At 69.7% G+C, this 57,671-nt stretch carries 34 protein-coding genes and 1 pseudogene; 15 read left to right on the top strand and 20 right to left on the bottom strand.

What is annotated here, in order from left to right:
• Nucleotides 1–249: 249 nt before the first annotated feature.
• The 5 genes from ABZ920_RS12525 to ABZ920_RS12505 all read right to left on the bottom strand — a co-directional run bounded on the left by ABZ920_RS12525 (nucleotide 250) and on the right by ABZ920_RS12505 (nucleotide 5,752).
• The gene (locus ABZ920_RS12525; protein ID WP_361502408.1) at nucleotides 250–792 is read right to left on the bottom strand and encodes a hypothetical protein; all 543 of its coding nucleotides are present in this window, start codon (nucleotides 790–792) and stop codon (nucleotides 250–252) included.
• 339 nt (nucleotides 793–1,131) lie between these two features.
• On the bottom strand, nucleotides 1,132–2,496 hold the full coding sequence (locus ABZ920_RS12520; RefSeq protein ID WP_361502405.1) for a GH1 family beta-glucosidase: 1,365 nt from the start codon (nucleotides 2,494–2,496) through the stop codon (nucleotides 1,132–1,134).
• Nucleotides 2,497–2,527: 31 nt separating this feature from the next.
• Nucleotides 2,528–3,430 carry a carbohydrate ABC transporter permease gene (locus ABZ920_RS12515; protein WP_361502402.1) on the bottom strand — a complete coding sequence of 301 codons (903 nt, stop codon included), beginning with the start codon at nucleotides 3,428–3,430 and terminating at the stop codon, nucleotides 2,528–2,530.
• Complete coding sequence (locus ABZ920_RS12510; RefSeq protein ID WP_361502399.1) at nucleotides 3,423–4,421, bottom strand: sugar ABC transporter permease; 999 nt, start codon at nucleotides 4,419–4,421, stop codon at nucleotides 3,423–3,425. The genes ABZ920_RS12515 and ABZ920_RS12510 overlap by 8 nt, the downstream gene beginning before the upstream one ends.
• A 14-nt stretch (nucleotides 4,422–4,435) precedes the next feature.
• On the bottom strand, nucleotides 4,436–5,752 hold the full coding sequence (locus ABZ920_RS12505; protein WP_361502396.1) for a sugar ABC transporter substrate-binding protein: 1,317 nt from the start codon (nucleotides 5,750–5,752) through the stop codon (nucleotides 4,436–4,438).
• A 509-nt stretch (nucleotides 5,753–6,261) separates the two neighbouring features.
• Here ABZ920_RS12505 and ABZ920_RS12500 point away from each other — a divergent pair.
• Nucleotides 6,262–8,112 (top strand): coagulation factor 5/8 type domain-containing protein, encoded by a 1,851-nt coding sequence (locus ABZ920_RS12500; protein WP_361502394.1) that lies wholly within the window; start codon nucleotides 6,262–6,264, stop codon nucleotides 8,110–8,112.
• A 184-nt stretch (nucleotides 8,113–8,296) separates the two neighbouring features.
• On the opposite strand, the gene fusA is transcribed toward ABZ920_RS12500, so the two are convergent.
• Nucleotides 8,297–10,402 carry an elongation factor G gene (gene fusA, locus ABZ920_RS12495; RefSeq protein ID WP_361502391.1) on the bottom strand — a complete coding sequence of 702 codons (2,106 nt, stop codon included), beginning with the start codon at nucleotides 10,400–10,402 and terminating at the stop codon, nucleotides 8,297–8,299.
• A 483-nt stretch (nucleotides 10,403–10,885) separates the two neighbouring features.
• Here fusA and ABZ920_RS12490 point away from each other — a divergent pair.
• Nucleotides 10,886–11,041 (top strand): annotated as a pseudogene (locus tag ABZ920_RS12490) (IS5/IS1182 family transposase); the annotation flags it as partial.
• Nucleotides 11,042–11,779: 738 nt separating this feature from the next.
• Here the strand turns inward: ABZ920_RS12490 and ABZ920_RS12485 are convergent.
• The 4 genes from ABZ920_RS12485 to ABZ920_RS12470 all read right to left on the bottom strand — a co-directional run bounded on the left by ABZ920_RS12485 (nucleotide 11,780) and on the right by ABZ920_RS12470 (nucleotide 21,390).
• Complete coding sequence (locus ABZ920_RS12485) at nucleotides 11,780–12,865, bottom strand: DNA helicase (RefSeq protein ID WP_361502388.1); 1,086 nt, start codon at nucleotides 12,863–12,865, stop codon at nucleotides 11,780–11,782.
• Nucleotides 12,862–14,706, bottom strand: coding sequence for a DUF1998 domain-containing protein (locus ABZ920_RS12480; protein WP_361502386.1), 1,845 nt, complete (start codon nucleotides 14,704–14,706; stop codon nucleotides 12,862–12,864). Before ABZ920_RS12480 ends, ABZ920_RS12485 begins: the two co-directional genes overlap by 4 nt.
• Entirely contained in the window at nucleotides 14,703–17,840 is a 3,138-nt protein-coding gene (locus ABZ920_RS12475) for a helicase-related protein (protein WP_361502383.1), read from the bottom strand. Before ABZ920_RS12475 ends, ABZ920_RS12480 begins: the two co-directional genes overlap by 4 nt.
• Before the next feature lie 61 nt (nucleotides 17,841–17,901).
• Nucleotides 17,902–21,390 (bottom strand): sigma-70 family RNA polymerase sigma factor, encoded by a 3,489-nt coding sequence (locus tag ABZ920_RS12470; RefSeq protein WP_361502380.1) that lies wholly within the window; start codon nucleotides 21,388–21,390, stop codon nucleotides 17,902–17,904.
• Between the two features lie 238 nt (nucleotides 21,391–21,628).
• Between ABZ920_RS12470 and ABZ920_RS12465 the strand changes: the two genes are divergently transcribed.
• The 6 genes from ABZ920_RS12465 (at nucleotide 21,629) to ABZ920_RS12440 (ending at nucleotide 40,094) form a co-directional block, all read left to right on the top strand.
• The gene (locus ABZ920_RS12465) at nucleotides 21,629–27,961 is read left to right on the top strand and encodes a protein kinase (RefSeq protein ID WP_361502377.1); all 6,333 of its coding nucleotides are present in this window, start codon (nucleotides 21,629–21,631) and stop codon (nucleotides 27,959–27,961) included.
• 30 nt (nucleotides 27,962–27,991) lie between these two features.
• Nucleotides 27,992–30,958, top strand: a complete 2,967-nt coding sequence (locus ABZ920_RS12460) for a DEAD/DEAH box helicase (RefSeq protein WP_361502374.1) — start codon at nucleotides 27,992–27,994, stop codon at nucleotides 30,956–30,958.
• Nucleotides 30,958–35,070, top strand: a complete 4,113-nt coding sequence (locus ABZ920_RS12455; RefSeq protein WP_361502371.1) for a DNA methyltransferase — start codon at nucleotides 30,958–30,960, stop codon at nucleotides 35,068–35,070. The genes ABZ920_RS12460 and ABZ920_RS12455 overlap by 1 nt, the downstream gene beginning before the upstream one ends.
• Nucleotides 35,071–35,137: 67 nt before the next feature.
• Nucleotides 35,138–36,388, top strand: coding sequence for a hypothetical protein (locus tag ABZ920_RS12450; RefSeq protein WP_361502368.1), 1,251 nt, complete (start codon nucleotides 35,138–35,140; stop codon nucleotides 36,386–36,388).
• Nucleotides 36,389–36,616: 228 nt separating this feature from the next.
• Nucleotides 36,617–37,714: a PASTA domain-containing protein gene (locus tag ABZ920_RS12445; protein WP_361502365.1), complete on the top strand. Its 1,098-nt coding sequence runs from the start codon at nucleotides 36,617–36,619 to the stop codon at nucleotides 37,712–37,714.
• 115 nt (nucleotides 37,715–37,829) lie between these two features.
• Nucleotides 37,830–40,094 carry a competence protein CoiA family protein gene (locus tag ABZ920_RS12440; RefSeq protein WP_361502362.1) on the top strand — a complete coding sequence of 755 codons (2,265 nt, stop codon included), beginning with the start codon at nucleotides 37,830–37,832 and terminating at the stop codon, nucleotides 40,092–40,094.
• A 63-nt stretch (nucleotides 40,095–40,157) separates the two neighbouring features.
• Here ABZ920_RS12440 and ABZ920_RS12435 read toward each other — a convergent pair whose 3' ends face one another.
• Together ABZ920_RS12435 and ABZ920_RS12430 are read right to left on the bottom strand one after the other, a co-directional pair.
• The gene (locus ABZ920_RS12435; RefSeq protein ID WP_361502359.1) at nucleotides 40,158–40,343 is read right to left on the bottom strand and encodes a DUF397 domain-containing protein; all 186 of its coding nucleotides are present in this window, start codon (nucleotides 40,341–40,343) and stop codon (nucleotides 40,158–40,160) included.
• Complete coding sequence (locus ABZ920_RS12430; RefSeq protein WP_361502356.1) at nucleotides 40,340–41,221, bottom strand: helix-turn-helix transcriptional regulator; 882 nt, start codon at nucleotides 41,219–41,221, stop codon at nucleotides 40,340–40,342. The genes ABZ920_RS12435 and ABZ920_RS12430 overlap by 4 nt, the downstream gene beginning before the upstream one ends.
• A 172-nt stretch (nucleotides 41,222–41,393) precedes the next feature.
• Between ABZ920_RS12430 and ABZ920_RS12425 the strand changes: the two genes are divergently transcribed.
• The 3 genes from ABZ920_RS12425 (at nucleotide 41,394) to ABZ920_RS12415 (ending at nucleotide 44,102) form a co-directional block, all read left to right on the top strand.
• Nucleotides 41,394–41,870 (top strand): ATP-binding protein, encoded by a 477-nt coding sequence (locus ABZ920_RS12425; protein WP_361502353.1) that lies wholly within the window; start codon nucleotides 41,394–41,396, stop codon nucleotides 41,868–41,870.
• Between the two features lie 133 nt (nucleotides 41,871–42,003).
• Nucleotides 42,004–43,632 (top strand): restriction endonuclease fold toxin-2 domain-containing protein, encoded by a 1,629-nt coding sequence (locus tag ABZ920_RS12420; RefSeq protein ID WP_361502694.1) that lies wholly within the window; start codon nucleotides 42,004–42,006, stop codon nucleotides 43,630–43,632.
• 14 nt (nucleotides 43,633–43,646) lie between these two features.
• A complete protein-coding gene (locus tag ABZ920_RS12415; protein WP_361502350.1) occupies nucleotides 43,647–44,102 on the top strand; it encodes a hypothetical protein in 456 nt (151 codons plus the stop codon).
• Between the two features lie 80 nt (nucleotides 44,103–44,182).
• On the opposite strand, the gene ABZ920_RS12410 is transcribed toward ABZ920_RS12415, so the two are convergent.
• The 3 genes from ABZ920_RS12410 to ABZ920_RS12400 form a co-directional block, all read right to left on the bottom strand.
• Nucleotides 44,183–44,683, bottom strand: a complete 501-nt coding sequence (locus tag ABZ920_RS12410; RefSeq protein ID WP_361502347.1) for a hypothetical protein — start codon at nucleotides 44,681–44,683, stop codon at nucleotides 44,183–44,185.
• Nucleotides 44,684–44,820: 137 nt separating this feature from the next.
• A complete protein-coding gene (locus tag ABZ920_RS12405) occupies nucleotides 44,821–45,048 on the bottom strand; it encodes a hypothetical protein (RefSeq protein WP_361502344.1) in 228 nt (75 codons plus the stop codon).
• Nucleotides 45,045–45,284: a hypothetical protein gene (locus ABZ920_RS12400; RefSeq protein WP_361502341.1), complete on the bottom strand. Its 240-nt coding sequence runs from the start codon at nucleotides 45,282–45,284 to the stop codon at nucleotides 45,045–45,047. Before ABZ920_RS12400 ends, ABZ920_RS12405 begins: the two co-directional genes overlap by 4 nt.
• A gap of 399 nt (nucleotides 45,285–45,683) precedes the next feature.
• On the opposite strand from ABZ920_RS12400, the gene ABZ920_RS12395 reads away from it, so the two are divergent.
• Nucleotides 45,684–46,901 (top strand): L-dopachrome tautomerase-related protein, encoded by a 1,218-nt coding sequence (locus ABZ920_RS12395; RefSeq protein ID WP_361502338.1) that lies wholly within the window; start codon nucleotides 45,684–45,686, stop codon nucleotides 46,899–46,901.
• A 394-nt stretch (nucleotides 46,902–47,295) separates the two neighbouring features.
• Here the strand turns inward: ABZ920_RS12395 and ABZ920_RS12390 are convergent, their stop codons facing one another.
• Together ABZ920_RS12390 and ABZ920_RS12385 are read right to left on the bottom strand one after the other, a co-directional pair.
• A complete protein-coding gene (locus ABZ920_RS12390; RefSeq protein ID WP_361502335.1) occupies nucleotides 47,296–47,499 on the bottom strand; it encodes a hypothetical protein in 204 nt (67 codons plus the stop codon).
• Nucleotides 47,500–47,569: 70 nt separating this feature from the next.
• Nucleotides 47,570–48,253: a DUF6308 family protein gene (locus ABZ920_RS12385; protein ID WP_361502691.1), complete on the bottom strand. Its 684-nt coding sequence runs from the start codon at nucleotides 48,251–48,253 to the stop codon at nucleotides 47,570–47,572.
• 320 nt (nucleotides 48,254–48,573) lie between these two features.
• On the opposite strand from ABZ920_RS12385, the gene ABZ920_RS12380 reads away from it, so the two are divergent.
• From ABZ920_RS12380 to ABZ920_RS12370, 3 genes are read left to right on the top strand one after another with little or no spacing between them, the layout of a single operon-like run.
• Nucleotides 48,574–50,385: a DUF4357 domain-containing protein gene (locus ABZ920_RS12380; RefSeq protein ID WP_361502332.1), complete on the top strand. Its 1,812-nt coding sequence runs from the start codon at nucleotides 48,574–48,576 to the stop codon at nucleotides 50,383–50,385.
• Nucleotides 50,382–51,674, top strand: a complete 1,293-nt coding sequence (locus ABZ920_RS12375) for a restriction endonuclease (protein WP_361502329.1) — start codon at nucleotides 50,382–50,384, stop codon at nucleotides 51,672–51,674. Before ABZ920_RS12380 ends, ABZ920_RS12375 begins: the two co-directional genes overlap by 4 nt.
• 40 nt (nucleotides 51,675–51,714) lie before the next feature.
• Nucleotides 51,715–53,850, top strand: coding sequence for a UvrD-helicase domain-containing protein (locus ABZ920_RS12370; protein ID WP_361502326.1), 2,136 nt, complete (start codon nucleotides 51,715–51,717; stop codon nucleotides 53,848–53,850).
• A gap of 54 nt (nucleotides 53,851–53,904) precedes the next feature.
• On the opposite strand, the gene ABZ920_RS12365 is transcribed toward ABZ920_RS12370, so the two are convergent.
• From ABZ920_RS12365 to ABZ920_RS12355, 3 genes are all read right to left on the bottom strand, one after another.
• On the bottom strand, nucleotides 53,905–55,563 hold the full coding sequence (locus tag ABZ920_RS12365) for an N-6 DNA methylase (RefSeq protein WP_361502323.1): 1,659 nt from the start codon (nucleotides 55,561–55,563) through the stop codon (nucleotides 53,905–53,907).
• A 1,179-nt stretch (nucleotides 55,564–56,742) separates the two neighbouring features.
• Nucleotides 56,743–57,306, bottom strand: a complete 564-nt coding sequence (locus ABZ920_RS12360; protein ID WP_361502320.1) for a hypothetical protein — start codon at nucleotides 57,304–57,306, stop codon at nucleotides 56,743–56,745.
• A 24-nt stretch (nucleotides 57,307–57,330) separates the two neighbouring features.
• On the bottom strand, nucleotides 57,331–57,671 hold a 341-nt coding region (locus ABZ920_RS12355), incomplete at its 5' end, for a hypothetical protein (protein WP_361502318.1).

Below are 57,671 nucleotides of genomic sequence, written 5' to 3'. Positions count from 1 at the left end.
GCTGGAGGCGGCGCGGGCAGCGTGAGTCCCGAGGCACCCGCCGTGGCAACCGGCGGGTGGGCAGGGCATGCTCAGGAAAGCGCCGCCCCGAGGCGTCCGCAGCGATCACGGCAACCGGAACGCACCGGACACCACGAACGGCACCGGACACCCAGACACCCCGGCAACGACGGACACCGCACGGCCTGTCCCAGGAAGCGCGCGACGACACCCGGACCGTAGCCGGAGCGCGTGGGTCCGGCCCCGTCCCTACTCGACGCCCGCCGCGTCGAGCAGACGGACCAGATCCTTGCGCCGGTGGCCGAGCAGGGCGGCGCGGTGCGCGGCCGACAGCACCAGATGCGCCACCGTCTGCGCCGCGCGGCCGCCGCCGTCGTCACCGAGCCACTCGTCGGGTTTCTCGACACCGAGCCCGTTCATCACGAGTCCGTGCTCACGGCGGATCTCGGCGACGGTGCCGGCGACCGCGTCCAGGAGTGTCCTGCCCGGCCGTTCGCACTCCAGGGCGAAGCAGCCGCGGTCGGCCGGCACACAGCCCTCCGGCGGGCGGGCGCGCAGCGCCGCGTACCGCTCGTCCCGGCATCCCTCGGTGTCGGAGTCGTCGTGGACCAGGGTGAAGCGGTGGAAACCCGGCCGGGCCGGAGGCGGCGGAGGGGGACTGTACTCCCAGCCGGCGTCCTCATGCAGACACCGCTTGACCTCTTCGTCGTCGGCGTGGGTCACGGTGAAGCCCGTGGCCTCGTTACGGCCGGTCGTCGTGCCGTCCGGGTTGCGGTGGAGGAACAGAGTCATGAGCGCCCCTTCTCGATGCGGACGGACGGGGACATCCGTCACCCGGTCGAACGGGCCGCGCCCACCGCCAGTGCCCGTCCCGGCGAAGCTCACCCGATGAGGTGAACGGGCGGCCGGCAAGGCGCCGAAGCCGCCACCCCCTTCTCCCCCACCGGCACCCCACAGGCACCCGCGCACCCTCCGGCCGGAGCCCGGGGCACGTCCGACTCCACGCCCCCTCCGAGTCGTTCCGGTGACGCCCCGACGGAGATTCACCTCTGCCCTCCCGGCGCCGGCGCCAGGAACCACGCGGCGGGCGCGGGTCCCCGTCCCCGCGCCCGCCGCTCACGGCGAACCCCCTCAGGCGGCCTTGCGGGCCCCGTCCCGGTGCGCCCGGATGATCTCCGCGTACCGGTGTCCGCTGCCCTTGACCATGCGCACCTGGGTCTCGTAGTCCACGTGGACGAGGCCGAAGCGCTTGTCGTAGCCGTAGGCCCACTCGAAGTTGTCCAGCAGCGACCAGGCGAAGTACCCGGCCAGCGGCGCCCCCTTGCGGGCGGCGGACGCGCAGGCGGCCAGGTGCCGCACCAGGTAGTCCTGGCGCTCGGGGTCGTCGACCGTGCCGTCGGGGCGTACGACGTCGGGGAAGGCGGAGCCGTTCTCGGTGATGTAGATCTTCCGGGCGCCGTACTCCTCGGTGAGGCGCAGCAGCAGGGTCTCGATGCCGCTCGCGTCGATCTCCCAGTCCATACCGGTGCGCGGCACGCCGGAGCGGCGCACCGAACGCGCGTGGGGCGCGGGCCCGGTGGGGTCGTCGGTGACGGTGGCCGGGAAGTAGTAGTTCAGGCCGAGCCAGTCCAGCGGCGCCGCGATGGTCTCCAGGTCGCCGGGCTTCTCGGGCAGTTCGACGCCGTAGACCTCGCGCATGTCGGCGGGGAAGCCGCGGCCGTGCACCGGGTCCAGCCACCAGCGGTTGACATGGCCGTCGTGACGGCGGGCGGCCGCCACGTCCTCGGGACGGCCGGAGGCGGGGAAGACGGTGGACAGGTTGTTGACGACGCCGATCCTGGCGTCCGGCGCGGCGGCGCGGACGGCCTGGACGGCGAGGCCGTGGCCGAGGAGCAGGTGGTAGGAGGCGCGGACGGCGGCGGTCAGGTCGGTCAGGCCGGGAGCCATCCGGCCCTCCAGGTGCCCGATCCAGGCGGAGCAGGAGGGCTCGTTGAGGGTGGCCCAGTGGGTGACGCGGTCACCGAGGCGCTCGGCGACGACGGAGACGTACGCGGCGAAGTGCTCGGCGGTGTCCCGCTCCGGCCAGCCGCCACGGTCCTGCAGGACCTGCGGCAGGTCCCAGTGGTAGAGGGTGACGGACGGGGTGATGCCGGCTTCCAGCAGGGCGTCGGTCAGCTCGTCGTAGAAGGCGAGGCCCTGGGCGTTCGCCGGGCCGTCACCGCCCGGCACGACCCGGGGCCAGGCGATGGACATCCGGTAGGCGTTGGTGCCCAGTCGCCGCATCAGGCCGATGTCCTCGCGCCAGCGGTGGTAGTGGTCGCAGGCGACGTCGCCGTGGTCGTTGTTGTCGATCTTGCCCGGGGTGTGGGAGAAGGTGTCCCAGATCGACGGCGAGCGGCCGTCCTCGGTGACGGCTCCCTCGATCTGGTACGCCGATGTGGCCGTGCCCCACAGGAAGTCGTGCGGGAGGGCGGCGAGGTCGATGGCGTCGGACACGTAAGTCCTCTCAAGGGTGGGGGTGGGGGCGTCACTTCACCGCGCCGGCGGTGAGCCCGGCGACGAGGTAGCGCTGCAGCAGCAGGAAGCCGGCGACCACGGGCACGCTGACGACGAGCGAGGCGGCCATGATCTGGTTCCAGTACACGTCGTACTGCGTGGAGTAGCCCTGCAGGCCCACGGCGAGCGTGCGGGTGGTGTCGTTGGTCATGACGGAGGCGAAGAGCACCTCGCCCCAGGCGGTCATGAAGGCGTACACGGCGACGGCGACGATGCCGGGGATCGCGGCGGGCACGACGACCCGGAACAGGGCGCCGAGCGGGCCGCAGCCGTCGACCATGGCGGCCTCGTCCAGGTCGCGCGGCACCGAGTCGAAGTACCCGATCAGCATCCAGATCGAGAACGGCAGCGAGAAGGTCAGGTAGGTCAGGATCAGTCCGCCGCGCGAGCCGAACAAGGCGACGCCGGTGGCGTTGCCGATGTTGACGTAGAGCAGGAACAGCGGCAGCAGGAACAGGATGCCGGGGAACATCTGCGTGGACAGGACCGTGACCGTGAAGACGCGCTTGCCGCGGAAGGCGTAGCGGCTGACGGCGTACGCGGCGAAGATCGCGATGACGACGGAGCAGACGGTCGCCGCACCCGCCACGATCAGCGAGTTCACGAAGTACTTCGCCAGCGGCACGGTCGACCAGATGTCGATGTACGGGCGGATCGTCAGCTCGCTCGGCAGCCAGCGGAACGTGCCGGTGACGTCCGCGAGCGGCTTCAGGGAGCTGGAGACCATCACGTAGACCGGCAGCAGGACGAAGCCGGTCAGCAGGGTGAGGACGATCCGCCGGCTCCAGAGGAAGGACCGGGGCGGCGCCATGGGCGAGCGGCGCGGGGCCTCGGCGGCGTTCGGCAGACGGGGCGCCCGGGTGGTGCTAGACATCGGCCGTCTTCCTTCCTCGGGAGGTCAGCAGCAGGTACGCGCCCGTCACGACGAGCAGGAACAGCAGCAGCAGGACGGACATGGCGGAGCCGGTGCCGAAGTCCCAGGTCCCGAAGGAGGCCTGGTAGATGTGGACGGAGATGAGGTCCGCGGCTTCGGGGGCGGCCTTGCCGAACAGGACGAACGGCGTGTTGAAGTCGTTGAACGTCCACAGGAACAGCACCAGGACCAGCACCTGGTTGACCGGCCGCAGCGACGGCAGGGTGATGCGGCGGATCTGCTGCCACACGCCGGCGCCGTCGAGGGCGGCCGCCTCGTACAGGTCCTTCGGGATGTTCTGCAGGCCGGCCATGACGATGAGGAAGGCGAACGGCCAGCCCTTCCACACCGACACGGTGAGCAGCGCGGCGAAGCTGTTGCCGCCGATGAGCCAGAAGGAGGGCTCGTCGGTGAGGTGCAGCTGCTCGTGCAGCACGTGGTTCACCAGGCCGTTGTCGTGCTGGAACATGAACACCCAGGTGATCACCGCGGCGTACACGGGCAGCGCGTACGGCACCAGGAACAGTGCGCGCAGCAGGCCGCGGCCGCGGAAGGTGTCCTGCATGCAGATCGCGGCGGCCGTGCCGATCAGCCAGCACAGGGCGACCGACAGCACGGTGAAGCCGACCGTGACGAAGAAGGAGTGGAGCAGTGCCTCGCCGACGGGCTCGTCGACGTCCACCGCCACGCGGTAGTTGTCGAAGCCGGACCAGGGCGCGCTGCCCCAGTTGTTGAGGAAGAAGCGCGTGAGCTGTTTGAAGCTCATGACGATGCCGATCACCATCGGCACCAGGTGGACGAGGAGTTCGAGGAGGAGGGCGGGCAGGAGCAGCAGGTACGGCAGTCCGATGCGGCGGATCCGCCCGGTGCGGCGCGGGCCGCGCTCCGCACCGGGGGAACTCTTGCGCACGGTCGGTCCGGCGGCCTCCGCGGGGGTGGCAGTGGTCGTCATGACGGTGTCCGCGCTCACTTCGCCGGCATCTGCTGCTGGGCCTTCTCCAGCTTCGCCTTCACCGACCGGGTGGTCACCGCGCGTCCGGACGCGGCGTCGGCGAACAGCTCCTTGACGGCCGTGCCGACCGCCGTCTCGAACTGCGACTCGTCGGCGACCTGCGGCAGGGCGGCGGCGCTGCCGGCGAGGGTGTTCTTCAGGACGGCGTTGGCCGGGGTGTTGAAGGCGGGATCCGTCTGCGCGGCCTTCACGGGCGGGATGGAGCTGTAGGCCTTGTTGAGGACGATCTGCTCGGCGTCGCTGGTCATGAACTTCACGAACTTCGTGGCACCGTCGAGGTTGTCGGTGTTCTTGAAGACGGCCAGGTTGATGCCGGCGACCATGGAGTTGACCTGGGTGCCCGGCCCCGGCGTGCCGGACTGCACGGGCACGGGGGCGATGCCGTAGGCGTCCTCGCTCATGCCCTGCGACTTGAGGTTCGCGGAGGCGGACTGCCACAGCAGCATGGCCGTCCTGCCCTTGGCGAAGTCGCTGACCGACTGGTTCTGCGCGTACTCGGCGTTGCCCGCCGGGATGGCCTTGTCCTTGGCCATCAGGTCGACGTACTGCTTGATTGCGGCGACCGCGCCGTCACTGGCGAAGTCGGGCTTGCCGTCGGCGGTGAAGAAGTCGGCCCCGTGCTGCTTGGCGAAGACGAAGACGTGGTGGATGTTCTCCGACAGGTTGGACCCCTCGGCGCCGAGGACCTGCTTGCCCTGCGCCTGGATCTTCTTCCCGTCGGCGACCAGTTCGGCCCAGGTGGCCGGGGGCTTGGTCAGCCCGGCGTCGGCGAAGATCTGCTTGTTGTAGTAGAGGGCGTACGCCATCGAGTAGAGCGGCACCGCGGCCGGGTCCTGGCCCTGGGTGCCGGTCGAGCCGAGCGCGGAGTCGACGAAGCGGTCCCTGCCGCCGATCTTGCCGAAGTTCTTCGCGTCCCAGGGCAGCAGCGCGCCGGTGGCCTGCAGGGAGGCGCTCCAGGTGTTGCCGATGTTGAGGACGTCGGGACCCTGACCGGAGGTGGTCGCGGTGAGGATCCGGTTCAGCAGGTCCGACCAGGGGACGACCTCCAGCTCGACCTTGATGCCCGTCTGCTTCTCGAACTTGTCGAGTTCGGGCTGGAGGACCTTCTTGTCGACCTCGATACTGGCGCCCTGGTTGGAGGCCCAGTACGTGAGCGTCTTGGGCGAGTCGTTCGACCCGCCGCCCGTCGGCGAACCGCCTCCGCAGGCCGAGGCGGCCAGGACGAGAGACAGGGTGACGGCGCCTACGGCCGCGGCTCGGATGCTGCGCATGGCTCCTGGTGTCCCTTTCCGGGAGTTCCGGGGTTGTCCGGGTGCCTTGGGTTCTCCGGGCGTCGGTGCGGAACCGCCGCGAGGGCGTGGGCAGGATGACGTCCCCGGACGGCCCGTTCGACTCCCGAATCACCTCAGGACTTAATTTACGACGTGAGTTAATCGGCGCGGCCAAGGCTCGTCAAGAGATGCGGCGAGGTTAATCGGCGGGGGGCGGCGGCGGGCGCGCGGCAGTCGCCCGTACACAGCCGCCGGCCGCCTGTTGACCTGCGGCAGAAGCCGCTTGCCGCCCCACTGCAACGGTTCGGTCTCGACGCACCCACCCACGGCGGCCGCGGCGGCCACCGCACGGACCGGCACCCACCGTCGACCTGACGCTCTCTCAACGATCGTTGAAGGAACTGCCGTTCAACCTCTTGACGCTGCGTTCACGCAGATGAAGCATTCAGCGGCGAGAGAGCGCTCTCACACTCCACGCTGTTCACTTTCTGAACCAGGAGAGCCGCCCCATGCCCCCTGCCTCCCCGAACGCCCCCGTCCCGCAGCCGCCCACTCCCGGTCGCGAGACCCCGCTGGGCCGCCGCACCCTGCTCGGCGTCGCCGCGGCGACCGCGCCCGTGCTGGCGGGACTCGCCGCGCCGCCCGCGTCCGCCGCGGGCGGGCCGGCCGCGGCCCACGAAAAGCGCCGCCCGGCCCACCCCAAGCCGCGCGCCCTGCCCGGCGGCGGCGACCTCGGCCCGAACGTCATCGTCTTCGACCCGTCGACGCCCGGCATCCAGGCCCGCCTGGACGAGGTGTTCCGCCGGCAGGAGTCGGCGCAGTTCGGCACCGGCCGCTGGGCCCTGCTGTTCAAGCCAGGCACCTACCACGGCCTCAACGCCCAGCTCGGCTTCTACACCTCCATCGCCGGTCTCGGCCTCTCCCCCGACGACACGACGATCAACGGCGATGTCACGGTCGACGCGGGCTGGTTCAACGGCAACGCCACGCAGAACTTCTGGCGCAGCGCGGAGAACCTCGCCCTCGTCCCGGCGAACGGCACCAACCGCTGGGCCGTGGCCCAGGCCGCCCCCTTCCGCCGCATGCACGTCCGCGGCGGCCTCGACCTCGCACCCAGCGGCTACGGCTGGGCCAGCGGCGGCTACATCGCCGACAGCCGCGTCGACGGCCAGGTCGGCCCGTACTCCCAGCAGCAGTGGTACACCCGCGACAGCGCCATCGGCAGCTGGCTCAACGGCGTGTGGAACATGGTCTTCTCCGGCGTCGAGGGCGCCCCCGCGCAGAGCTTCCCCAACCCGCCGTACACCACGCTCGACACCACCCCCGTCTCCCGGGAGAAGCCCTTCCTGTACGTCCAGGGCAGCGAGTTCCGGGTCTTCCTGCCGCAGAAGCGGACGAACGCGCGCGGTGTCACCTGGGGCAGCGGCACCCCGAGGGGCACCTCGCTGCCGCTGTCGCAGTTCTACGTCGCCAGGCCCGGCGTGAGCGCGGCCACCCTCAACCAGGCTCTCGCACAGGGCCTGCACCTCCTGCTCACCCCGGGCATCTACCACGTGGACCAGCCGATCCAGGTCAACCGCGCCGACACCGTCGTCCTCGGCCTGGGCTACGCCACGATCGTCCCGGACGGCGGCGTGACCGCGCTGAAGGTCGCGGACGTCGACGGCGTGCGGCTCGCCGGGTTCCTCATCGACGCCGGACCCGTCAACTCCGCGACGCTGCTGGAGGTCGGCCCGCCCGGCGCGTCGCGGGACCACTCGGCCAACCCGACGACCGTGCAGGACGTGTTCATCCGGATCGGTGGCGCGGGCGCCGGCAAGGCGACCACGAGCATGGTCGTCAACAGCCGTCACACGATCGTCGACCACACCTGGGTCTGGCGCGCCGACCACGGCACGGGCGTGGGCTGGGAGACCAACCGGGCCGACTACGGCGTCGTCGTCAACGGCGACGACGTGCTGGCGACGGGCCTGTTCGTGGAGCACTTCAACAAGTACGACGTGCAGTGGTACGGACAGCGCGGCCGCACGATCTTCTTCCAGAACGAGAAGGCGTACGACGCCCCGAACCAGGCCGCGATCCAGAACGGCCCGGTCAAGGGTTACGCCGCCTACAAGGTCGGCGACGCCGTGACCCAGCACGAGGGCTGGGGCCTGGGCAGCTACTGCTACTACAACGTCGATCCGACCATCGTGCAGCACCACGGCTTCTCCGCCCCGAACCGGCCCGGCGTGAAGTTCCACGACCTGCTGGTGGTCTCCCTCGGCGGCAACGGCCAGTACGAACACGTCATCAACGAGACGGGCGCGCCGACGTCGGGGACGTCGACGGTGCCTTCGACGGTGGTGTCGTATCCGTGACGGCGATCCTGTGCGGCGCGGCGGCGGTCCGGGGCACGCCGGCTCCCTGAGCCGGGCCGGCGCGTCCCCGCCCGAGACCGGCAGGCCCCTCCCGTGTGGTGTGCGGGAGGGGCCGGCGTCCCTGGCCGCCGCGCGGGCCGGCGGACGGGCTCCCGTGCCGTACGGTGTGCCCGGCCGCCCGCCCCTAACCGGCCGTGACGTGGGTGGGAACCCGCGCGTACCCCGCGGGCCGGGTGGTGAAGGTGCCCCGGCCCCGGGTGCGGCCGCGCAGCCGCGTCGCGTACCCGAAGAGCTCCGCCAGCGGCACGACGGCGCTGATCACCGCGGTGCCCGAACGCACGGCCTGCGCGGAGATCCGGCCGCGGCGTGCCGCCAGATCACCGAGGACACTGCCCACGGCGTCCTCGGGCACCGTGACCGTGACCTCCGCGACCGGCTCCAGCAGCACCATCGCGCAGGCACGCAGCGCCTGACGCAGGCCCAGCCGCCCCGCCGTGCGGAACGCCGCCTCCGAGGAGTCCTTCGGGTGCGTCGCCCCGTCGGTCAGGGTCACGCGCAGTCCCGTGACGGGATGAGCACCGAGCGGACCTTCGGCGAGGGCGTCCCGGCAGCCGGCCTCGACCGCCCGGACGTACTCCTGCGGCACCCGCCCGCCGACGACGGCCGAACGGAAGGTGAAGCCCGGCGGGTCGCCGTGGCCGTCACCGTCGTCGTCGCCGTCACCATGACCGTCGTCCAGGGGTGCGACGTCGAGGACGACGTGGGCGAACTGCCCCGCTCCGCCGTCCTGTTTGACGTGCCGGAAGACATGGCCGGACACGCCGCGCACGACGGTCTCGCGCAGAGCGACCCCGGGCCTGCCGACACCGACGTCGAGCCCGTGGTCGCGGCGGATCCTCTCCACGGCGACCTCCAGGTGCAGCTCACCCAAGCCCGACAGCACGGTCTGACCGGTCTCGGGGTCCGTCCGTACGACGAGCGAGGGATCCTCCTCGGCCAGCCGGGCCAGCGCGGCCGCCAGCCGTCCGGTGTCCGTGCTCCGGCGCGCCTCGACGGCCATGGAGACGACCGGCTCGGCGGTACCCGGCGGTTCGAGGACGAGCGGAGCGTCCGGAGCGCACAGCGTGGAACCGGCGCGGGCGGACTTGAGCCCGACCACGGCGACGATGTCCCCGGCCACGGCCCGGTCGAGGGGCGTGCGGTGGCCTGCCTGCACGCGCAGGATGCGGCCGATGCGCTCGGTACGTCGTGCGCCGGCGTCCCACACCGTGTCTCCCTTCTCGATCGTTCCCGAGTACACCCGCAGGTAGGTCAGCCGCCCGGTGGCGGTCGCGTGCACCTTGAACGCCAGCGCCGCGAACGGTGCGGCCGGGTCGGCGGCCCGCTCCTGCTCGACCGCATCCCGCATGCCGCGTACCGGCGGTACGTCCAGCGGCGACGGCAGATAGGCGACGACGGCGTCGAGCAGCGGCTCGACGCCCCGGTTGCGGTAGGCGGAGCCGCACAGGACGACCACACCGTCGCCGGTGGAGGTCAGGTCGCGCAGGGCGGAGACGAGGGTGGACGCGGAGAGCCCCTCCCCCGCGCAGAACTCCTCCAGCGCGGCCGGATGCCGTTCCGCCACCGCCTCTTCGAGGACGCGCCGCCGCCGCAGCGCCTCCTCGCGCAGGCCGTCCGGCACCGGACCGACCCGCGCGGCGTCACCGCCGTCGGCCCAGACGACGGCGCGCAGGCGCACGAGGTCCACCACACCGGTGAAATCCTCCTCCGCCCCGATGGGCAGCTGCACGACCATCGGGGCCGGATGCAGCCGCTCCCGGATGGACGCGACGGCCGCGTCGAGGTCGGCACCGGCACGGTCCATCTTGTTGACGAACGCGATGCGCGGCACGCCGTGCCGGCCGGCCTGCCGCCACACCGACTCGCTCTGCGGTTCCACCCCGGCGACGGCGTCGAACACGGCGACCGCCCCGTCGAGCACGCGCAGGGACCGCTCGACCTCGTCCGCGAAGTCGACGTGCCCCGGGGTGTCGATCAGGTTGATCCGATGCCCGTCCCAGTCACAGCTCACCGCTGCGGAGAAGATGGTGATGCCCCGCTCGCGCTCCTGCGGGTCGAAGTCGGTGACGGTGGTGCCGTCGTGCACCTCGCCCCGCTTGTGTGTGCTGCCGGTCGTGTACAGGATCCGTTCGGTGACGGTGGTCTTGCCCGCGTCGACGTGCGCGAGGATACCGAGGTTGCGGACGGCGGCGAGGGGGTCGGTGACGTGACGGGTCGCGTCGTTGCGCATGGCCCGTGGCCTTTCGGGTGATCGGTGATCCGGAGATCCGGAGATCCGGAGATCCGGAGATCCGGAGATCCGGTGATCCGGAGATCCGGAAAAGGACGGCGCGATTCCCCGGGCGAAGCCGCACCGAACCCCCCGGCGTGAGCCGGTCGACGGGCACTCGGCGCGAGAAGGCTGAGGCTCAGATCCTCGTCCCGGGCATCCGGTGCCGGCCGCGCAGCGGGCACCGGGCGGACGAGGACACCAGGATCACCTCGGACCGCGACAGGGGGACGACGACGGCGACGCGGTCGCGCATGGCCGGGCTCCCCTCTCATCTGTCACGGAAGCGCATTGCCCCTTCGAGACAACGCGCGATGCCGTACCGACAGTACGGAAGACACGAGCACCGGGCCACGGAATTTCCTGCGGACGGCCGCTCGTGGGGTGTCCGGCGGCACTGATGCTCCGCCGGACCACCCCACGGCCACCACGGACGGGGGGGGAGACCCGCTTCGCGCCGAGAAGGCGGTCAACCGGCCTCAGTCGAAGATCCGCGCACTCGTCGAGCAGGCCGTCGCGACTCTCAAGTCCCGCCTGCTTCCCGCAAAACTGGGGTGCTCGGCCAGCCGGATGATCAGCTTCGTCGAGACCGTCCTCACCCCCCGTCTGACCGGCTCAGAGCGAAGATGGAAAAGGGCTCAGCGAATTGATCTACCCCGCATCCGCTCCAGGATCACCGCCCTTTGCCTGCCTTCCTCTTCTTACGGATCCATCTGTCCCACATCAGTATGACCACGAGGGCAATACCGCAGCATGCCAGGACCAATGGCTCGTACCCGTCAGGAATGACGTCTCGCGCCATTGTCTCGGATCTATACATGTCTCATCCTTCTCTCCCCAGTGGAAGTCAGGCTGATTGAAAACCGTGCACGGCGCTGGCTACCGGATCCTCCCCCATTCACTCAATACACTCCCACGTCCACCAGCGCCTATGTCGCGTCACGGCACTCAGCGGCGATTTCGCGCCAGCCTAGGGATCCACCCCACTCAATCCGGACTGAGTACCGAGACGAAAACCGGCCCGCGATCCTCGGTGCGGCCGATGGCCGTCCTGTTGGAGGTGGCCGCCCGGGCGGGACCGGCCGGATGGCGGAGGACGCGGCCGTCAGCCACTGCCGTGGCGGAACAGCACCCGCGTCTGGAAGGCTGCCGCCGCAACCTGGCCGACCCCGCCCTGCGCTCCGGCCGGTCCGCTCCATCGCTGCCCGCTGGGGGTTCAGCGATCCCGTGCACTTCAGCGCACCTTCCGCGCGGCCTACGTACACCGCGCTTTCGCCGGCTCACGTGTCAGCCCGTCCAGTGCAGGGCACGGCTGCTGGGACGCTCCGCGCGCGGAGGTCAGCCGCGCATCAGTTCTCCCGGACCCACCTGGGCGAGCAGCGGCGGTTCCGTTTCGCCCTCGTAGGCGAAGTGGAGCTCGCGCCGGGCGCGCGTGGCCAGTACGTAGTAGGTCATGCGCAGAGCAGCGGACGTGGGATCGCAGGCCGCGTCCACATGCGCATCCGGAATGACCACCGTGTCGAAACCGAGGCCTTTGGCGCTTCTGCGGTTGACGATGACGATGCCTGGGCGCCCGAGATCGAGATTGCGGTAGCGGCCACCCCTGGCGTCGGAAGTGTAAAGCTGTGGCTTGAGCCTCGGTGCCCGGTTCTGCAGGCTTCCCAGCAGGGAGAACTGCACGTGCTTGGAGTCGGCGATCACTCCGATGCTTTGTCGCGGGTCCCGTTGGGCCAGCAGGATGAGCAGGTCCGCGACACCGCGCTCCTGGAAGCGGTGCAGTCGTGGCGGCGGCCCCTGTCGGTCGGGCAGCACGGGCACACCTGCGCCCGTGTGGAAGTGGGCGGCCAAGGCTGCGATCTGCTGGGTGTTGCGGTGGTTGCCGTCGACTTCGTGACGCGTGCACCGGCCCAGCTTGCCGGTGATCTCCGCGAGGGTGGAGTGGGAGTCGGTGAGCCGCTGGCACTCGTCCGCGTAGACGGTGGTACGGGCCTGCAGCATCCGGCAGAGCCGGTAGAACTGAGGCGGCAGGTCCTGGCCTTCGTCGATGACGAGCGTGAGCCCGGGTACCGGGCCGGTGTCTGCCGCCCGGTCGAAGAAGGCGTTCCAGTCGTACCAGCCGTTGCCGTCCCGCGGGGGGCGCGCCCCGTACCAATCCTCCAGCCACGCGTGCGCGGTCGACACGCGCACGCTGCGATCGGCGGGCGCGAGTGCGTGCACGGCACCGGCCAGCGACTGGCGCAACAGGTTCGAGTACGTCAGCAGCGTCACCGGTGTCCCGGTGAGGGCGAGCATCACCGCCCGCTGGGCGGCCAGGAGGCTCTTGCCGCTGCCGGGCGGACCGCTGACGAGGTGGTTGCCCTCGAAGGGAAGGTCGTCCAGGCCGGCCCGCTGTTCCGGGGTGAGGTCCAAGTAGGTGAGCGTCACGGCTGCTCCAGGGCGGTGGCCGCCGCGTCGCGAGCGGCGGTGATGATCGACTGCAGATAGCCGGGGACGCTGTCCCCACCGACGACGAGGGCGCGGTCGAGCAGGGTGTTCCCGGTCTCGCAGCTGGTTTCGGGGAGCAGGGCGCAGGCGTGGCAGGCAGCACGGTTGAGGTTGCCGAAGCCCTGGCCGGTGTGTTCTGCGCACAGCGGGTCGGCGGAGCACCAGGCGGCGGCCTCCGTCATCCGCAGCAGGGTCTCCGCCAACCGCGGGGGCTCCCCCTGCCGGACCAGCCCGCCGAGGGTGCCCTCGGCGTCCCCTGCCGCGGTGTAGACGAGGATGCCGTACTGGTCCTGTCCGGAGCGGGCATAGATTCGTTCGCGCAGGCTCGCCGTCGTGTAACCGGACTCGAAGGAGAGCTGGCGGATGAGCAGGTGGGCGAGGGTATGCAGCAGGACGAACCGGGGGGCGAGCTCGGGACCGGTCAAGGTCTCGAGGCGGTCCTTCTGGAAGGACCGGTCCAGGTCGGCCCGCATTCCTCCGACGCGTCGTAGGACGTCCGAGTCCTCCTCCCAGGCGGTGAGGCGGTCCCTGTTCAGGGTGAGGAAGACGCCCTCGCCGAACACTTCCACGGCGGGCAGCCACTTCAGGCGCCGGCTTGTGTCGGCGGGCACGACGGTGGCGTCCGGTGAGACCCGGGTGAAGCCGGAGAGTGCGCGTACTTCACGCAGTCGGTCGGCGAGAACGACTCTGCCGAAGCGCTGGGCGAGGGAGTTCCACGGGTCGACGGTTTCGCCAGTCAGGCCGAGCGTGGTCCCACGCAGTGCGAAGTCGCGGGTCGCGGGCGCCACAGGTGCCGTGAAGGCGGCCCATTCCTCCCGGCTGAGATCGGGCTTCGGGGCCGCCAGCGCGCCGGTGGACGCCTCTGGGGTGTGCCCGGTCTCCTCGGCGAGCAGTGCGGCCATGAGGGCGTCGTCGGCACCGGTGTCCTCCTGGATCATCGTCTGGAAGACACCGGCACGGGGAGTGCCCGCCACCCGGCACAGCGACACCCACAGATCGTGTTCGCGCACCTGGGCCGCGAGCGCGTCGTCGGCGTACGCCGACACCTCCGTCTCGGGGATGTCCAGCGCCGAGTGGGTGACCGGGTAGTACAGGTTGCCTGCCGTACGTTGCACGATCTGCACCGGACGGACGCATTCCACCGCCTCGGCCGTCCGCTGCCACGGGTTGCGGCCGGCGCAGCGCATGCCGTGGGTACCGAGGATGTCGAGCAGGTTCCTCGACGCGCCGCAGTCCTTGGCGGTGCAGGCGACGGAGAGCGCTTCGAGTCCGGAGGCCCGCTCGGACACCAGGAAACGCAGCTTCTCCCGTTCGCCGCACTGCCGGCGTTCGCCCGCGTCGCGCCGGGAGTGGGCCCAGAACCACCAGTCGACGTCGCTGAGGTGACCGGCCTGGCAGATCTGTACGAACCGCATGGGTGCCAAGGTCCGTGCGGGCGAGCAGGACGGGCAGCGTGGCGGCTGACCCGGCTTCTCGTCGGCGATGCGCCAGCGTTTCATCCGCCGGCAGGCGCCGCAGAACAGCCAGGCCGGGAAACGGATGTACGGGGCTCCGGGCGCGTCGGCGACGTCGAAGCGTTCGTTGGCGGCTGCGGGGGCGGCGTAGAAACCGCTCACGCCGAGCCGGGAGGCCAGCCGGGGTGACTCGATGCGCTGCTTGGCCCGGGCCGGCCAGTCACCGATGCCGGTGGCCACGAACGACTCGCCCTGGATGTCGAAGACGGCGCCGACCCCGAACGGCAGCACCGTCTGGGACTGGCGTACGCGAAGTGTGCGGCTCACAGGTCGGCTCCCTTCACCGTCACCTGGCACTCCCGGTCGACGTTGCGCATCGAGTTCGGTGTCTCCCACAGGCCGTAGTTGTGTTCGAAGCTCTTGATCAGGTTGGACTGGCCCTTGCCCTGGCTGCGGTAGTACAGCTCTCGACCGTCCTTGCGAGCTGCCAGCGCGGCCTCCTCCCACTGGTCGAGGAGGTCCGCGAGCTCCCTGCGCACGGCCTCGCCCGCGCCCGGCTCGCAGAGGTCGGCCTGTGCGGACAGCTGGTCCGCCAGCTTTTCGACGTCACGCATCCGGTCAAGTACGTGTCCGGCCTGGTTCTCCGCGGCGAGGCCGAGCTTGTGCCGTACGAGGACGACGAGCGCGGCGTGCAGAGCGCGGCGACGGGAGGGGACGGACCAAGGGGTGACACTGGTCGGTTCCACGTGCCGGTAGAGGGAGCGATGGTAGACGTCGAAGGTCTCGTAGTGCGAACGGTCCCTGGGACGGGTCGCGTTGAAGAACGTCACGACGAGACCGGGCACCGAGTGCCGGCCGACGCGGCTGGTGGCCTGGATGTACTCGGCGGTCGTCTTGGGCTGGCCCTGCATCAGCATCAGGGCGAGCCGCTTGACGTCGACGCCGACGGACAGCATGTTCGTGCACGGCAGGAAGGAGACCGACTGCGGATCGTCCCAGGGCTTCTCCAGCCGGTCCAGCAGCACCGGCTGCTCGGCGCGGTGCAGGTTGCTGGTGAGCTCCTGCACCTGGTGATCGGGCAGCGGCCGTACTCCCGCTCCGGCGTCGAGTCCGGCGAGCTGGGCGGGGATGTCGTCGGCCGCCGCGGTGACGGTGCGGCCGAGTTCGCGCAGACTGTGGTGGTAGGCGACGAGGGTCCAGTAGGCGTCGCGGTGGTCCTCCGGAAGTTCCCAAGCGCCCTGGAGCATGGCGGCGGCGGTGGCCACCGACGCGCGGCCGGCAGTATGGCCTTGGGCCATGACGCCGAGGTAGCGGCGGCCGGGACGGGAGGTGTCGGGCTCGGCGAAGTAGGAGTGGCGGGCGTCGAGTCCGGCGGGCGGGAAGAGCTGGACGCCACCGCTGTACAGCGCACGGACCTGCTCACCGGAACGGCGAATGGTGGCCGTGGACGCGACCACCTTGGGTCCGGTGCCGTCGGGCGCGGTGCACAGTCCGAGGACGGCTGACTCGTACAGGCCCACGGTGGTACCGAGGGGGCCGGTGAGCAGGTGCAGCTCGTCCTGGATGACGAGCGACGGTGGCAGGCTTCCGCCCCCTGCGCCACCTGCCCCGAACAGCCGTCCGGCACGCGGCTCCCAGGCGAGCCGGGCGAACTTGTCGACGGTGCCGAGGACGAAGGTCGGTGGCCGGTCGTACAGCTGCTCGTCCACGACGGCCACGGGCAGCTCGTCGTGGAACACGCATGCCTCGCGCGGACAGAAGAACGCGAAGGAGTCGGCGCCCGCTCGCACGCCGTAGTCACCGATGTCGGGCGACTTGTGCGCGGGCAGGACGCGGGTGCCGCACCACGGACAGCGATCGAGGATGAAGACGTCGTCGGGCGTGGCGGCCTGCCGAACGTTGTCGAATGCCGCCCGGGCCTTCTCGTACGTGTTCGGCGTGGTGGTCTCACCGACCCACAGGCCGATGGAGAAGGGCTCCTCACCGTAGGCCGCCGGATCTTCGCGGCGCAGCGTTTCCAGGGCGCAGACGGTGGTGGCGGCACGCTGGAACTGCTGTGTGGTGAGCAGGCTGAGGGTGTAGCGGCTGAGGACGGCAGTGCCGCCGCCGTCGGCTTCCTGGCGCCGGAACACCATGGTGAAGGCGGCCAGCAGCAGGTACGCCTCGGTCTTGCCGCCACCGGTCGGAAACCAGATCAGGTCCGTCACAGTACGGTCCGGGTGCCGGGAGTCGGCCACTCCGTCGAGGGCAAGCAGGAAGAACGCCAGCTGGAAGGGGCGCCAGGTGGCGTCGGGCGCGGGCGCGGCGACCGCCGGCACGCCGTCCCGGCGGGAGCGCCGGGAGCCGGCCAGGTCCGGCGCGGAGTGACGCATCTGCAGGGCCATCGCCCGGTTGGCGGTGCGGAAGGCGTGCACCAGCTCAGGGCGGCGCGGGTCGCACAGGGTGCGCACGCCGGACTCGATCCGCGCCACGACGGCAGCGATCCGGCCCAGGATGCGGTCGGCGGCCTCCCTGCCCCACTCGGGCACCTCGGTGTTGAGCTGGCCCACGTACCAGGCGCGGTAGTCGGCGGCGAACTCGGCGAGTTCCTCGCGCAGCTGGTCGACGGGCACGGAGGGGTCGGCCAGGTGGAGCAGGTTCAGTACCGGCGATGCGTGCAGGCCGGCGGCCCGTACGCCGGTCACTTCCGCCTCCGGCATGACGGCCGCCCTGAGCCCGGTCACCCGGTGTTCGGCCAGGTCGTCGTAGAGTTCCTCCACGGCGCACCCGTGGCCGACGGCGTGCGTGCGCACGTGCCGGTACTGCAGCCGCAGTTCCTGCTCCTCGGGGTCCCTGCTGGCCAGGCGCACGCTCGGGTACTGCAGAACCCGCCCGTCCACGGGCCGGGCCTGGAGCTTGACCTGGAACAGCATGCGGTCCCAGTGGGCCGCCTTGCCGAGGCCGGGCTCGTGGTGTGCCGCGTTGACCAGCGCGACGGTGATCAGCCTGCCGGAGCCGAACGCTCGGCGGCGCACGCGAAGTTCGGCGCGGCCGTCGAGGACGGTGACATGATCGCGGTCCGGCCCGAGCCGGTGCGTCTCGGCCGGCAGCGGGATCCGCTGCCAGCTCCGGCCCCGTTCCGTGGCTCCGGCGCGGGTTTCGTAGCGGGCAGCGGAGCAGTCGATCTCCACGGTGTCCGCGTCGGTGTAGAAGCTGAAGCCCAGGGACGACGGCAACCACGCATTGGACTCCGGCACGGGATCACCGGCCGGGGCGGTGTCCTCGGCCGCTTTCTCCGACCCGGCTCCCTCCAGTTCCTCGGCCGCGAGGTGCAACTGGCGCTGCAGATCAGCCTCCTGGGGATACAGCGTGCCCATGAGGTACTGCCGGTCGGGCGGGGCGTCGAGCCTCTCGTGCTCGCCGCCCGCCGGTCCCACGAGCTGGTTGCGGAGGTAGAGGACGAGTTCCGGTCTGGGATCCATGGGTCCTTGCTGTTCTCGGCGAGTTCGAATGACGATCGGTTGGGGCGGCGCACAGCTCGGTTCAGGGTCGGCGCCAACGGTCCCGGAACGAGCCGCGGGTTTCGGCGGCCTCCGAGGCGGCGGCCGGCTGTCCCTGGAGGTCGGTGAGCTGCTGCTGCAGTTCGGCGATGCGTGCCCAGGCGTTGTGCTCCGTGTGCGCGATGCGCTGGGCGGCGTTGTGCTCGGTCGCCTCCGCGTGACGCCGGGCCATCTCGACGGCCTGGTCGCGCTGGGCGAGGGCCTCCTCGGTCTCCCGCAAGCGCGCCTCGAGTCCCGCGATGCGGGTCTCGGCTTCTTCTCTGTACTGCCGCAGCCGCAGCTCCAGGTCGTGCGCCCGCCGCTGGTGGTGCTCCGTCCGCCGAGCGGCCTCCTCGGCCTTTTCGGCTCGCTGGAGGACCGCCCGGTACGCCGCACGGTGTTCCCCCCTCAGTGCCGCGATCCGTGTCTCGGCCTCGGCCCGGATGTGCTCCTCGCGGCGCAACAGTGTCTTGTCCATGCGTCGCAGCAGTGCTTCCTCCCAGGAGTCGAGCTCGCGCTCGGCCTCTGTCCGGACCGCTGAGATGCGCCGTTCGGTGACCTCCCACTCATCGGCGAGGCTCTGATCGGCAGCCTGCCCCTGCTCGGCGAGTCGACGTCCAGCCGCCTCCCGCACCTCCGCGAGCTGCAACTCGAAGTCCCGCCGGTGCCGCCCGAGCCGGCTTTCGTACTCCTCGCGGATCCGGTGTTCCCGTGCTTCGAACTCGCGCCGGAGGTCGTGGTCCGTGGTCTTCGTCCGCGGGACGTCGGACTCGGGGGGCTGCGCCTCCTGCCCTCCGCGGCTGGGAGCTTCGTGGGCGAGCTCACCCACGCCGGCGCCGGTGCTCCCCATGGCCGGCTCACCGCCACCCGCCGGAAGGTCGTCGATCGTCTGGTGGAACGCCTCCTGGGACGGCTCCTCACCGTCGGCTGGACGGCCTGGTGACACACCCGGCACATCGCCTTCAGCCACTGGTCCCCGAGGCTCCTCCGCCTCGGCCGGCAGTCCCGCTTCCCGCGTTGCGGCCGAAGACGCACCAGGCGCCTTCTCACCGGTGTGACGCGGCGCGCCGGCGGACTCGGCGACGTACTCCCGCAGTGCGTCCCGCACCGCCAGGCGGGGCTCGCCGTGTACGAGCGACCTGTTTTCGAGGTAGGAGCGCGGCGTCGCGCCGCAGAGTGCCTCAGCGGGCCGGTCGAAGAAGTCCTCGGGCCGCTGCCCGGCCGATGCCACAGCGTCGAGAACGCGGCGCAGCACTTCGAGGGCCGTCAGGACGGGGAACTCGACCGGCTCGCCCTCCGCAGCACACCGCGCCACCGCATCGGCCTCCCGCTGTCCCAGCAGACTCGCGACCGCCTGGTGCCCCACACCGGCGAGCACGTAGCCGGCGAGCCACGCGGTCTGCGCAGAGGGCGCCTTCGCCATCCGAAGGGCGCGTTCCCAGTCGGCCGCGTCGGCCTCGGCGGGGGCGCCGTCCTCCGAACAGGCACCAGTCACCGGAGCGGGGCCGTCGATCGCGCCCCCCAGGCCCGCATCGGCCTGCGAAGCGAGCCCGTCCTCGGCGTCCTCACAGCCTGCACCGGCCGCCGAACGGAAGCCGGTCGCCGTGTCGCCGGGCCCGGTCGACGCGCGGATGCCCGCGCCTCCCACCGCCTCTGCCGTCGCGCCCGCATCGTCCGGCCGTCCATCACGCACCGCCGTCCCGGCGGGCGGTGTGACGACGACGGTCGCCTCCGCGTCCGTTCCGGTCTTCTGCTCCACTGCGCTCTCGGCCGCCTCGGGTCCGCTGTTCGACGCGGTGAGGTCTACGGCGTCCGTGTGCGACGCAGGGACTTCCACTACCTCCTCCGCCGACTCACGCAGGGGGCCGGGCGCCTTGATCAGTTGGTCGGAGCGTGCGGCCCATGCTGATCGGGCGACCTGAGCCGCACGGGCCACGCGAGCCGCTCGAGCGGCCTGCGCGGCACGAGCCGCCCGGACGGCCTGTGCGGCGCGGGCGGAGCGAGCGGCGGCGCGCTCCGCCTCCTCACGTTCGGACTTCTCGTCCACTCCCACAAGTCGCGCGCCGCGCAACCGGGCCATCAGCTCGGGCCGCAGCTTGACCTCCAGTTGCCGGATGCGTTCGCGGCTCACGCCGAACTCGCGCCCCAGCTCGTCGAGCGTGGACGGCTCATCGCCGTCGAGCCCCAGGCGGCGCACGAGGATACGGTGGTCCCGGCCGGCGAAGGTGTCCACGACGGCCATGACCGCCTCCGCGTGCAGGTCACTCACCACCTGCTGTTCCACTGCGGGCAACGGCCGGGTCCGGCCGACGAAGTCCGCCAGGGTGGCCCCGTCACCGATGACGCGGTCGAGCGAGTCCGTGCGGCAGCTCAACCGCCTGACCTCTTCCACCTTCTGCAACGTCAGGTCGCACAGCACGGCGACGTCGGCTGCGGTCGCCGGCCGGCCCCGCCCCGCCAGAGTCCGTTCCGCCCTCGCCACCTTGCGCATCTGCTCGTGCATGTGGACCGGGATCCGGATCAGGGCGCCCTCGTCGGCGATCGCGCGGGCGAGGGCCTGCCGGACCCACCAGGTGGCGTACGTCGAGAACTTGTTGCCCATGGCCGGGTCGAACTTGCGCGCCGCTCTCATCAGGCCCAGGCAGCCGTGTTGAAACAGGTCGTCGTAGTCGAGTCCCTGTTCCAGGTATCCCCGCACCAGGGAGTGCACGAGCCGCAGGTTGTGCACCACGAGGCAGTCACGGGCGCGGATTCTGAGGTCGTCCGACGGGAGCGCCTTCAGTTCCTCCTCGTCCGGCTCCGCCCCGATCCGGTCCGCCCCTCCTCGCACCAGGACGCCGAGACCGACTTCGGTCTCGGCGCTCAGCAGACGCCGCTCGGGGTGCCCCTCGGACCGGTCGGCACGGAGTACGGCCAGGGCGGCCGTCACGGCTGCGGCGATGTCTCCCGTCGCGGCCGCGCCCGGCTCTTCCGCCACGTCCCGCGCCCGGTCGACGGCATGCTCGACTCCGGCCGTTTCGACCCTTGCCCCGGCCGTCGGGGACTGCCCTGACGAGGAGGAGGTCTCGCCCGCGTCACTCCGTGTGCCGGGGTCCTGTCTCACCTTGGCCCACGTCCGCAGTGCGGCTTCCTCCCGCCGGTCCAGCCCGGCCAGGCGGACCACACCCGCCACGGCACGGGGCGTCACGTATCCGTCGGCGTCGGCGTAGCGCGACAGCAGCGTCAGCACCGGCTCGAGACGGGGGAACACATTTTCTTCACCGCCCCGTACAACCCTTTTCACTTCTGAAGGGTCGACGTCTGTATGCACCACGGACTTTTGGACAGGCATCCGCAGCCTGGCCAGCTCCCCACGCAGGCGCTCCCGCTCGGCATCGCCGAGCCCGAGCTCTTGAGCCTGCGCCATGAACACCTCGTCCGGCACCACGCCGTCCACAGTCGCGCGCCGGAGCCGGACCAGCAGCTCGGCCAGCGCGGCCTTCGTGACGGGCACACCTTGCACCGCAGCCCCCTGATGCCGCATGTCGTCCACCCCCAGCCCCAACTTCACGCCTGAGCGTACGGGTCGCACGTTGACAGTGTCAACGGGTGTGTGCCCTATGCAGTTTGGTCGCCCTCGTGTACGGTGAGCCCGGTTGTCCGACCTCCTGACGTGACGTCAGCGGAAGAGGCAGCATGTGCAGGGGGCAAGTCCCGGACAGGGACGGCGAGATGAACGCGAGGGGGCGGCCGTGGGCCACGAGCTGATCGATGGCAGGTTCCGCATCGGACAGGTCATCGGCAAGGGCAACATGGGGGAGGTCCACCGGGCGGAAGATCTCCACGCCGCGGAGGGCAGTGCCGAGCGCACAGTCGCTGTGAAGACGATCCTGCGCCGCCGTACGGGCGCGCTGATCGACACCGACGGGGACATCAAGGCGGTGGAGCGTTTCGCCCGCGAGGTCCGCATCATGCGCCGCCTCGAGCACCCCAACCTGACCCGGCTCATCGCCGGCGGCGTCACCGCGGACGGCGGACTGCCGTACCTGGCGATGGAGTGCCTGGACGGCGAGACGCTGCGCGACCTCATCGGGGAGGAGGGCCAGCTTCCGCTGTCCTGGGTCACCGCCATCGGCGCCCAGATAGCCGACGGCCTCGCCACGGCGCACGCTGCCGACGTCGTGCACCGCGACCTGAAGCCCGCGAACGTCATGCTGACGCGGGGTGGCACCGTCAAGGTGCTCGACTTCGGCATGGGGCGCATCGTCGACGACCCGGACGAGGCGCGGCTCACCAGCACGGGCGTGAGCGTCGGCACCGCCCGCTACATGGCTCCCGAGCAGTTCCGGGCCCGCCAGGTCACGCAGGCCGCCGACCTGTACGCCCTCGGCTGTGTGCTGTACGAGATGCTCGTCGCCGTACCCCCCTTCACCAGTGAGTCGCCCTACGAGCTGGCCCGCAAGCACCTCGAGAGCGAGCCGACGCCCCTCGCCGTCATCCGCGGGGGGATACCCGCCGGCCTGGTCCGCCTGGTCGGCCGGCTGCTGGCGAAGGACCCGTCCGACCGTCCTGCCGACGCGGCGGAGGTCCGGGACGCGCTGCTTCCGCTGGCCGTCGCCGACGCGGACACTCGCAGCCTCCCCCACTGGAGCGCCCTCGACCCGACGCGTCCCCTGCTCGCCTCCGTCGCCCGCAGCGTCGCCTCGCCTCCGGAACGCGCTGCGCGCCCGGCCCCGGTCACCGCGTCCGGCACGGCCATGGACGTCTTCGGGGTGCACCGCGCACTCATCAAGGACTACCGCGACTTCACCGAGGGCGGCACCGTCATCCGCGACGACCGCATCGAGGCGTTCGTGGAGAAGGACCTCGACGACAAGTCGCAGTGGCCGGATCCGTGGCTGTCGCTCAACCCCTTCTTCCAGAGCGGCGGCACGGTCGCGGAACTGGTCGGGGAGAAAGTGCTGCACCCGGAGTGCGCCCGCATCTTCCAGGCCGGCAAGACGGAGGGCGGCACGGTCCCGGACGGGCGTCCCCTCACCCTCCACCGCCACCAGCGCGAGGCCATCGACGCCGCCGCGCGCGGCGCCTCGTACGTGCTGACGACCGGCACCGGTTCCGGCAAGTCGCTCTCGTACATCGTCCCGATCGTGAACCGCGTCCTGCATGAGCGGGATTCCGAGGGGCCGGGGGCGGTCATGGGGGTCCCCCCGGCCGGGGGCCGGGGGAGGGTGCGCGCCGTCATCGTGTACCCCATGAACGCGCTGGCGAACAGTCAGCTGAAGGAACTGGAGAAGTACCTGCGCGACGGCTACGGCCAAGGCCACGAGCCGGTCACCTTCGCCCGGTACACGGGCCAGGAGGACGACGCCAAGCGCAGGGAGATCCGCGACAACCCGCCGGACATCCTGCTCACCAACTACGTGATGCTGGAGCTGATGCTGACCCGGCCCGCCGACCGGGCCAGCCTGATCAAGATGGCCAAGGGCCTGGAGTTCCTGGTCTTCGACGAGTTGCACACCTACCGCGGCCGGCAGGGCGCGGACGTCGCCCTGCTGATCCGCCGGGTCCGCGAGGCCTGTCAGGCGCCCGACGTGCAGTGCATCGGCACCTCGGCGACCATGTCGACCGAGGGCACCGTCGAGGACCAGAAGAAGGTCGTCGCCGGCGTGGCGAGCAGGCTGTTCGGCACGACGGTCAACCCCAGGGACGTCATCGGCGAGACGCTCGTGCGAGCCACCGACGAGGCGCCGGACACCGTGCCCGCCGAGCGCCTGACCTCGCCGGCCGCGCCGCGCGCGTACGCCGATCTCGTGCGCGACCCGCTGGCCCGCTGGATCGAGACGCGCTTCGGTCTGGCGACGGACGAGGCGACGGGCCGGCTGGTGCGCCGGCGGCCGACGACGATCGCTCGCGCCGCCCACGAGCTGTCCGGGCTGTCGGGTGTCGCCGCGGACGACTGCGCGAGGGCCATCGAGGCGACCCTGGAGGCCGGCTCGCAGGCCCGGCACCCGGTCACCGACCGTCCGCTGTTCGCGTTCCGGCTGCACCAGTTCCTGTCCAAGGGCGACACCGTGTACGTCACCCTGGAGGACAAGCTCTCCCGCCACCTGACCCGTTCCTACCAGCTGGAGCAGCCCGGCAGCGGCGGCAAGCTGCTGATGCCGCTCGCCTTCTGCCGGGAGTGCGGCCAGGAGTACCTGACCGTCTGGCGCAACGAGAAGGACGGCGAGGTCCGTTACGAGGCGCGCCGCGACACCTCCGCCACCGGTGGCCGCCAGGGCGACGGTTACCTCTTCGTCGACCACGAGCGGCCCTGGCCGGCCAGCGTCCAGTACGCCGTCGACGACCGCCGGCTGCCCGAGTCGTGGCTGGAGCTGGACGACAGGGGCCAGGAGGTGGTCCGGAAGACGTTCCGCGACCGGGTGCCCCGGGCCGTCACCGTCGATCCCCTCGGCTACGAGGGCCGGGGAGAGCTGAAGGCCGCGTTCATCCCGTCGCCGTTCCTGTTCTGCCTGCACTGCGGTGTCGCCTACGAGCAGACCCGCGGCCGGGACTTCGCCAAGCTGGCGACGCTGGACCAGGAGGGCCGTTCCTCGGCGACCTCCCTCATCTCCGCCTCGGTGGTGCGGTCCTTGAAGTCCGTGCCCGAGGAGGCCCTCGACAAGGAGGCCCGCAAGCTCCTCACGTTCGTCGACAACCGTCAGGACGCCTCCCTCCAGGCCGGTCACTTCAACGACTTCGTGCAGATCACCCAACTGCGCGGCGCCCTGTACCAGGCCGCGCTGGACGCGGGCGCGGACGGTCTCACCCACGAGGAGCTGGCTTCCGCGGTGACGAACGCGCTCGCGCTCACCCCCGTCGACTACACGGGCGAGCGCGACCAGCCCCCGATGCTCGCCAAGGCCGCGGCCAAGACGCTGCGTGACGTGGTCGCCTTCCGGCTCTACCTCGACCTGGAGCGTGGCTGGCGCATCACCATGCCGAACCTGGAGCAGACGGGCCTGCTGGAGATCGACTACGCCGACCTGCAGTGGGTCGCGGAGAAGCAGGACCGCTGGGCGCACACCCACGCGGCGCTGCGGGACGCCGACCCCGCCCTGCGGGCGGAACTCATGAAGGCACTACTCAACGAGATGCGCCGCTCCCTCGCCATCGACGTCTCCTACTTCCGTGACGACTTCGACGCGCTCCAGCGGGCGAGCGAGGAACGGCTGGCGGACCCGTGGGTGCTGGCGGCCTCCGACCGGCCGCGGGTCGGCACCGCCTACCCGCATCCCTCGACGGGCCGCGGCATGGACCGCTCCGGCCTCTTCCTCTCCTCGCGCGGCAAGTTCGGCAAGTACCTCAAGCGCGCCGACGCCTCGTTCAAGGACCTCTCCCCCGACGACCTGCAGCTCGTCATCGCTGAGCTGCTGAAGGTGCTCGCCGCGGACGGCCTGGTGAAGGAGGTGGCGGAGGCGCCGCAGCGCGCGGGCCGCTTCCGCAGGCCCGCCACGGACACCCGGATGGGCTACCGGGTGGCGGCCCAGTCGCTGATCTGGCGGGCCGGCAAGGGCGAGACGGGCGCGCACGACCCGCTGACGCGCACCTACCCCAGCGGCGACGGCCCGCGCGTCAACACCTTCTTCCGGGACCTGTACAAGGAGGCGGCGAGCGCGCTGTCCGGCCTCTTCGCGCGCGAGCACACCGCCCAGGTCGCCCCGCAGGAGCGGGAGCTGCGCGAGGAGGCCTTCCGCAAGGCGGAGCTGAAGCTGCTCTACTGCTCCCCCACGATGGAGCTGGGCGTCGACATCTCCTCGCTCAACGCGGTGATGATGCGCAACGTGCCGCCCACGCCCGCCAACTACGCCCAGCGCTCGGGCCGCGCGGGCCGCAGCGGCCAGCCCGCGCTGGTGACGACGTACTGCGCGACGGGCAACAGCCACGACCAGTACTACTTCCGCCGCTCGGAGCGGATGGTGGCGGGCGCGGTGGCCCCGCCGCGCCTGGACCTGGCCAACGAGGACCTGGTCCTCTCCCACCTGCAGGGCCTATGGATCGCCGAGGCCAGCCTGAAGCTGGGCCGCGCGATACCCGACGTCCTGGACGTGTCGCACCCGGACACCGGCGACCGCCCGAACCCCGCCCTGCAACTGCTGCCGGAGATCCTGGACGCGTCCCTGGACGAGACCGCCCAGCACCGCACGGTGGAGGCGGCCCTCAGGGTGCTGGGCCCACTGCTGCCGGACTTCGTCGACACGACGTGGTGGCACGACGACTGGATCCAGGACCGGGTGCGCACGGTGCCCGAGCGTTTCGACCGGGCCTTCGACCGCTGGCGGCAGCTCTTCCGCGCCGCGCTCGACGACCAGTACATCCAGAACAAGCGCCGCCTGGACTACAGCCTCACCGAGTCCGACCGCAACCGGGCCAACGCCCGGCGCCGCGAGGCGGAGACGCAGCTCAACCTGCTGATGAACGAGAGCGTCGACAGCAAGTCGGTCCTCTCCGACTTCAACCCCTACCGCTACCTGGCCTCCGAGGGCTTCCTGCCCGGCTACAGCTTCCCGCGCCTGCCGCTGGCCGCGTACATCCCGACCGTCGGCCGCCGCCGCGGCGACGGCGACTACCTCCAGCGGCCCCGCTTCCTCGCCATCCGCGAGTTCGGCCCCGGCGCGCTCATCTACCACGAGGGCGCCCGCTACCAGGTGACCCGCATCCAGCTGCCGCCGGACTCCTCCGGCGACCTGGCGACCAGCGAGGCCCGCCGCTGCGCGCAGTGCGGCTACCACCACGATCCGGCCGAGCGGCAGGACCGCTGCCAGATGTGTGACGAACCGCTGGGAGCGGCCACCCACGGCCTGCTGCAGCTGCACACCGTGTACACCACCCGCCGGGAGCGGATCTCCTCCGACGAGGAGGAGCGCCGCCGGGCCGGCTACCGCCTGGAGACGTCGTACCGGTTCCAGGACCACGGCGCCCGCAAGGGCCGCCTCAACGCCTCCGTCGCGGACGCCTCGGGCGCCCCGCTGGCCGACCTCGCCTACGGCGACTCGGCGACCGTCCGGATCACCAACCTCGGCCGCGTGCGGGCCAAGAAGGACGAGCCGGCGGGTTACTGGCTCGACCTCGCCGACGGCCGCTGGATGAACGACAAGGACGCCGCGGAAGCCTCCGGCGACTCCAGCGAGCTGCCGGTGGTCGACGAGGAGGGCCAGGAGCGGCGCCGCAAGAAGCGGGTCATCCCGTACGTCGAGGACCGCCGCAACATCCTCGTCATCACCCTGGACGAGGCCCTGCCCGAGCCGGAGGCGGTGTCCCTCATGTACGCGCTCGAGCGAGGCATCGAGGCCGCGTTCGAGCTGGAGGACGCCGAGCTGTCCAGCGAGCTGCTGCCGCCGGACGGCGGACCGCGCAACCGGTTCCTGTTCACGGAGGCCGCCGAGGGCGGCGCGGGCGTGCTTCGCCGCCTTCAGGCGGAGACGGACGCCTTGGCCACGGCGGCCCGGCAGGCCCTGTCGATCTGCCACTTCGACCAGGACGGCACCGACCAGGGCGGCCCGCACCGGGACCGGCCCTGCGCCCTGGGCTGCTACGAGTGCCTGCTGACGTACGGCAACCAGCTCGACCACGCGCTGATCAACCGGCACGCGGCCCGGCACCTGCTGGTGCGCTTCGCCTCCGCGACGGCGGAGCGCGAGTCGCGTGGCGAGTCACGCTCGGAGCAGTACCGCCGCCTGCTCGACCAGGCGCCCGCCGCTCTCGACGCGCCCACCGCTGTCGAGGCGTCGGCCGCCGCCGAGCTCGCCGCGCGGGGCGACTTCCTGGGCTGGGCGAAGACGAAGGGCCTGAACCTGCCGGACGAGGCGGGGCCGTTCCTGACCGAGGCCAACGCGATGCCCGACTTCGTGTACCGGCTGCCCGGCGGCAACGTCGCCGTCTTCGTGGACACGCCCGACAAGGAGATGGACACCTTCCGGGACGAGGACGCCGAGGACCGTCTCCTCGACGCCAGTTGGGACGTCGTCCGCTTCCCGCACGGCGGCGACTGGGACGCCATCGCCGCCGCCAATCCCCGGTACTTCGGCACCCCTGCCGCCAACTGACCGCTCGTTCCTGAGGACTCGACAACACACATGGCACTCACGTACTCCGCCGGTTCCCTGGTGAAGGCCCGCGGCCGCGAATGGGTGGTGCTCCCCGAGAGCAAGCCCGACCTGCTCGTCCTGCGCCCGCTCGGCGGCTCGGACGACGACGTCGCCGCCGTCTTCCCGGCGTTCGAGACGGTCGAGGAGGCCCGGTTCGCCGCTCCGGAGCCGAGCGACCTCGGCGACCAGCGGGCGGCCGGTCTGCTGCGCACCGCCCTGCGCGTCGGCTTCCGCTCGGGCGCGGGCCCGTTCCGCTCACTGGCCGGCATCGCGGTGGAGCCGCGTGCGTACCAGCTCGTCCCGCTCCTGATGGCGCTGCGCCAAAAGACGGTCCGCATGCTGATCTCCGACGACGTCGGCATCGGCAAGACCGTCGAGGCGGGTCTGATCGCGAGCGAACTCCTGGCGCAGGGCGAGGCGTCGGGCCTGGCCGTGCTGTGCTCCCCCGCGCTGGCGGAGCAGTGGCAGCAGGAGCTGCGCGGCAAGTTCGGTATCGACGCGGAACTGGTGCTCTCGTCGACGGTCACCCGTCTGGAGCGCGGCCTGGATCTCGGCCAGTCCCTCTTCGACCGCTACCCGAACGTCATCGTCTCCACGGACTTCATCAAGTCCACCCGTCACCGCGACGACTTCGTACGGCACTGCCCCGACCTGGTGATCGTCGACGAGGCGCACACGTGCGTGGCCTCCGACGACACCAAGACGGGCACGCAGAACCAGCTGCGCTACGAGCTGCTGCGGCGGGTGGCCGAGGACGCGGAACGGCACCTGCTGCTGGTGACGGCGACCCCGCACAGCGGCAAGGAGTCCGCGTTCCGGAACCTGCTGGGCCTGGTCAAGCCCGAGCTGGCCCACGTCAACCTGGAGTCGGAGACGGGCCGGAAGCTCCTCGCCCAGCACTTCGTGGCCCGCAAGCGCGCGGACGTACGTCAGTACCTCACCAAGGAGGACGGCCTGGCCGACGACTCCCTCGCGGAGCGCACCGCGTTCCCCTCGGACCGCTACTTCAAGGACGAGACGTACAAGCTGTCCCCGGAGTACCGGGCCCTGCTGGACGACGCGATCGCCTACGCGAGCGAACGGGTCGAGGAGGCGGACGGCCGGGGCCGCAGGGAGGCCCGAATAGCCTGGTGGTCGGCGATCGCGCTGCTCCGCTCGCTGGTGTCGTCCCCGCGGGCGGCGGCCCAGACGCTCCGCACGAGGTCCGCGGCAGCGGTCGCGTCGTCGGCGGAGGAGGCCGACAAGCTCGGCGCCCCGCTCAACAGCGACGCGGCCGACAGCGACTCCATGGAGGGCATGGACGTAGCGCCGGGCGCCGAGATCGACGCCGACGATCCCCGCTCGCGCCTGGCCGAACTCGCCGACCGCGCCGCCGAGCTGGAGGGCCCGGCGCAGGACCTCAAGCTGAAGGCGCTGGTCAAGCACCTCAAGGCGCTGCTGGCCGACGGCTACAACCCGATCGTCTTCTGCCGCTACATCCCGACGGCCAAGTACCTGGCCGAACAACTGGGGAACGACCCGGAGACGAAGAAGCGCGGCCCGCTGGGCGCGAAGACGGTCGTCAAGGCGGTCACAGGCGAGCTGTCGCCGCAGCAGCGCATCGACAACATCGAGGCGCTGGCGACCGAGGCCGGCGAGGACGCCGCCGCGCGCCGGGTGCTGATCGCCACGGACTGCCTGTCGGAGGGCGTCAACCTCCAGCACTACTTCGACGCGGTGGTCCACTACGACCTGGCGTGGAACCCCACCCGCCACGACCAGCGCGAGGGTCGCGTCGACCGCTACGGCCAGCGCCGCGACGAGGTCCGCGTCATCACCCTGTACGGCGAGGACAACGGCATCGACGGCAAGGTCCTCGAAGTCCTCATCAAGAAGCACCGCCAGATCAAGAAGGACCTGGGCATCTCGGTGTCGATCCCGGACGAGCTGTCCACGGGTGTTACGGATGCGATCGTCGAATGGCTGCTGATGCGCGGCCGCGAGAACGAGGACGCCCTCTTCAGCGCGGACGCGTTCAAGGTGAGCACGGCAAAGCTGGACAGCGACTGGAACTCGGCGGCCGAGCGCGAGAAGCGGTCCCAGTCCCGGTTCGCGCAGCGCGCGATCCACCCGGAGGAGGTGGCCCGCGAGGTCGCCGCGGTCCGGGACGCGCTGGGCGGTACGGGCGAGGTGCGGACGTTCGTACGGGAGGCGCTGGGCTCGCTGGGCGCGGTGCTGCGCGGAGCGGCCGAGGCCGACGACTTCACGGCCCAGGTGGGCGGCACTCCGGCCGGCCTGCGGGACGCACTGGCGACCGCCGTGGGCGCGGAGATGATCGAGCAGGACCGCCCGATCCCGTTCCGCACGGACCCTGCCGTGGCGCGGGGCGAGGCGGCGCTGGTGCGCACGGACCCGGTCGTGGGCGCGCTCGCCTCGCACGTCCTCAATGCGGCGCTGGACACCCAGGCGGACGGCGCCCGCCCGGCACGCCGCTGCGGCGTGATCACGACGGACGCAGTGACCACGCGGACGACGCTGCTGCTGGTCCGCTACCGCTTCCACCTGACGCTGCCGTCGCGCAGCGGCGAGAAGCAGCTCGTCGCGGAGGACGCGCGGCTGCTCGCCTTCGAGGGCTCACCGAAGAACGCGGTGTGGCTGCCGCAGGAGCGCGCCGCGGCCCTGCTGGACGCGACGGCGTCCGCGAACACCGACCCGCACTTCGGCGAGCGCATGATGAAGCGCATCCTCGACCAACTCCCCGAGGCCAACGCCTACCTGGAGACGTACGGCGAGGAACTGGCCGCCGAGCTGGACGCCTCGCACCGCCGGGTGCGCCAGGCGTCCGGCGAGATCGTCCGCGGCCTGTCGGTGACGGCCCAGAAGCCGGCCGACGTCTTGGGCGCGTACCTGTACCTGCCCGCGAACCCCTCCGCTTCCTCCCCCGCCCCTGCTGCTGTTTCTGGAGCGTCCGCCTGATGTCCGCCACGACTCGCAACCAGGTGTTCACCGCCGTCCACACGGTCGGAGGTCTGCTGCCGGCCGACATGCTGCTGCGCATCTCCGAGGGCAAGGACGTCCCGGGCTCGAAGCCCGCCGACTACGGCCTGCCGTCGTCGCGTTCGGTACGGGACGAGGCGGAGCGCAGCTGGGAGTACCTGAAGCCGCTGTGGCGCGACCTGCGCAAGCACCTCCCCGAGGACCACGAGACGGGCCTGCCCGCGACCGACCCGACCGGCCGTGCAGGTGCCGACTGGCTGGCGCCGCTGTGGCGGGAGCTGGGCTTCGGCCGCCTCGCGCCGATCGGCACGGAGGGCGTCACCGCCGACTCGGACACGGAGAAGCGGTTCGAGGTCTCGCACCGGTGGCAGCACGCGCTCCTCCACCAGGTGCCGTGGAACGCCAACCTGGACAAGCGACGGGGCGGCGCGGGCACGGTCCCGCCGCAGTCGATGCTCCAGGAGTGCCTGAACCGGACCGAGGCCCACCTGTGGGGCGTCCTGACGAACGGCCGCCAGGTCCGCCTGCTCCGGGACTCCAGCGCCCTGGCCACGGCGTCGTACGTCGAGTTCGACCTGGAGGCGATCTTCGACGGCGAGCTGTTCAGCGAGTTCGTGCTGCTGTACCGGCTGCTGCACGTGTCGCGGTTCGAGGTCGCGGAGGGCGCGGCGCCGTCGACGTGCTGGCTGGAGAAGTGGCGCACGGAGGCGATCGCCCAGGGCACGCGGGCCCTGGACCAGCTCAGGAAGGGCGTCCAGCGGGCGATCACGACCCTCGGTACAGGCTTCCTGAAGCACCCGGACAACCGGGAGCTGCGGGAGACGCTGGAGGTCAAGACCTTCCACTACGCGCTGCTGCGCCTGGTCTACCGGCTCCTGTTCCTGTTCGTGGCCGAGGACCGCGAGGTCCTGCTGTCCCCGTCGGCGGACGAGACGGCGAAGGAGCGCTACGCGGCGTACTTCTCCTCGGCCCGCCTGCGCCGGCACGCGCAGCGACGGAGGGGCACGGCTCACGGCGACCTGTACCAGGCGCTGCGCTTCGTGTTGGCCGGTCTCGGGAACGACGACGGTCTGCCGGAGCTGGGCCTGCCCGGCCTGGGCGGCATCTTCGACGACACGGAGGCGGACAAGCTCCTGCACGGCCTGTCCCTGTCGAACGAGCCGCTGCTGGAGGCGGTCCGGGCGCTGTCGATCGTGCGGGACACGAGCAGCAAGCGGAACCGGGTGGTCGACTACCGCCACCTGGACGCGGAGGAGCTGGGCTCCATCTACGAATCCCTGCTGGAGCTGGTCCCGAAGCACAACGCGTCCGAGCGCACCTTTGAACTGGTCGAGTTGGCGGGCAACGCGAGGAAGACCACGGGCTCGTACTACACCCCGTCCTCGCTGATCGAGTGTCTGCTCGACTCCGCGCTGGACACGGTGATCGACGATGCGGTGAAGCGCGGTGAGATCCGGGCGACACGCTCGGGCCAACCGGACCCGGGCCCGGCTATCGTCGAGGAACTGCTGAACCTGACGGTCTGTGATCCAGCGTGTGGGTCTGGCCACTTCCTGGTGGCTGCGGCGCGGCGCATCGCCAAGCGGGTGGCTGCGGTACGGGAGCAGAACCCAGAGCCGACGATCGACGCGGTGCGGCACGCGCTGCATGAGGTGGTTGCGCGGTGCATCTACGGCGTTGACCTGAACCCGATGGCCGTCGAGCTGGCCAAGGTGTCGCTGTGGCTGGAGGCTCTGGAGCCGGGCAAGCCGCTGGGCTTCCTGGACGCCCACATCAAGCACGGCAACGCACTGATCGGAGCCACGCCGGCACTGCTGGCCAAGGGCATACCCGACGACGCCTTCAAGCCGATCGAGGGCGACGACAAGAAGATCGCGTCGGCCATCAAGAAGCGGAACGCCGCGGAGCGCGGAGGCCAGCTGAGCTTCCACACGGAGGAGCGCATCTGGGTGTCGAACGCGGCGTTCGCGGCCAGCCTGCGGGACATCACTGCGGCGTCGGCTGAGACCTTGCGCGACGTCCGGCTCCAGTCCAGCCGGTTCCGTGACCTCGAGCAGTCGGCGGACTATCTCCGGGCGCTGCATATCGCCGACGGCTGGTGTGCGGCCTTTGTCTGGCCCAAGTATCAGGGTGCGCCGACTCCGGTGACGGAAGGTGTCTTCCGGGACCTCCAGAGCGCGGGCGCGGGCATTCCGGTGAGCACGAACGAGGAGATCATCCGGCTCGCGCACGACTACAGGTTCTTCCATTGGCACCTGGAGTTTCCGGAGGTCTTCTCGGTGCCCGAGTCGGGCGCTGACGCACAGCCTGGGACCGGCTGGTCGGGGGGCTTCGGTGCGGTGGTGGGGAATCCGCCGTGGGAACGGGTCAAGCTTCAGGAGCAGGAGTTCTTCGCAGAGCGCAGCCCCGAGATCGCCAAGGCGACGAATGCGGCTGCGCGGAAACGGGCGATCGCCCAGTTGAAGGACGACCCCGACAGACGTCTGCTCTTCGAGGAGTTCGAGGCCGCCAAGCGCCGCGCAGATGGCGAGAGCCACTTCCTGCGCATCAGCGGCCGGTACTCCCTCACGGGGCGCGGCGACATCAACACGTACGCCGTTTTCACAGAGACGGACCGCACGCTGACCGGCCCTCGCGGGCAGACAGGCGTCATCGTGCCCACGGGCATCGCGACGGACGCTACGACGCAATACTTCTTCGCAGACGTCGTGACCACGGGCCAGTTGGTCGCCTTGTACGACTTCGAGAACGAGGACAAGGTTTTTCCCGGCGTCCACAATCAGATGCGCTTCTGCTTGCTCACCCTACGGGGAACAGGGGATATGAGCGAGCCGGCCCGGATGGTGTTCAAGGTGCGCCAGGCCGAGCAGATCGCCGAGCGTCGTTACCACCTGACGGCGGAGGACATCCTCCGGATGAACCCCAACACCGGTACTTGCCCGGTCTTCAGCAGCCGTCGCGACGCCGAGATCACTCTGGGCATCTATCGCCAGGTGCCGGTCCTCATCGACGAGTCACGCAAGGACGGCAATCCGTGGGGGGTGTCATTCATGCGCATGTTCGACATGGCCAACGACTCCCATCTGTTCCGCCCCGACGCTCGGCGAGGTGAGACGTTCGAGGATCTCCTCAAGGACGGCTGGAACCTGGAGGGCAACGTACTGGTTCGGGGCGACGAACGCCTGTTGCCCCTGTACGAGGCCAAGATGCTTCACCACTACGACCACCGCTTCTCTACATACGAAGGCGCCACGGAGAAGCAGCTCAACAAGGGCACGTTGCCGCGACTCACCGTGGAGCAGCATCAAGACGCCTCGGCTGTCCCGATGCCGCGGTACTGGGTCCCTGAGCAGGATGTTCCCACGGGCGCAATCGACAAGAGCGGCAAGGAGATCAAGCTGCCGGGTGTTCGGTCGCGGCTTGCTGCCAAGGGGTGGGAGCAAGGCTGGGTCCTCGGGTGGCGCGACATCTGCCGGGCGTCCGACGAGCGCACCATGATCTGCTCGGTCGCGTCTGCGTATGGCTTCGGGCATCCGTTCCCCCTGCTCCTCCCCTCCGATCCACAGTATGCGCCGTTTTTGCTTACGGTTCTGTCGTCCATGGCCTTCGACTACTCCGTACGCCAGAAGATCGGCGGCACCCACCTGACGTACGGCTACGTCACGCAACTCCCCGTGCCCACACCGAAAGCTCTCGCGCCTCACAGTGACTTCTTGATGCCGCGCCTCGCGGAACTCACCTACACCTCCAGTGATATGAAGGCCTTGGCCAGCGACCTCGGCGACATCGGCACTCCCTTCCGCTGGAACCCCGACCGGCGGACAACGATCCGCGCAGAGCTGGACGCCCTCTTCTTCCACCTGTACGGCGTCTCCCGCGACGACACCTCGTACGTGCTCGATACCTTCAACGTCACCCGAGACAATGACGTGAAGGCGCACGGGACGTACCGCACCAAGAACCTGATCCTCGACGAGTACGACCGCATGGCCGTAGCCGGCGTCAGCCTGGAGAACCCGTTGGTGGACGGCGAGAACTACACCTCCACCCTGACCCCGCCTCCGGGCCACGGCCCCCGGCACCCCGCCTGACCGCCCGACGGTCGCCGCGCGCACCCCGACCACCCTCAACTGTGAAAAGCCACTTCAGGAGCGGGCAATGGACAACGCGATTCAGCTGATCAGTGACGGTGATGGGCTGGCGGTCATCGGCAATGCGACGGATGTCGAACGCTTCCTCCTCTCGGAGGGACTGCCGTCGAAGGACCTCGGTGTGCAACGCCTCAAGTCCGTTTTCGGTACCGGGGCCGCAGCCGCTCAGGCAGGTTCGGAGATATTCGCCAACTCCGGTCGGTGGGTGAAGCTGACCAAGGAGTCCGCTGAGCGCGTCAAGCAGTTCGGGCTGATGAAAACCAAGACGCCAGGCATCAGCCATGCCATGGTAGGAAAACCCGGCTCGATCAAGAACTGGCTCCAGGTCGAGAAGGGGGCCGGCTCGTTCCTGACGAACCCGGCCCATCTGGCTGGCGCCGCAGGGATCATGGCGCAGCTGGCGATGCAGCAGACCATGGACGAGATCACCGACTATCTCGCGAGGATCGACGAGAAGGTCGACGACGTGCTCCGCGCTCAGAAGGACGCTGCGGTCGCCCGCATGATCGGGGCGGATCTCATCATCGAGGAGGCCATGACCATCCGGGAGCAGGTGGGCCGGGTCTCCGAGGTCACGTGGTCGAAGGTGCAGGCCGCACCAACGGCGATCGCAGACACCCAGGCGTATGCGGTGCGTCAACTGGACGCTCTCGCCGAAAAGCTGGAGGGCCAGACCAAGATCGGTGACCTGGCCACGACGGCCAAGGAAGTCGAGTCCAGGACTCGGGAGTGGCTCGCTGTGCTTGCTCGTAGCTTCCAACTGCAGGACGCGTTCGCTGTGCTCGAACTCGATCGAGTGCTGGACACGACTCCGGACGAGCTGGACCGGCATCGCCTCGGGCTTCGGATTGCCCGACAGAAGCGGCTGGATGCCATCTCACGGAGCACCGAGCGTCTGGTGGCCCGGATGAGTGCAGCTGCTGATGCGGCCAACGCGAAGGTGCTGCTACATCCGACCAAGTCCCCGGCCGTAGTCCAGTCGAGCAACCACGTTGCAACCGGCGTCCATGACTTCCACGGGCGGCTCGGAATTGAGTCCGGTCGCCGGCCATCAGAGGCGAGGCGGTGGGTGCACGCAGCCACGGAGGTGAGGGACAAGGCACTCGAGACGGGAGCAAAAGGCGTCGGTGCCGCCAGAAGCCTCGGCAACGAGACCCTAGACCGGGCCAACTCGGTCAAGGGCAAGCTCTCCAGCGAGATCGCCGAGCGAATGCGCCGTCTGCGCGGGGACGAGGAGGAAGGCGGCGGGGAAAGCTGAGCGAGCGCCGCCCTTCAGCCGCGTGCGCAACTGATCCTCGTCGAATACGACCACTTGGCCGCAACTGGCGTCAGCCTCGAAAGCCCTTTGGCCGACGGCGAGAACTACATCTCCACCGCACCCCGCCCCGCAGGCCATGTCTCTCGACACACCACCTGACATTCCAACACATGCCGTACGACGGCGGGCGTAAGCTGCCCAGCCTGCTCCATAGCAGAGGAACCATACTTGAATCCGTACACCGCCCCACCGCCGTCCCGTCCTTGGTGGAAGACCACCCCGGCCGTGCTCGGCAGTCTGGTGCTGGTCGCCCTGCTCGGCGCGTTCAGCTTGCCCCTCGGCTTCATTGTGATGATCGCCGCCATAGTCGCGGTGTGGGCTCTGCCGCCCTGGCGCTGGTTCGCCAAACTCGGGGCGATGTTCGGAGCCTTCGTGCTTCTGACGGTCGGGGCAGGCCTGGGCGGGCAGCTCGACGACAGCGGGTCGGGCAAGTCCGACGCCAAAACGCGGAGCGCGGATGACGCGAGCGCCAAGGTCACGTCATCCCCGAGTTCCAAGGCTCCCGAGGTTCTGAAGGCCGCTGACTACACAGGCAAGTCGCTGGCCGTTGCCGAGACACAGGCCCGATCCGCGGGTTTCACCCCAAGCCACCATGACGCGGCACAGGACGACCGTACGATCATCATGCGGTCCGGATGGACGGTGTGCTTCCAGAAAGCCGACGGGACCGCCAAGACCATCGACTTCTCAGCCGTCAAGACCGGCGAGCCGTGCCCCGGGAAGGACGGCGGTCCGCTCCCGTGGCCCACGATGCCGAACGTCGTCGGCACGACATACAACAGAGCAGTCAAGAATTTGAGCCAGGCCGGTATCGACACCGACCGCATCACACTCGATGACGTCTATCTTGACATCGACGCTCCCACCGCTGAGGAAGCCGCCGAGGACGGTGACGAGTGGCGGGTGTGCTTCCAGTCCCCCGCCAAGGGAGCCAAGGTGACCTCCGGCACCACGGTTCGCCTCGACCTGGGCGAGTGGTCCGACGTGGACCTCGTGCAGCACTGCCCCGCAGCTAAGGACACGACGTACAAGATTCCGGCCAACGACCCGGATTACGACAGTGACAACGGCGGCACCGGGAGCAGCGGGTCGGCAAGCGGCGGCTCCTCGTCATCGTCCGGCGGCTCCTCCGGCGGCGGCAGCGTCGGTGTCGTTCACCCTGGCTCGTTCTGTTCGCCGGCCGGGGCGACCGGCGTCACGGAGGCGGGAACCCCCATGATCTGTGGCCCGGGCTCCGACGGCCGAAACCGCTGGCATTCCTCCTGACCCGTACGTTCCTGGCCGGCCCCGCCTCCGCACTCCTTGTTGGAGCGAGCCCTGACGGGCTCGGCGGGGCCGGTCGTTGCCCCACTGCACCGCACACCCGCCGCCCGGAGACCCGATGCCTCCATACGAGGAAGACACGCGCAAGGTCCAAACAGCAGTCATAGGCCAGCCCGGATCGGACTGGCCTGTGTTCCTGCCGTTCGACCACGACGACTTCGACCGGTTCATGCTGGGCCGGAGCCGCGACGATTTCTACTGCGGCACCCTGCTGGGTGGCTGCGGCAAAAAGCTGACCGCGAAGAGGTACCTGCACAAGAAGTGCCACTTCGCGCACCGGCCACCCGTGCACTGCCGTCGTACGCAAACCGGCGAGGACAGTGCCGACCACCTCTACATCGGTCAGGCGCTCCAGCGCTGGCTGCGCCGACAGGGGCACCAGAAGGTCACGGTGTCGTACCCGGACCTCGGTTCGGGGCCGGGCGGAGCCGTAGAGGTCCGTTTCGGTTCCGGTACACGGCTCATCCGAGTGCAGATGGACCGCATGTCCCTCAAGCAGTGGGAGACGACCCGCGCTCAGTTCGCCGGCGGCAACATGCGCGTCCAGTGGGCCTACGGGCCGAACAGCGGAATCGCGCACAACGAGGTGAAGGCCGAGGGGCATGCCATCCGCTTCAGTTGCCGCACCGAAAGCGATACGCGCAAGGTTTATGTCGGCACTCAACACCGGGACCACAGCGTCAAGTTGGTCACTCTGGACGAGTGCCACCTGACGGACGAGGGAATCGTCACTCCACACCTCACCGCCGAAACACCCACGGCCCCAGACGTGGATACAGGCATGGACACGGCGAACCAGCTCGCCTTTCCCCTCGTCCCCGGTCGACTCGCGTTCACCGCATCGGTCCCCGCCGAGGAACAGAACGTCACGGCACGCCGCCTCTACGAGGCGGACGTCCAGCCCCTTGGGTCGGTGATGACCCGCATGCGGATCGCGCTGCCGCTCCATTCCGTGCCGCCCTCCCCTCACCGGCTCAATGTCATCGAGAGCACCGCTCACCTCATCCCCCTGACCGACTCCGGCACCGGACAACCGACCTGGTTCATCGAGACCTCCGGATTCTCCCCACTTCCCGCCCAGAGCGATCCACGCTGGCCGGACCTGCGTCCCGCCCCCGAACCCGGGCGACTGCCGTCCCCGCCAAAGTCCGCAGCACCTGCCGAGGACGAGGCGCTGGTCGGGTTCCTGCGCGGCAAGCTCATGCAGATCGCTCGCTCGCGCGGTGTCATCAATTGGGAAACACTTATCCGTTACAAGGGGTACGCACCGGGAGACTTCACCCCGCAGGACCGTGTGCGACTCCTCGTGGCCGTGGACCGCCCCCGGACAAGCGGCAAGCCCGTGCTCTCCTCTTTGGTGAAACTGGCTAATCAAGCACCAGGACCCGTATCGCGCTTTGATGAAGTTCTTGCCGACCTCGGCTGGAGAGCCGACCTCTTGCCGGAAGAGGTCCGCAGCATTTGGGCACACCAGCAGAAGACTGCGTATGACCTGGTGCGACAGGAAGCGCCGTCTGGGAACACCGCTCCCCCCGAACGCGCAGTACCGGACGACAGCGACCTGATCAGCCGGTTCCGCGCGGAACTGGAGCGGGTTGCGTTCCGACGGTCTCTCATAAACTGGTCGACCTTGGTGAAACTGACAAGCGCTCGCTCAGCGGGAATCACGCCCAGCGCTCGCGTGCGACTCCTGGTGGCAGTGGACGGGTCGTACAGTCACGCACGTCCCGTTCTGTCCTCTCTGGTGAAGCTGGACGGCCAGGAGACCGGCCCTGCCCCGTTCTTCGGCCAAGTTCTCAGGGAACTGGGCTGGACTCCCGGCTCCACGCTGCGCTCCCCTGAAGCAGCATGGCCGACCGAGCGTGACCGTGCGTACGCCCTCGTGGCCAAGGCAGTGTCCGCCTCGAAGAACCCCCCGCCACCGGTCAGGGCGGACCACGCTCTCTGGGCCAGACTGGGTATCAAGAGGAAAACCGTGGTGAAGGCCGCCCGGAGAGCACTCGTCTCGGCAGCGCAGCGCGGGGTGAGGGTCAGCTGGCATACCCTGGCATCAGCAGCAGGCGTGAGGCCGGAAGCTCTCCCCGACCGCACACGTGCTTCGATCCTGATCGACGTAGATCGCGGTGCAGGTCAGGACGGCGTACTGCTCTCGTCCCTCGTAGTCTCTCCCGGGAACCTACCCGTCCCTTACTTCGCGGACGTTCTGAAGCACTTGGGCCGCCCCTACTCGTCGTATCCGCTCGAACTCAGCCGCATCCGCAAGGTGGAGCAGGCCCGTGTCTTCGCCGCATACGAAGGGTCAGTGAACCGCGAGGAGGCGTAGGAGACCGCCGATCTATGCGTCACGGTGTCAGAACTTGCGCTTCTGCCACCGTGACACGCCGCCTCAGGCTTCCGTCACGAAGACCACAAATCGCGACCAGCCGTCCCGACCCACAACGAAGGGGGTACGCGTCACGTCCTTGGAGTCGCGTACATGGATGGCCTGCTCGGTGACGGCGACCTCTACGCAGTCGTCACCCTGTGCGCTGCTGTAGCTGGACTTGAACCAGGCGAGTTCAGACGTGTTCATAGCGCTCCTCTGATCCGCACCAGCAGGCTCGCGGAGTCCTTCGGGGAAAGTGCCTGCGAGCGCAGTCTTGCATAGCGCATGTGGATCCGGCTCACCTCTTTCGGGTCAGTGATCAAGCGGCCATTCTCCTGTCCCTCGGAGTATGCTCGCCAGCGGCCGTCCAGCGTCTCCAGCAGCCGTACAGGTCCGGAAAGACACGAGTGTTGCTCACTGTTCGCCGGCATGACTTGGATCGTGACGTTGCGCAGCGAGCTGAGCTCAAGGATCAAGTCAAGCTGCTCGACGGTGACCTGCGTCCCGCCCAGTCGGCGCACGAGGACGGCTTCCTCGATGACGAAGTCGAACGTCGTGTTGGGCCTCACTCGAAGCAGCCGTTGGCGCTCCATGCGCGCCCGCACGGTGGTTTCCAAGACCTCGTCCGACAGGGGTGGGATCTCGTTCTCGCAGAGGGCTCGCACGTACCCCTCCGACTGCAACAACCCTGGAACCAGGCGGCACTCATACGTGCACAGGCTTACCGCCACCTGTTCCAGCCGAGCCCACTGCCGGAACCAGGCAGCCAGTCCCGCCTCCCCTCGCGTAAGGAAGCGTGCCGACCGCCGCAACGCCCCCGTGTTACCCAGGGCCTCCTCCGCGCGCTCCACGAACGACGCGTCCGGCATCCGCCGCCCCAGCTCCACCGACTCCACCGTGTGCTTGGAGAACCGGACCAGCTCTCCGAACTGCACCCGGCTCAGCCCCGCGTGTTCGCGCAACGCCTGGACGACGGCCCCGAACGTCCGCAGACTGTCCGACGGGTCCGGTTCGCGTTCGGCCTCGCAGGCCGTGGCCGCTTCCGTGGCCGTCAGTTCGTCGCCCGCCCCCACGCCGCCCGTCATACGCGGTCACCTCCGAATGCCTGCACGCTCGGCCCTCGCCGTCGTCCCCACTGGACAACACCCAGCGTGACGGGAGGTTTCGCGTACCGTCCACGGAAAGTCCCCGTACGCTGACGCAGCGTACGGGCCGCGAAGCTGGATCACGCTCCCGCACGCCCGTCACCGTGACCCCATGAACGCGATCACGCCCCAGCTCCGGCCCGTCGTCCGCAACTTCGCGCAGTACCTGTCCTCCACCCGCCGGGGCGCCCGCCTCGCGCGCCTGCTCGCCTACGAACAGCTGCGGGCCTGGGAGGTGTCCCCGTCCGTCACCGAGTGTGCCGAGCAGATCGTGGCCGAACTCGCCGCGAACGCGGCCCTGCACGGACGCGTCCGGGGCCGCGACTTCCGCCTCACCCTCGTCCTCAACCACCCGGCCGCCGGCGTCCTCCGGATCGCCGTCACCGACGCGCGCGGCGACCGTCTGCCCACCGCCGTCACCGACTTCGCGACAGCTCCGCACAGCGAGTCGGGCCGCGGCCTGCTCCTGGTCGCCGCCCTGGCGGACCGGTGGGGCGCGGAACCGTACCCGCCGGGCGGCAAGACCGTCTGGGCGGAACTCGACATCCTCGCCACTCAGGAACACCGGCCCGCGGGCGAAGGCGACTGAGGCCGATGCCGGCACGCCGGACACGCACGGTTCCGCGGCCCCCTGCGTCGGCAGAACTCCTGTGCGATAGAAAAGACGTCCAACTGGTCTGCGCGAGCGGGCCGTTCGCCGCGAGGGGGAAACGCGCGTGGGAATGCCACCGGACCTGAAGGTGATCGCCGAGGGCATGATCAAGGCGTCCATGGGGATGGTCGAGACGGTCATGGTCGGCACCCGCGACACCACCATCGCTCTCTTCCACGAGCTGGGCCGTCAGCACGGCATGGCCGGTGACGACGACGCGGGGCGGGCTTTCGCGAAGGTGTACAAGTCGGCAGCGGCGACCACGCTCGACAAGATGGGCTTCAGCGCCTACGTGATGGGCCAGACCGGCAAGGGGCTGATGCGCAACGCCCGCGAGTTCATGGCCCGGGAGAGCCGGGTGGCCTCGGCGATTATGAAGAAGCAGGTCGACCTGACGGGCGGCATGGGCGACCCCGGAGCGGACTGCACCGAGAGCTTCCTGGGCCTCGGACAGGAGCTCCCCGAGGTCGTCGGCGACACCGCCTGGTACGACCAGTACGCGCCCGCCGGCATGAGCGACCGCTTCCGCGGTTCGCCCGAGAAGCTCCGCGACGTCGCCGCCTCCTGGCGGGCAGGCGGCAAGATGATGCTGCGCTTCCTGCACGACGCGCAGGCCTACGCACACACCGCGGACAAGGCCCACTCCGGGGAGGCCGCGGACGCCTTCCGCGGCTACTTCGCGGCGTTCGTCGGCTTCGGCGACCCGCCGGAGCAGGCCCAGCAGGACGAAACCCTGGTGGCCAACCTGGTGGCCGCCTGCAACCAGCTCGCCAAGGCCTGCGACCGGTACGCCGACCACGTGGAGGCGGCGAAGCGGAGAATCACCGAGCACCGCGCGGACCCGTTCCACATCGACATGCCGTGGGACCAGCCGATGTTCGGCGGCAACGGTGACGACGGCGGCCTGCTGGACGCCGTGCTCGACGACGTGTGGATCCACCGCCTGGGCAATGTCGCCCACGCCCTCGACGAGTCCGAGCGGCGCGTCAAGCTCCCGCACGGATCGGACGATCGGCCCGGGGTGCCGTTCCCACCGCTCCTGCCCGTGCCCGCTCCCGCGCCGGTGCCGCTGGTCGTCGCCTCGTACCACGGGCAGGCGCCGGCCATCCTGTTCGCGAGCAACAGGGTCGACCCGTCCATACCCGCACAGGACCCCATCCCCCCGGAGCCCGGCACCACCCGCCCGCTCACCCCCGCCGAGCAGCAGCGCTTCCGGACCTGGCTGAACTCGCTGAACACCGGCGGCTTCGCGGGAGGCGGTGGTCCCGCCAATCCCAACAACGCGTACCAGTTGCGGATAGCGGGCTACCCCGAGCGCGAGGTTCCCCTGGACGGGCGCAAGCGTGGTCTCATGGTGGACGGTGTCCGCCCGATGGACGGTTACCTGGTGGAGGCAAAGCACGTACAGGACCCGAACTGCAAGAGGCGCAGCTTCCGCAGCATCGAGCGGGTCAACGAGACCCTGGCCAAGCCGGTGAAGGTGGACGCCAAGGGGAATCCGAAGTGGGATCCGGTCATCGACTCGATGTACGGCGACGACAGCCGTGAACTGACCCGTTACAAGAACGCCATGGCCAACCCGGCGAACTCGGAGATACGCGGGCTTGAGATCGTGACCAATGGCAAGGAGAGCGCCGCCTACTGGGAATCCATGATCCTCATGAACGGCGTCAACGGATCCGCTCGCTACGTACCGTGAAAACGAGGAAGCCCGTGTCAGTCCCCCGCAACATCAGGACCACCTTCGGATTCTACCCACCGGAGGACAGTAGCGCCGCATGGCAGGCCAGCCTCGAATCCTTCACGAACGCGGTGGAGCGGGACTTTCCCGACTCCGTACTGGAGCGCCGAGTCGATTCGCTGCGCGGCGTGGACGTGCTGGACTTCGACATCGAGATCGCGCCCGACGTCTGGGTCACCGGCACCACGGCCATGCCCTCACCCGATTACGCTTACATCACCGTCGGCAACGCGACCGCCGACGAGGCGGCCGTATTCGCCCAGTGGCTTCGTGACACCTACCTCCCCTCCCCAGGCTGCGTGAGATTCATCAGCAGCGCGGCCATGGAGAACGGCGAGGAGAACCCCTGGCCCCTCCCCGCAACCGGCGACGCGGCCGCGATCGAGGCCGTACTTCGCGACCACTTGGCAGCCGCCGGAGTCGAGTGACCCACGCCAGGGCGCTGAGGTGGCGCATTCGCAGGCACGCACACCGCAGAGCGCCGCGATGCCCCGAGAAATGTGGCGCCTCAGCCAGTCACCGGCTCCCAGCGGTAACTCTCGACCGCCTCCTCGTACGGCGACAGGAGCGACTCCAGTTCCGTCCGCAGCAACTCGGCGTCACCCGGCGGCAGGGGCAGTGAAGCCCGTCGCATGCGCACACTCCACGTCGCCGGGTCGGGGAACACCGACAGGCGCGGCACCAGATCGCGCAGGACGAGCCCTTCGCGGAAGCGGGCCAGGCCGGACACCTCCAGCCGGCAGCTTTCCGTGAAGCTGCGCTCGCCGAACACCATCGGCTCCTCCAGGACCCGGACGGGGCCGGCGACCGAGGCCCGGCCCACGACACGGCCGAGGTCGCGCGTCGGATTCCGGAAGCATCCGCGCGTGGTGTAGAGGAAGATCTCGTCGCCCTCCTCCAGCGCCCGGGCCGCCTTCGACCGTCCTGCCGGGAACGCCATCCGCTGCTCGGTCACCACCCAGCTCAGGGCGGCCCGGTCTCCGATGATCAGCAGGTGCGAGGACGGCATACCGATCACGATAGCCGGGTGAGGACTCACTGCTCGGACGCGCGGGAGGTCTCGCTCCGGAGGCCCGTCCCACCTCGCCGCCGTCCCGTCGCCCTACAACCGCGCCCTCGCCAGCAGTACCGGCAGCGCCTCGGGCTTCACCTTCTGCACTGACCTGACCTGACCTGCCCGAGCCCCAGTTCCTCACGTGCGACCGGACTGCCGTACAAGGCGTCCGTCGCATCCGGCAGCAGGGTTACCTCCACCAGGTACGAGCATCCCGGATCCTCGGGGTCCTCGTACGGCTCCCTGTCGATCTCGGCCAGCGCCGCCACGGCCGATTCCGGTTGACTGAAGAAGAACCACAGGCGGTCCCCCGGGCTCATACGGTTGCGCCCGCCCGCGTCAGCTCCACCCCGCTCACCGGCCCCGACGCAGTCACCGCCGCGGCGAACACCTCCCGGTACAGGCCGCTGAGCGCCTCCTCGCCCATCCCCGACCGCCACACCGGCGGCCGCTCGCCATGCCACGCCCCCAAGCCGCCCGCTCCCACGGCGGCAGCCGTCTCACCACCAGACGGCACGGAAACCGGCGTATTCACCGGACTCTCCTCTGCCAGCACCGACACGAGCTCCTCACGCCCCACCCGGGCCCGCTCGACCCGCTCGCGGCATCCACCTCCGCATGAGCCTGCTCCAAAACCTCCGTCCAGGACTCCAGATCCTGCCTCGCCCGCGCCTCACGCCGTCCATCAACCCCAGCACCGACGGCATCGCACCCTCCTCGATCAACAGAACGAGTGAAGCTTTTGCCCCGGATACGACTGCGCGTTAGCATTCGATTCCACAACTTCCGGAGGGTGCCGGAAGTTATGCCGAGCGTGTTTGCGTGCATGTCTCCGCCGGCCGGCGGAGGCATGTTCCTGGTTGCGATGCTCGTTCATCGGTCATAGGTTTGTATGGGCTCTCATGACCGCAAAAGAACAGACGGATCAATTGCCCCGAAATTCTCGTTCCTAATTTTGGAACAGGAGCAGGACGTGATTGGGAGAAAGGTATCGAGCCGCGGCGTCGTCGCACTGCTGGCGACCCTCTGTATCGGGGGCAGCGCTACCCAGGCATCCCTGGTGAGCTCGCAGGTCGATGCGAGGGAACCTCCCGGCGCACCCGCGCAGAACACGCAACGCCTGCAGCCTGTCGCGGAATTCAACGGGGCTATGCCCACAGGAGTGAGCGTCTCACGCACCGGCCGGGTGTTCGTGAACTTCCCCCACTGGGGCGACAAGGTGCAGTACTCGGTCGCCGAAGTGCGCAATGGGAAAACCGTCCCCTACCCGAACCGCGAGATCAACACCGCCGACACACGCGACCCCGCGCATCACTTCCTGGGGGTGCAGAGCGTCGTCGTCGACGCCGCCGACCGACTGTGGGTCGTGGACACCGGGCGCATCCAGTTCGGCAACGCACCAGTGGGCGGGCCCAAACTCGTCGCCATAGACCTGCGCACCAACAAGGCCCTCCGGACCATCCTGCTGCCCCGTCAGGTCGCCGGCCCCCGTAGTTTCGTGAACGATGTGCGACTCGACCTCACCCGAGGCAAGGCGGGCACCGCCTACCTCACGGACGCCTCCTCGGACGGCCCCAACGGGCTGATCGTCGTGGATCTGGCGTCCGGGACATCCTGGCGCCGACTGAACAACGTGCCCTCGGTACGCCCGGTGCCCGACTTCGTTCCCGTCATCGACGGGAAGCGAATGCTCAACCGGCCGGCACACGGTCCCACCAGCCCCATCAACATCGGGTCGGACGGCATCGCCCTGAGCCCGGATGGCAAGACCCTCTACTACTGCCCCCTGTCCAGCCGCACCTTGTACTCCGTGCCGACGAGCGGTCTGACCGACCGCCGGGTAGCGGATTCCAAGATCGCGAAGACCGTTCGCAATCTCGGCACGAAAGGGATGTCCGACGGGCTGGAGACGGACAACGCGGGCCGCGTGTACGGAGGCGACATCGAGCACAACGCGCTCGTCTTCCGCGACACCGACGGGCGATTCCGCACCCTAGTCCACGACAACCGGCTGATCTGGCCGGACACCTTGTCGATCGGCTACGACCGGAACCTGTACGTGATGGCCAATCAGCTGAACCGGCAGGCCGCATACAACGCCGGCGTCGATCTTCGGCGCGAGCCCTACGTGCTCTACCGGATCCCGGTCGACGGCGGCCCCGCCCGCCGGTAGATCTCGGGGCGGCCCTTCCTCCGGCATCCGCGAAGGCGCCGAGTCCGTGATCAACGACGAACTGGCCGTCGCAGGCGCCTGAGCACACGCCTTCCTGACGCGAACCCCGCTGCCGCCCCCCGCGTCACGGTGCCGGGCGGCAGTGCTTGAGCAGCCATGCCGGCACCGGCATCGCGGAGCGGACCTCGGCCCACTCCGCATCCGTCATGTCACTCGGATAGCACCGCACCCGCCGACCCGGAGCGATCGAACCGAACCTGTGGACGTAGCAGTCACACCCAGGGGTGACCGCAGTGGACGCAGGCACAGCAGAGATGGTCAACTCGTCAGACAACGGGTCTCCTTGCTCGTGACCGGCTTCAACAACCACGTCACTACCAAGGGGCCCGTTTCTTCATGCCCACAACCACACCGGCATCCCTGTCCGAATGATCACCCGCACCGCAGGCTTCGAACGAGATCCGGTTTGCCACAACGCGCTGGGCCAGAGGTCGAGTTCGGGTTCCTCATGGGCGAGGCGACGGATGGTCTCCTTGGTGGAGGGTTCCCCGTCCAGCGTGTCCTTGCTCGGGTTGAGGATGTAGATCCAGTCGTTCACGGTTTCCCCATCACCTGCATCACTGGCGCTCCGCGAGCACGGACGGCACTGCCTCTGCGGGTCCATGGTGTCAGCCGGCGGAGGGACTGGGCGCTTGTCCGCCCTTCATCCAGGCAATGACGTCGAGGACTCGAAGAACCCCGATGTCCTCACCGATGCCCGCCTTGCTACGGAGGTGGAGCAACTGGTCGCGGAAGGCGCCGCCGTCTGCTCGCAGGGCGAGTGCCAATGCGGCCCAGAAGGAATGGTCCACGTTCGGCCTTTTGAACAGCTGCTTGACACGGATGTCGTATACCGGAATCAGGTGGGGTCGCTTGCGGGCCAGCAGCTTGCCGGCGATGACCGGACCGCTGCCGTCGGGTTTGTTCGGGTACTTGTCGCCGTCTGCCAGTCGTTCCCACAGCTCCCACGCCGGTCCCCCAGGCGTGACCAGCTCGTCGCTGGCGGGATTCTCCAAGTGCGCGTCGCGCGGAATCTGCGTTAGCAGACGCGAGAAATGCCCGTCGCAGTCCGCCAGGAGGGCGACTGTTCCGTGGGGGTCCAGAGAAACGCTGAGCGTGGTGATGGCCACCACGTCGGTGCTGTCGAATCGGTTGGCGACATGCTCGGCGTCCCCACCTCCACCCAGCCGCTCGAAGTGTGCGCCCGAGTGGAACAGATCGCCCCGCGAACGACGACGGGTGAAGTACTCCACGAGCAGCCGAACGGCCTCTTCGTCGTTCCAGTAGACTTTCGGGATCTTCAACCCGATCACTGTGTTCCCCATCGGCCGCACCGGTAGTACACCTGTGCGGCTCCTCAACACCCGGAACGAGCACCCGGCCGCTGCCCCAAGGTGGAGGGGACCCGAGCGGCCCGTTGTCGGTAGGTCGCCCTACCGTGGTGACGGATCTTTGCGGTGCGGCGACCCCAGCGCTGGCGCGTCCGTGCTCAGACGCATCCGGCGCCCTGGGCGCGCCGGACGCCCTCGGGCTTTGAAAGAGTGCGGGCGGCGATCATCCGAAGGCAAGACGTCTGCTGCGGGCGTACCGCCTACAGTGTCAACTTGGCCTTTCGTTGAGGGGAGCGACGCCCATGGCCGACGCGCACGCGCGATTCCCGGAGTTCCTTCTGCGCCTGCCGAACGGCGGACCGCAGGCCCGCGGGCGAGTGCTGCCCGAGAAGGGAATGAACGGCAGCCTGAAGTTTTCGATCCTGGCAGGTTCGCCTGTCCGCCCCGAGACGTTGCCCGGCATCGGTCGGCATGCGGCGGTGCAGCGAGCGACACTGTTGGCTGACGGTGGTATCCGCGAAGAATCGATCCGGTGGCCCGGGTACTGGGAAACGACCCGGGACATCGAGTGCAACTCCCCTTCGGCCGCGGGCTCGGTGGTCACTGGACGAAGCTCGGACGGCCTGTCGGAATGGCGCACCGAGGACGACTTCCCGCTGGTCGACTATCTCGGTCACTCCTGGCGCACGCCGCACAAGGCCTGGCTGGTCCGCGGTTCGAACGTGTCGGGGCGTGATCTGGTGAAGCGGCTGTGGATCCCCGAAGGCTGGGTCAGTCTGGCCGCCACGCACCTGCCACCGATCGACGAGGAGGACCCGACCAAGAGCACACTGCGCAGGTACGTCCAGGAGGGGTACGACGCCACCGCCTCGTACAGCCAGAAGCAGGCCATGGTCGACGAGCTGCACTACTTCCTGACCCAGATGAGGCAGGGCGACACGCTCTGCACCATCTCTGACGGGCGGCTCTACATCGGTACGGTCGCGGGCGACGCCGAGCAGGTCGAGTCCGGGAGTGCGGTGTCGAATCTGCGGCGCAAGGCCGACTGGCGGCCTCTCGGCATCCCGTACGACGAACTGCCCGAGGCGCTCCAGCAGAAGCTGTCGATCCAGCACGACGTTGTCGACCTGACGTCCGTCCTTTCGTTCATCGAAGGCCTCGGGCGCACTGACGAGGAGCTGGCGCAGGAAGCGGAGTCCGTGGAGCGCGATCCGACCGTGGAGGTGCCGGCGATCACCGTCCGGCGTGAGCCCGAGCTGCCGATGCCGACGGACGAGCTGGCAGCCGAACTGCTGGTACACGAGACGGAGTGGCTGCGCGAGGTGCGGGATCTTCTCGCGGACGAGCGGCAACTGGTGTTCTACGGGCCGCCCGGCACCGGAAAGACCTATCTTGCCCTGAAGCTCGCCGAGTTCCTCGGCGGCGGGCCCGAGCAGGTCAAGCTGGTCCAGTTCCACCCCTCCTACGCCTACGAGGACTTCTTCGAGGGCTTCCGGCCGCAGGAGGACCCGCAGACCCGGGAAGTGGCCTTCCGGCTCACCGCCGGTCCGCTGCGCGAACTCGCCGACCTCGCCTCCCGCGAGGGCAACCGCCACATCCCGCACTTCCTGGTCATCGACGAGATCAACCGCGCCAATCTGGCGAAGGTCTTCGGTGAGCTGTACTTCCTGCTGGAGTACCGCAACAAGTCGGTGCGGCTGACGTACTCGGGTGACGACTTCGCGCTGCCGCCGAACCTCTTCGTGATCGGCACGATGAACACGGCCGACCGGTCCATCGCCCTCGTCGACGCGGCGATGCGACGGCGGTTCGCGTTCGTGGAGCTGTCGCCGCGCGCGGAACCCACGAATGGACTGCTGCGGCGCTGGCTGCAGAAAGAGGGGCGGCTCCTTGAACCGGCCGAGCTGCTCGACGCGCTGAACTCCCGCATCGAGGACCCCGACTTCCGCATCGGGCCCTCCTACCTGATGAAGAAGGGCGTCTACCGGGAGGGCGGCCTGGAGCGGACCTGGCGGACGAAGATCCTGCCGCTGCTGGAGGAGCACCATTACGGGGAGGGCGTGGACGTCGAGAAGAGGTACGGGCTGGCCGCTCTGCGGGAGACACTGGCGTGACGGCCGACGAAGAAGGATCGCGACCTGGCACCGCCGCGGCGCACACGCAGTCGTGTGTCACGCTCGTCGAGCACGCGCCCGCCGTCAGCGTCGCTCTGCCCGACGGTGTCGGCCGGGCACTGGCTGCCGGCGACGCCGTCGATGCGGCACCCGATCCGTACACGCCCGGTCGCTGGTCGTTGCGGGCCGGCAGCAAGGTCGGGGCGGTGAGCGTCACCGCGTCCGGGCTGCGGGAGCCGTTCACCGTACGCGTCACTCCGAAGGTTCCCATCACCCGGCTCTTCTTCCTACTGGGTTACAGCCTCGATCCCCGGGGCGGATGGCGGGACGGTGAGGTGGACGTGGCCGAGCACCGCGACCTGGTGCCCGCGCTCGCGCACGCCGTGGAGCGGCAAGTGGACCGGGCTCTGCGCCGAGGCCTCCTGCAGGGCTACCGGGCCACGGAGGAGAGCGCCCTGGTCGTCCACGGCCGAATCCGGGAGGCGGAACAGATCCGGCGGCGTTTCGGCACGATGCTGCCGTTGGAGGTGGCGTACGACGAGTTCACCACCGACATAGCCGAGAACCGCGTCCTGCGCACGGCCGTCGAGCGCCTGCTGCGCCTGCCCGGCGTACCGCGCGACGTCCGCCGCAGGCTGTTGCACCAGCGGGCCCGGCTGGCCGACGTCACGCCCGTCGTACGGGGCCGGCGGCTCCCCGCCTGGCGGCCGTCCCGCCTCAACGCCCGGTACCAGCACGCCCTGCACCTCGCCCGGGCCGTCCTCGACGGCGCCTCGGTCGAGCACGCGCCCGGCGGGCTGCGCATCGACGGGTTCCTGTTCGACATGAACAGGCTCTTCGAGGACTTCGTGACCGTCGCCCTGCGCGAGGCCCTGAGCGGCACGGACCACACGGTGCGACTGCAGGACAGCCACCATCTCGACGAGGCCTCCGCCGTCCGCATGCGGCCGGACCTCGTGTTGTACGGACCCGACGGCACCCCGTGCGCGGTCGCGGACGCGAAGTACAAGGCGGAGAAGCGGGGCGGTTATCCGGATGCCGACCTGTACCAGATGCTGGCGTACTGCACCGCTCTGGGCCTGGACGAAGGGCACCTCGTCTACGCGAAGGGCAACGCCTCCCACGCGGCCCACCGCGTGCGCCACGCGGGCATCATGATCCATCAGCACGCCCTCGACCTGGACCAGGACCCCGCAGGGCTGCTCGCGGACATCGCCCAGATCGCGCGGAGGATCAGGTACGGCCGGCGGGAGCAGGCCCCGCTCCGCGCGGGCGGCGCGCCCGTATGATCGACCGCGCAGTGTCAGTCCGGGGTGGGGAGTGCGCGTCGTGCCGCAGCTTGCGTTTGCCAACAGTTTCTGGGAAAGCTACGACGCCCTGGAGAAGCCGGTCAGGAACGGCGTGCGCAAGGCGATGCAGAAGTTCCAGCAGCTGACCGTGCCGGAGCTGCAACAGGACAAGGGGCTGCACCTGGAGTCCGTCGAGAAGGCCGCCGATCCGCGGATGCGGACCATCCGCATCAACGACTTCTGGCGGGGTGTCGTCCTGGCACCGGACGACGGCAGTGACGTGTTCCTCCTGGTCAACGTGGTCCCGCACGATGACGCCTACACCTGGGCGGCCAAGCGGCTGTACACGACCAACGCCGCGACGCGGGCGCTGGAGGTCCGCAACGTACGCGCGATCGAGCAGCTGACCCCGCAGTTGGAGAAGGCGGCCGCTGCCGCCGATTCGCTGCTGTACGCCACGTACTCGGACACGGTCTTGCGCGAGCTGGGCATCGACGACCAGGTACTGCGGGCGGTGCGGACCATCATCGACAAGGCCCAGCTGGAGGCGTTCGGCACACTGTTGCCCGAAGACCAGTTCGAGGTGCTGCAGTACCTCGCCGAAGGGTTCAGCCCGGAGGAGGTGTACCGCGACGTGGTCGCCGTGCGCCGGCCCGTCGACGCGGGCCCCGATCCGGACGAGACCCTCGCCGTGGCCATCGCCAACACCACCAGCCGGATCACGCTGGTCAGCGGCCCGGAGGAACTGGCAGACATCCTCGAAAAGCCCTTCGCGGCCTGGCGGGTGTTCCTGCACCCTTCGCAGCGCCGGGTCGCCTACCGGGTCTCCTACGGCGGTCCCGTCCAGGTCACGGGCGGGCCGGGCACGGGCAAGACGGTCGCGGCGCTCCACCGGGTCAAGCACCTGCTCACGCGTTCCCCCGACACCCGGGTCCTGCTGACCACGTACACCAACGCGCTCGCCGCCTCGCTGCGTGAGAACCTCGCCATCCTGCTGGACGGGGACGAGGCGCTGCTCGCACGCGTCGAGGTGACCACGGTCAACGCCTACGCGCACGGTGTCGTGACCCGCCTCGACGGCAAGGCCCCCTCCCCCGTCGGCGACCGTGAGGAGCGGCAGCTGTGGCAGCGGGTGGGCAAGAAGCTGGGGCTGCCGTGGACGGAGCAGTTCCTGGCGCAGGAGTACCGGCATGTGGTCCTGGCCCAGGATGTGCGCAGCCTCGACGCCTACCGCGCGGCCACGCGCCGGGGCCGCGGCAGCGCGCTGTCGCCGGCGAAGCGGAACCAACTGTGGCCCGCCGTGGAACTGTTCGAGCAGATGCTGCGCGACCAGAAGGCCACGACCTATCTCAACGTGTGCGCTCGGGCGGCCGAACTCCTGGCCGCCTCCACGCCCACGCACGACCACGTCGTCGTCGACGAGGCACAGGATCTGCACCCGGCCCAGTGGCGTGTGCTGCGCGCCGCAGTGGCTCCCGGCAGCGACGACCTGTTCATCACGGGTGATCCTCACCAGCGGATCTACGACTCGCGCGTCTCCCTCGGTTCCCTGGGCATCTCCGTCGCCGGCCGCGCCCACCGTTTGCGCATCAACTACCGCAGCACGGAGGAGATCCTGGCGTGGTCCACAGGCATCCTCAGCCCGGTGACCGTCGACGACCTGGGTGGTGAGGGAGCCGATACGCTGGCCGGCTATCGGTCCCTGCTGCACGGCCGCCGACCGCAGGCGACCGCACACGGGACGGAACAGGCGGAGGTGGCCGCCCTCGTCGAGCGGGTGGAAGGGTGGCTCGCGCAGGGCATCCGCCCTTCCGAGATCGGCGTGTGCGCCCGTTTCAACGTGCTGCTCGACAAGGCCCACGACAAGCTGAGCGCTGCCGGGGTGCCGGTGGTCCGGGTCAAGGACCGTCCCGGGCACGGCGTGGACGGGGTGCGACTGGCCACCATGCACGCGATGAAAGGGCTGGAGTTCCGGTGCGTGGCCGTCCTGGGTGTGACGGCGAGTGCGGTGCCGTTCGCGCGCGAGGTGACACCCGCCGACGTGGACGCGCTGCAGCACGAATCCGACCTGCTGCGCGAGCGGTGCCTGCTGTTCGTGGCGTGTACCCGAGCCAGAGAAGCGCTGGCGGTGTCGTGGAGCGGGGCGGCGAGCCCCTTCGTACCGGCGCGGAGCTGACGCGTCATCGAGCTGCCGAATACGGCGGGCGAACAGCACTGAGGGCGAAGGCCGTCAGTTCTCTGGCTCCAGGGCGCCATTGGCCAGGCCGTCGCGAGCGAGATCGGTGGCCTCTCGGCTCAGTTCGGCCACCCGTCTCGCCCGCTCCTCGAACTCCTGGAGTGCGCGGAACGCCGCACCGTACCGGCGCTGCTCGACGATGTCCATCTGGGGGACTCGAGCGCCCTTGCCGTCGAGGCGGAACGTTCCGCTCGCGCTGGTGGAGCGCCGGGTGTTGGCCGCGCTGCGCAGAAAGCCCTGGAGGAAGTCAGTGTCGAGCTGGTCGCTGACCGACACCGGTTCCGGGTCGCCGTGCTCGACGAGCCCGGCACGGGCGAGGTCGGCGACGCTGACCGAGGGGCCCTCGGCGACGCTCGGGCGTTCCCCCGCTGCCAGGGCCGGCAGCAGCTCGGCGAGAGCTCGTACCTGGTCGGTCAACTCACGCCGCAACTGCTGGTACTCGGACGCGTAGTCCCGGTGGGACTCCGTGATGTACCGGCCCGGCGTCAGGTCCACGACGTCGTCGAGAAGCTCGACCAGCGAAACGTCCGCCACCTGGTCCGGGCGCGGTTCCAAGGGGCCGTCCGGCTCGTTCCCGGTCAGGTCGACCATGCGAACGGCGGCGAGCGCATCGCCGGAGCATCGGGGGCGACGGAGCTCCCAGATGTGCACGGGCAAGGCGTGTGATGCGGCCGTACCCGGTGGCAGGGCGGTGACCTGGGCGAGGAGGCCGCGGCGTACAAGTTCGGCACGGATGCGGCGGCCGGCCTTGCGGTAGGCGACCGAGGCGGGCATGACCATCAGCACCCGACCCCCGGGCGTGGTGTGCGCGTAGGCGTGCTGGAGCCAGGCGAGTTCGCTCTCGGCCCGTGAAGGCGTGCCGAGTTCCCAGCGCGGATCCAGGAGGAGTTCCTCCCGTCCCCAGTCGACGCCGCCGACCGGCGGGTCGCAGACGACCAGGTCAGCTTTGATGTCCGTCCAGCGGTCGTCGCGGAGAGAGTCACCCGTCACGATGTCGACACCGGTGCGGCCGGTCAGTTCGGCGCGCAACTGCGCGAAACGAGCGCTGCGGGGATCCGTCTCCTGACCGTAGCGTCGAGGACCCCGCTCGGGCCCGACGGAGAGCAGGAGGGTGCCGATGCCGCAGGCGGGGTCGAAAAGGGTCGCGTCCCGCGCCACCTCGCCGGCCAGGTGCTTCAGGGCGCGAACAATACGGGGCGAGGTGACCTGGTCCGAGCCGGCGCGACGCACGGAGTCGGTGAAGCGCTCAGCCAGGCCGTTGACGACCTCGCCCGGGGAGCCGTTCTCGGCCAGACGCCTGGCGGCGATCACGGCTTCCTCCGGGAGCGCTCCCGGTCTCTTCGCCCGGGTCGCGGCGAGCGTGGTGGCGACGTCGGCGAGCGCCGCGACCATGTCGTCGCCGTAGGCCCCGCGCAGTACCTGCCAGAGCTGGACTTCCTCCGAGACGTCCTGCCCCTTGCGTTGCTTGTCCAGCCAGCCCTGAACCTCGGTAAGATCGAACAGCGGACTGTTGACACTCCCACCCGCGGGCGCGGGGAAATCGTCGTAGCGCCGCCGCCAGTTGGAGACCGCCGCACGGGTGACGCCTGCCAGCCGCGCTATTTCTGAGCCCGTAACCAGGGGGCCGGCGGGTGAAGCGGCATTGTCCGTCATGCGGGCCACCGTACACGGAGCGCAGTCCGGCATCAAAGAGATATGCGTTGACAGCATACACGTACATTTCCGTCGGCCAGCGTGTACGCGGGCGTGTCCGCGGACGCCATCGTGGATCAGCGGATCAGGATGGCGGTCCGGTACGCCGCGCTTCTAGGGGGCTCTCTGCCGGGGCCTACACGGCGACCGTCGTCGCCACCATCGGGAGCCTCGGTGCCGCTTCGCCGGCGACCGTCCCGGCCGCCGTCGGGACCATGATGGTCGACGGCGCGTACATCACCCGGCTCCAGCTCCACCTGGCCTATGACATCGCAGTGCTGTATCGGGTCCCGCTCGACCTGTCCGACCCCAGAGCGCTGCCGCCGAGTCTGACAGGCCGGCCGCAGCACGTCGAAACGGTCCGCGCGGTCCTGAAGGCCGAGCCGTGGTCAGCCACGGCCTTCGTATCGGTAGTTGCAGTAGTCCTTATCGCCCACCAGCACGATGTGATGTGCCTCGGAAGGCCGTCGGCGTCCCGCTCGACCTCCTGGGACGTCTGCCGGGTGAAGCCCAGGGACACGGGGGACGACCGGGTACTCGGGCTGCGACAGGTCGACCGGAGGAGACGAGGGGCGGCCGACCGTGCGGCCGACCGCCGGGCCACCGCCCCTCGAGGGCGATGACCTGGGCGCGTTCCTCCTCAGCGGCCTCGCTTCCGTTCTTCGAGGACATTCGCGACACGGCACGCCGCAGGCCCAGGTGTCCGCGGCGTCTTCCCAAGCCGCTGACGTGGGCTCGGTGAAGGGATGTAACTGATCATCTACTTGCGCAGAAGAAAATAGCCGATACAGACAACGGCGAGTGCTACAACAAACACCGTGACGATCACACCCGCGGGCGCATCAAGTGAAGGAGCTATCAAGCCGGATTCTGTCCACACTTACCGCGCACCTCCACTCGCGCGCTCTTTGCTTTTCCTGCGCACCCAGAAGGAAGCGAAGAGAAGTCCGAAGCCGCAGGCCAATGGGATCGCACCTGCTGCACCCCTTCCGCTCGACAGGGCGCTCAATCCGAGGACAAGGAGCAGCAGCGCCGCCACGATCGCAACTGCCAGCAAGAGTTTTATCAATTCTCCTCCTCGTTCCTCGATGCTCTTCCTCAGGTGGTCGGAGCCGCGCTCGTACGGGGCCGGCAGCCGGGTCACAGGTCGTTGAAGTTCCAGAACAGGCCGATCTCGGTGTCCGAGACGACGACGAGGCCGCAGTCCTCGGTGAAGACGCTCATCGGGTTGTACCCCAAGTTCTCCAGTGCGAAGTCGAGTGTTCCGGGCGCGCTGCCGGTCTTGCTGACGTTGGTGCGGTAGACGGCCTCGTCCCCGTACCGCGCGAGGACCGTGCGTGCCATCGCCCGCAGTTCGTCCGGGGACTCGTCGAGGTACTGAAGATTGGCCAGGGTGCAGCCGCCCTCCGTGAGGGCCAGGAGCAGGTTCTCGGCACTGTTCCGGTCGATCTGCCTGAGGCGCGGACCGACATACTCCGGGGGGTGGGCGGCGAAGGGCCATGTGGGGTTCCCCACGCGCTCGGGGGCCTCCTCCGCATCATCGATCCGGGCCCACCCGCGGGGGTCCGGCACGGCCCGGGCCATCAGCGCGAGGACGTCGGCCGTCCAGTCCTCGTGGCGGCGCGGGCCGGTGGCGATGTACGCGGACGCGTCCCTGTACAGGTGGCGTACCGCGGCGTCCCAGGACGTCTGGTCGGTGGACATGTGGTGCAGGCCTTCCTCAGCGGGCTAGGGCTTGTAGGGCATCGACGTCATGACCGTGAAGGGCGGGTTGCGGCTGCTGTCGTACCTGATACGCGTGTCGATGCCAGTGACGTCGTAGGCCTTGGCATCCATCCCGCCCTCTTTGTATCCGGACTTCGAGTCACTCGGGTTCACCGGCTGCTTGAAGACGCTGCGACCGCTGCTCTCGCCGTTCGGCGCGGTCGAGAGGAATTTCCGCTCCGGCCCGGCGGCGGCGTCCCCATCAGCCGGCCCCGTTATCTTCTTCGCGGTCCTGCAAGAGGGCCGCTGGCCTCCGGGCCCGGCATGACTGTTGCCCCCTGTCGAAGGGATGACCTGGGGGGTGG

Origin of the sequence: Streptomyces sp. NPDC046831 (genome assembly GCF_040645305.1) — a bacterium.
In the GTDB taxonomy this organism is placed as follows: domain Bacteria; phylum Actinomycetota; class Actinomycetes; order Streptomycetales; family Streptomycetaceae; genus Streptomyces.
The sequence above is the reverse complement of the archived record's forward strand: the minus strand, read 5'-3'. Positions and strand labels throughout refer to the sequence as shown.

Excerpts from the sequence above, each read along its gene's own strand:
- ABZ920_RS12525 (WP_361502408.1), bottom strand. The coding sequence starts at position 792 with ATGACTCTGTTCCTCCACCGCAACCCGGACGGCACGACGACCGGCCGT.
- ABZ920_RS12515 (WP_361502402.1), bottom strand. The coding sequence starts at position 3,430 with ATGTCTAGCACCACCCGGGCGCCCCGTCTGCCGAACGCCGCCGAGGCC.
- ABZ920_RS12510 (WP_361502399.1), bottom strand. The coding sequence starts at position 4,421 with ATGACGACCACTGCCACCCCCGCGGAGGCCGCCGGACCGACCGTGCGC.
- ABZ920_RS12505 (WP_361502396.1), bottom strand. The coding sequence starts at position 5,752 with ATGCGCAGCATCCGAGCCGCGGCCGTAGGCGCCGTCACCCTGTCTCTC.
- ABZ920_RS12500 (WP_361502394.1), top strand. The coding sequence starts at position 6,262 with ATGCCCCCTGCCTCCCCGAACGCCCCCGTCCCGCAGCCGCCCACTCCC.
- fusA (WP_361502391.1), bottom strand. The coding sequence starts at position 10,402 with ATGCGCAACGACGCGACCCGTCACGTCACCGACCCCCTCGCCGCCGTC.
- ABZ920_RS12475 (WP_361502383.1), bottom strand. The coding sequence starts at position 17,840 with ATGGATCCCAGACCGGAACTCGTCCTCTACCTCCGCAACCAGCTCGTG.
- ABZ920_RS12460 (WP_361502374.1), top strand. The coding sequence starts at position 27,992 with ATGGCACTCACGTACTCCGCCGGTTCCCTGGTGAAGGCCCGCGGCCGC.
- ABZ920_RS12455 (WP_361502371.1), top strand. The coding sequence starts at position 30,958 with ATGTCCGCCACGACTCGCAACCAGGTGTTCACCGCCGTCCACACGGTC.
- ABZ920_RS12450 (WP_361502368.1), top strand. The coding sequence starts at position 35,138 with ATGGACAACGCGATTCAGCTGATCAGTGACGGTGATGGGCTGGCGGTC.
- ABZ920_RS12440 (WP_361502362.1), top strand. The coding sequence starts at position 37,830 with ATGCCTCCATACGAGGAAGACACGCGCAAGGTCCAAACAGCAGTCATA.
- ABZ920_RS12435 (WP_361502359.1), bottom strand. The coding sequence starts at position 40,343 with ATGAACACGTCTGAACTCGCCTGGTTCAAGTCCAGCTACAGCAGCGCA.
- ABZ920_RS12430 (WP_361502356.1), bottom strand. The coding sequence starts at position 41,221 with ATGACGGGCGGCGTGGGGGCGGGCGACGAACTGACGGCCACGGAAGCG.
- ABZ920_RS12425 (WP_361502353.1), top strand. The coding sequence starts at position 41,394 with ATGAACGCGATCACGCCCCAGCTCCGGCCCGTCGTCCGCAACTTCGCG.
- ABZ920_RS12420 (WP_361502694.1), top strand. The coding sequence starts at position 42,004 with ATGCCACCGGACCTGAAGGTGATCGCCGAGGGCATGATCAAGGCGTCC.
- ABZ920_RS12410 (WP_361502347.1), bottom strand. The coding sequence starts at position 44,683 with ATGCCGTCCTCGCACCTGCTGATCATCGGAGACCGGGCCGCCCTGAGC.
- ABZ920_RS12405 (WP_361502344.1), bottom strand. The coding sequence starts at position 45,048 with ATGAGCCCGGGGGACCGCCTGTGGTTCTTCTTCAGTCAACCGGAATCG.
- ABZ920_RS12380 (WP_361502332.1), top strand. The coding sequence starts at position 48,574 with ATGGCCGACGCGCACGCGCGATTCCCGGAGTTCCTTCTGCGCCTGCCG.
- ABZ920_RS12365 (WP_361502323.1), bottom strand. The coding sequence starts at position 55,563 with ATGACGGACAATGCCGCTTCACCCGCCGGCCCCCTGGTTACGGGCTCA.
- ABZ920_RS12360 (WP_361502320.1), bottom strand. The coding sequence starts at position 57,306 with ATGTCCACCGACCAGACGTCCTGGGACGCCGCGGTACGCCACCTGTAC.